Source organism: Frigoribacterium sp. CG_9.8 (assembly GCF_015751965.1).
Classification (GTDB): Bacteria; Actinomycetota; Actinomycetes; order Actinomycetales; family Microbacteriaceae; genus Lacisediminihabitans.
In genome coordinates this window covers 57,672-112,892 of the sequence record NZ_JADOVH010000005.1, presented here as the reverse complement: position 1 = coordinate 112,892, position 55,221 = coordinate 57,672, and the positions used below count along the sequence as shown (strand labels likewise).

Genomic DNA, 55,221 nt, shown 5'->3' with positions numbered 1-55,221 from the left:
TCGTGGCCGCCCGCCCGGCACTCGGGAAGTCAACCCTTGCGCTCGACTTCGCGCGTGCCGCATCCATCAAATACGACATGCCGTCCATCTTCTTCTCGCTTGAAATGGGTCGCTCGGAGATTGCCATGCGACTGCTGTCGGCTGAGGCGGCCGTGCCGCTGCAGAGCATGCGCAAGGGCACGCTCCACACCGAAGACTGGACGAAGATCGCCTCGACGCGCGGGCAGATCAATGACGCCCCGCTCTACATAGATGACAGCCCGAACATGACCCTGGTCGAGATCCGTGCCAAGTGCCGCCGTCTCAAGCAGAAGGTCGGCCTCAAGATGGTAATCATCGACTACCTGCAGCTCATGACCTCTGGCAAGAAGGTCGAGTCTCGCCAGCAGGAAGTGAGCGAGTTTTCCCGCGCACTCAAGTTGCTTGCGAAAGAGCTGCAGGTTCCCGTCATTGCACTGTCGCAACTCAACCGTGGTCCTGAGCAACGTTCCGACAAAATGCCAGCCCTCTCCGACCTGCGCGAATCGGGATCACTCGAGCAAGATGCCGACATGGTGATTCTCCTGCACCGGGATAGCGCGTACGAGAAAGAGAGCACTCGTCCGGGTGAGGCTGACCTCATCGTGGCGAAGCACCGTAATGGCCCGACCAAGACCATCACGGTGGCATTCCAGGGCCACTTTTCGCGCTTCCAGGACATGGCCCCGGCGTAGCGACTGGTGTGCCGGTGGTCTGCTGCGGATCAGCAGTGACGCAGCACCGCCCCCGCCCGGGAATGCTCACGGGTAGGGCGGCGTAAACTGGACAGGTCACCCGATGGGCGGCGTCGCCCCCGTGCGGCAGGACAGGCAGGAGATGGTGAGCCGTGGCACGCATCTCCGACGCACCCGCCGGTGATGCAGCCGCCGGTGATGCAGCCGCCGATGCCGCAGCCGCCGGTGATGCACGTGCCGAGGCGCCCGAGTCTGCGAACCGAGCCTCCGATGAGGCCGCTGCCCAGCGTGCTGCGTACTGGCCAATGCCGATCGCCCGTGCCGTGCCCGCCGCTGCACTTGCGCTGGCCATTACCTTCTCCGCTGATCACTCGGCCCAATTTGGCCTCACAGTCTTCGGGATATTCGGGATCGTCGCCGGCCTAGTGCTCGGCGCAATGGCGTGGTTGCGCCTAGCCGACTCCCGTGTGCGCCCGTACTTCCTCATCCAAGCCGCGGTGACTCTCGTCGCAGGTGTCGTAGCCCTCCTTGTGAGGACAGGACACGCGAGCAGCAGCGAGGTGCGTTTTCTCTTTCTCGTGCTGACGATCTTTGCGGCGGTGACCGGGTTCCTCGAGTTGTACAGCGGAGTGCGAAGTAGGCGTCGATTTGTGGCATCCGGCGATTGGATTGCCGGGGGGCTAATCACGGTAATCGCTGCTCTCGCCTTCGTGTTGATTCCTCCGGACTATCGGCAGAATTATGCCGGTCCCGACCAGGTGAAGCGGGTGCTGGACGCCTCCGTCGTCGCGGTCGGCTCCCTCGGCGCCTGGGCCGCCATCACCGCGGTCTTCCTGGTGATCGCAGGGCTATCGGCCAAGTGGGGAACCCAAGCCGGCACGGTGGCACCCGCAAGCGGCGCAGCCGAATCGTCCCACCCGAACGGATCGTCCCATCCAGCAGAGAGCGAGAACCGAGCGTGAGCGCTCCGAACAGCAGCCAGCCGAGTCGTCGAGATCGTCTCCGTCCCTTCGAGTACGTCGCAATCTCCGCGGTGGTCGCGCTGTTCATGGGATTCGTTGTCGTGCTCAGCACACGTCAGGTAACCCTGGCACTCGTGTTCACAGGGATCACTTTTATCGTGTCGCTCATCTCTATTGCGATGCTTGCGCTCGCAGCAAAGCCGGGCGACGCCGAGAAGATCGATCTGACCGAGCAGGATCACCAGTCCGACAGCGGCCACTAGGCCCGCTCTTCAACTGCGCAGTTCGTGCGGGTCAGCGTGGAGCGGCGTACTCCACGAGTTCGCTTGCGAGTCCGGCATACCCGGCCGGGGTGAGGGCCATCAGTCGGGCCTTCGCCTCGGGCCCGATATCCAGTGCATTCACGAATGCGATGAGCTCTTCTTGGCCAACCCGTTTTCCGCGCGTGAGTTCCTTGAGCATCGCGTACGGGTCGGCGATGGAGCTGCGGCCGGCGGTGACTTCTGCGCGGATCACCGTCTGGATTGCCTCACCCAGAATTTCCCAGTTGCTGTCGAGGTCTTCGGCAAGACGAGCGGTGTTGACGGCAATCTCGCCGAGCCCGCGCTGGATGTTGTCAAGCGCGAGCACAGAATGCCCGAGGGCGACCCCGACATTGCGCTGCGTGGTGGAGTCGGTGAGGTCGCGCTGCAGCCGGGAGGTGACAAGGGTTGCCGCGAGAGAGTCGAGGAGGGCGCTGGAGAGTTCGAGGTTCGCCTCGGCATTTTCGAACCGGATCGGGTTGATCTTGTGTGGCATTGTGGATGATCCGGTGGTGCCAGCCTGCGGAATCTGGGTGAAGTAGCCCATCGATATGTAGGTCCAGATGTCGGTGCAGAGGTTGTGCAGCACCCGGTTGGCGTGGCTGATCCGCTGGTACAACTCTGCCTGCCAGTCGTGCGGCTCGATCTGGGTGGTGAGAGGGTTCCAGTCGAGGCCGAGTGACGTGACGAACTCGCGGGAGATCGCCGGCCAATCCCGGTTTGGATCGGCGGCGACATGGGCGGCGAAGGTGCCCGTTGCTCCGCTGAACTTGCCGAGATACTGCACCGCTTCGATCTGGGAGACGATGCGACGCAGCCGACCGACGAACACCGCGAATTCTTTGCCGACGGTTGTGGGGGTCGCGGGCTGGCCGTGCGTGTGCGCGAGCATCGCATCCGCCCGGTGATCCACTGCCCGCGAGTACAGCGCATCGATCACTCCGGTGATCTTGGGGAGCCACACTTCGTGTACGGCCGTTTTGATCGTGAGTGCGTAGGAGAGATTATTGATGTCTTCACTGGTGCAGGCGAAGTGTGTCAGTTCCGCGACATCCGTCAGCCCAGCCTCGATCAGCCGCGCACGCACGTAGTACTCGACGGCTTTGACATCGTGGCGAGTGGTGGACTCAAGTGCGGAGAGTTCGTCGATATCGGCCTGACCGAAGTCAGCAACCAGGGCGCGGAGAGAACGCGCCTGCTCGGGATCGAGCCGGTGGGATCCGAACATCTCGTTATCGGTGAGATAGAGCAGCCACTCAACCTCCACGTGCACGCGTGCACGGTTGAGTCCTGCCTCGGAGAGGTGTTCACCGAGCCCGGTGACGGCGGAGCGGTAGCGACCGTCGAGCGGGCTGAGCGGTTGTTCGGGAAGGGGATTCATGAGGGTACCCGTCGGATTCCTGGTTCGATTTGGCGGAACAGCGCCGCGCTGGCTTTTTCGATCATGCCGAGCACGCTGTCGAACATTGCGGCATCGGAGTAATAGGGGTCGGGAACATCAACCTGTGCAGCCTGTTCGCTGTCAAAGCTCAACAGCATTTGAACTTTGCCGCGGTCCTGCTCGGAATTGGCCCAGGCGCGAAGGATGCGCTCCTGGCTGCGGTCGAAGACCACAACGAGATCGAGGTTGTCGAACCAGTCCGGATCGAACTGCTTCGCGCGATGACATGACCCGTCGTAACCGTGTGCGCTGAGGGCTGATGCCGTGCGACCATCCGAAGGTTCACCCACGTGCCAATCTCCGGTGCCGGCGGAGATTACGGTGATGGCACCGTCGTAGCCGGCCTTCTTTACGAGCTCGCGAAAAATTGTCTCGGCCATTGGCGAACGGCAGATGTTTCCGGTGCAGACGAAGCAGATACGAAAGAGCGACGCCTCGTCGAGGGTGCGGTCGAAACTCATGCGCCCATTCTCCCGCAGATCGTCTCCTCCGCACATCCGGGCCGCCCGCACATCGTGCCGCCCGCACATCGTGCCGCCCGCCCATGTGGCGCCGATCATGCGGATGCTCCTCCACAGCTGTCGCAGCCCGCGACAATTGCGCGGCTTCCCTGTCCTCGGCAGCGGCGCGCCCCCCGGCAGCGCAGCATTGGCGGGGGAAAGGGGTGCGGATGAATACCGGTCCAGTGCGGGACAGCGGAATGGATATCTCCCTTCAGCAACAGCTATTCGCGCTTGATCTGGTGGCCGATCGACTTGCGGGCGCTCGGGCATCGCTGCCGTCTGACGGGGGTGAGGGGGTGTGGAGTGGTGATGCTCGACGCATGTACGTGTATGCCCTGCAGCAGCTCTCTGCCCTGGTGAATACGGCGTCTACCTGCATCGATGAAGCGATCCGCGACACCCGGCATGCTCTCGCCCTGCTCGATGCGGGGTCACGCTCTGGTGGCTCACATTCTGGTGGGTCCTTCGGCGAGGGCACCAGGGCCGAGGACACCAGGGCCGAGGGGCATCGGACTGGTGGCAATTATGGCCGGTGACATCGTCATCGGCGGCGGGGGCTCCATCGCGGTCGCCACCTCGGAGCTCTTCGAGGATGCACGACGGCTCAGTGAGCTCCGGATGCTGCTGTCGGACTGTCATCGGCAACTGGTCTCGATCGACCGGCTGGTCGGACTCGCCCAGCTCAACACCTTGACATCCCCCTCGAGCGCTTTCGCCGCTGAGCGGTCAATGGATGACGCGGCTGCGGCCCTCGCCCGTGCGGCCCCCTCAGCGGAACACCTTCACTTCGCCCTCATCGCCTCAGCGCATGCCTACGGCATCGGCGAAAGCCTCGCCGAGCGGTGTGCGCAGGATGTGGCCGGCCGGTTCGGCGCCATGCTCGGCCTGTGGTTGCCCGTGATCGCACTCGAGGTGTTGCCGGCGGCGATCGGCATTGGAGCCGGAGTGGCCATGGGAATCGCGCTTCTTCCACCCGAGCAGCGGGCCGCGCTCTTCCGGGCACTTCCCGACTGGCTGCGGGAGAAAAGTGTGGTGCTCAGCGATCCGCGGGTGGTGCAACTCGCGCGTTTCACGGTGATGAGCGTGGACGACTTCGGCGGCGGACTGCTGCGGCTGCCCCCGGAGCTTGTGCATGCCATGGGAGACGAGGGCCTGGGACTTGTGGGGCTCGCGACTTCCGCGAGCGTGCTTGTTTCGATCGCGGGCACGCGAGGTGCACTCGTGGAGTCTGCGGTATCCGTGACCCGATCCGGGCCCACTGTGTCGACGACTCGGGCGGAAAGCTACAGCGACCGGGCGGCTCGAATCCCCCAGGGTGCAGCCCAAGTGCGCATCGAGCGCTATTCACAACCCAACGGGCCAGCCAGGTTCGAGGTGTTTGTCGGTGGCACCCGGGACTTCTCGCTCGAACCCGGCGACGAGCCCTGGGACATGACGAGCAATGTGAACGCGATCGCGGGTCGGGAGGCGGGGGCGTACCGCGCGGTGACGCAGGCGATGGCCGATTCGGGCATCAGTTCCTCCTCGCCGGTGGTATTCACCGGCTATTCGCAAGGCGGACTCATCGCGGCCGAACTCGCCGCATCCGGCGATTACGACACCCGAGGTCTCTACACTGTCGGAGCACCGGCCGCGCAGGTCGCCGTGCCACCGAGCATCCCGTGGGTTGCAATCGAGCACACCGACGACCTCGTTCCAGCGGTCGGTGGGAGTTGGGCCTCCGCTGACCCGGTGCTGGTACGCAGGGAGCTCTTCGATGGCGGTCCGGTGCCGACCGATGTGATCTTGCCCGCACATCAACTGTCCAGCTACCGCGAAACAGCCGCCCTGGTCGATGCGTCGACCGACCCGCGTCTGGTCTCCGCGCTCGCGGCATTCGATCATTTTGGCGATGGCACCGCACGCGTCGAGTCCACCCTGTACCGCGGAGTGCGGCAGAGGCGTTAGCGCCGATCCCGCCCGACGATCGGACGGATGAGGATGCCGATGAGCCAGCTGAGCAGCGCGAGAACGACGGCACCGATCACGCCCCACCCGAACCCGTCGACGACGAGGCCAAAGCCGAGGAGACCTGAGATCCAGCTCACCAGTAGCAGGAGCAGCCCGTTGACCACGAGGGCGAGCAGTCCGAGGGTCAGAATGTAGAGCGGAAATGCCACGATGCGAATGAAGTTACCGATCACGCCATTGACGATGCCGAAGATCAGGGCGACAAGGACATACGTGAGCACCACCGCGAGGGTGTCTTGCGGTGGAAACGCCACCACCCTCACGCCGTCGGCCACGATTAGGGTCGTCAACCAGAGGGCGACGGTGTTGACCAGGAGGCGCACCAGGAATCTCATCTGTTAACTATGCCGTTCTGGGAGGGGGGCACGCAATCGGCCAGTCACCCCCCGGCCCGCATCTCCGCCTGCATCTCCGCCCGTGTCTCCACCTGTATCTCCGCCTGTGCCCCAGCCACACCAGCCGCGCTGCACGTAGGCTGCACGAGTGACCAATATGACCCCCGCCGTCGTGCGACTGCGCCCGGAGATCGTTGCTATGGCTGCCTATGCCCAGGGCAAGCCTGCCGACGCGGATGCGTTCAAGCTGTCGTCGAATGAGAACCCGTTTGACCCGATCCCCGAGGTCGTCGCCGCAATCGCTGCGAGTTCAGGGGTCAACCGCTATCCGGATGCCGCTGGCACCGAACTCCGAGCCCGGCTGGCGGTGCAGTTCGGTGTGCGCACCGAAGAAGTGCACCTCGGGGCCGGATCGGTGTCGATCCTCGCCCAGCTGATCTCCGCAGCGGCGGGAGCTGGCGACGAGGTCGTTTACCCGTGGCGCTCTTTCGAGGCATACCCGGGACTCGTGGCCGTCGCCGGCGCGACCGGCGTACCCGTGCCGAACACTGCCGATCATCGCCACGATCTGCCGGCGATGCTCGCGGCGATCACTGATCGCACTCGCGTTGTGATGGTCTGCAGCCCCAACAACCCCACCGGTGCGGTCGTCACCGACGCGGAGTTCGCGGACTTCATGGCCGTCGTGCCCGCACACGTTCTCGTGGTGCTCGATGAGGCCTACGTCGAGTTCGTCACCGATGACTCGGTGGTCAACGGCCGCACGCTCAGTGGGCGTTACTCGAATCTGGTCGTGACGCGCACCTTTTCCAAGGCCTACGGTCTTGCCGGATTGCGAATCGGTTATGCGGTCGGACCCGAATACATACTGGATGCCGCGCGTACGACATCCATCCCCCTCTCGGTGACCGAGGCTGCACAGCGCGCGGCCCTGGTGTCGCTCGACCACGAAGAGACACTGCTTGAGCGAGTTCATCGGCTTGCCGTGCTGCGCGACGAAGTGTGGAGCGCACTTCTCGACCAGGGCTGGAGGGTGCCCCGCCCGCATGGCAACTTCGTCTGGCTACCCACCGGCGAACACACCGCGGCCGCGGCACAGGTCTTTTCGGCCGCGGGAATCGTGGTGCGAGCACTCGGCAGTGACGGTATCCGGGTCTCGATTGGAGAGGCGCAATCAGTGGATAAGCTCTTATTGGCAGCGGCGGAGGTTGTGGGCACCCTACCAATGCGCCACCCCGCGCTCGCGTTAGATTAGAACGCCGCCGAACGTAATCAGCGATATCTGCGTGACGTATCCCTCGCCCAACAGGCACCCCGATCGACAACAGGACTGTGAGGCCAGCGTGGGAGCATCCGCACCGATGGTGCAACTTCTTTCGACGACCGGTGTGGTGCAGACGGATGACACGGCGGCGGAGTACCAGCCGTACATCGACGCCCTGACGGATGAGGAACTGCGTCAGTTTTACCGCGACATGGTCATAACCCGCCGGTTCGATCTCGAGGCGACCAACCTCCAACGCCAGGGCCAGCTCGCCCTCTGGCCGCCGAGTCACGGTCAGGAGGCCGCGCAGGTCGGCTCCGCCCGTGCCGCGCGGGCACAGGATCACCTCTTTCCGTCCTACCGCGAACACGCGGCCGGCATGATTCGCGGGGTCGACGTCGTCGATATTGTGCGCCTGATGCGCGGGGTTACCAACGGCGGGTGGGATCCGGCCGAGTGCGGCAACTTCCATCTGTATACGCTCGTACTCGGATCACAGGCCCTGCACGCCACCGGGTATGCCATGGGCATCACCCTCGATGGCGAAACCGGCACCGGTGATCCCGAGACCGATCGTGCGGTGATGGCCTACTTCGGTGACGGTGCGACCAGCCAAGGGGATGTGAGTGAGGCATTCGTCTTCGCGGCGAGCTTCACTGCACCGCAGGTATTTTTCCTGCAGAACAATCAGTGGGCCATCTCGGTGCCGGTGCGCGTGCAGTCCCGCATACCTCTGTACCAGCGCGCTGCTGGATTCGGCATGCCTGGCATCCAGGTCGACGGCAACGATGTGCTCGCGAGCTACGCGGTCACCCGCAAGAATCTGGACGAGGCCCGCGCCGGCCAGGGTCCCCGCCTGATCGAAGCGCTCACCTACCGCATCGGCGCGCACACCACCAGTGATGATCCGACAAAGTACCGGATGGATGCGGAGACGGCATCCTGGGTGGCGAAGGATCCGATCGTGCGATACGCCAGCTACCTCCGCGGTCGCGGGGAGGGCGATGATTTCTTCACTGCCACGGCATCGGAGGCCGAGGACTTCTCCTCCGACCTGCGCCGCCGCACCCTCGAACTCGTCGTACCGTCGACCGACCTCATTTTCGACCACATCTATTCGGAGCAGCATCCGGTGATGGCCGCGCAAAAGCAGTGGCTCGCCGACTACGAGGCCAGCCTGGGGGGCACCGCCCGATGACCGACGCATTACCGCTCGCCAAGGCACTCAACGCTGGGCTGCGCAAGGCGCTCACCGACGATGCCAAGGTGCTGTTGATGGGGGAGGACATCGGTCCTCTCGGTGGTGTCTTCCGGGTCACCGAAGGCCTGCAGGCCGAGTTCGGGGAACGTCGCGTCTTCGACACTCCACTTGCCGAGTCCGGCATTATCGGAACGGCGATCGGTCTGGCGATGCGCGGCTACCGCCCCGTCTGCGAGATCCAGTTCGATGGTTTCATCTTCCCCGGTTTCGATCAGATCACCTCCCAGCTGGCCAAGATGACCGCACGGCACGAGGGTCGCATTTCCATGCCCGTGGTCATCCGCGTCCCCTACGGTGGACACATCGGGGCGGTGGAACATCACCAGGAATCTCCCGAGGCGTACTTCGCTCACACCCCCGGCCTGCGCGTGGTGAGTCCGAGCACCCCGAATGACGCCTACTGGATGATTCAGGAGGCCATTTCCTCCAATGACCCGGTGCTGTTCTTCGAGCCGAAGAGCCGGTATTGGAACAAGGGCCCGGTGGACTTCACCGCCAGCGCGTCCCCGCTGCACTCGAGTCGGGTAGTACGCACCGGAACCCAAGTCACGCTTGTCGGCCATGGTGCGATGGTCAATGTGCTCATGCAGGCGGCCGAACTCGCCCAGCAGGAGGGTACGAGTGTGGAGGTCATCGACCTGCGCTCGCTCTCACCGATCGACTACGCGCCGATCCTCACTTCGGTTCAGAAGACCGGGCGACTGGTCGTGGCATCGGAGGCGCCTGGCTCAGTGAACATCTCCGCCGAGATCGCTGCGACCATCACGGAGCGGGCGTTTTACACACTCGAAGCGCCGGTATTGCGAGTCTCGAGCTTCGATGCGCCCTTCCCGCCGGCAAAACTCGAAACCGTGTACCTCCCGGATGCCGACCGCATCCTCGAGGCCGTCGACCGCGCATTGGCGTACTAGTTAAGGAGCATCGTGACCAGCTCAGAATTCACCCTTCCGGATGTCGGAGAAGGTCTCACCGAGGCCGAAATCGTGTCGTGGAAGGTCAAGGCCGGTGACGAGGTCGTGGTGAACCAGGTGCTCGTGGAGATCGAGACAGCGAAGTCGCTCGTGGAGCTGCCCTCTCCCTTCGCTGGCACGGTCACCGCGATTCTGGTGGCCGAGGGCTCGATGGTGGATGTCGGAACCCCGATCATCTCGGTATCGTCGGGCGCAGAGGTGCCGTCGGAAACGGATGCCGCACCGCTCGCCGCCGAGTCAGGCGCCGCCGAGTCGGGCGCCGCCGAGTCGGGTGTCGCCGAGTCGGGTGTCGCCGAGTCGGGTGTCGCCGAGTCGGGCGCCGCCGGTGGCGCCGTGCTGGTCGGCTATGGAATAAAGGGACACGTGGGCTCGCGCCGCAATCGGCCCGCATCCTGGGGCACATCATCCGGCGCCGGGTCAACGAGCACGGCGTCTGGAATTGCAGCTTCCGCGCCGGCCATCGCGCCGCGTCCGATCGTGGTGCCCGCGGCATCCGCGTCCGCGATCGTCGCGAAGCCGCCCATCCGCAAGCTTGCGAAAGATCTGTCGGTGACCCTGTCGGACGTGACCCCCACTGGGGTTGCCGGCGAGATCACGCGCGAGGATGTGGTGCGCCAGGCATCGCAGGGCACGCTGTTTCGCAACATCGAGACACCGGCCTGGGGCAGTGACCGCGAAGAGCGCCTGCCGGTGAAGGGGGTGCGCAAGGTGATCGCGGCCGCGATGGTGTCGAGCGCGTTCACCGCACCGCACGTGAGCTTATTCGTCGATGTGGATGCCACCCGTACCATGGAATTTGTGAAGCGACTGAAGAACTCCACGGATTTCGCCGGAGTGAAAGTTTCGCCGCTGCTGATGGTAGCGAAGGCCATGATCTGGGCGGTGCGTCGCAATCCAACGGTGAATGCGCAGTGGACCGATAGCGAGATCATCGTCAAGCACTACGTGAACTTCGGGATTGCCGCCGCTACCCCGCGTGGGCTCATTGTTCCCAACATCAAAGAGGCGCAGGAGCTTTCCCTGCGCGAGCTCGCCTCGGCGATCGAGCAGCTCACCCTCACGGCCCGGGACGGCAAGACCAGCCCGGCAGACCAGGCCGGTGGCACGATCACGGTCACGAACATCGGCGTCTTCGGCATGGATACCGGCACGCCAATTCTCAACCCAGGCGAAGTCGCGATCCTGGCGCTTGGCACGATCAAGCAAAAGCCGTGGGTGGTGGACGGTGAGGTGCGGCCGCGCTTCGTCACGACGCTCGGCGCGAGTTTCGACCACCGCGTCGTGGACGGGGATGTCGCGAGTCGCTTCCTCGCCGACGTCGCGAGCGTCATCGAAGAGCCGGCCCTGCTGCTCGACTGAGTGTGCCCCGGTCGATCATGCGCCCGGTCGACCATGCCCTTGGTCGACCATGCGCCCCAAAGTCAGCCATGCGGTCGAATGTTTTGCCGCATGGCTGACAGATGGGCGCGTGGTCGCATCCGCACCGGTACTATTGATAACGAAACTCATTACCGTTATCCATCGACTGTAGAAAATTACGCCCATGCGCATGAAGTACACACTCCCCCTCGTCTCCGGTGGCATCGCACTGAGCCTTGCGCTCGCCGGATGCTCGGCCGCCGCCGCTCCGCAGAAAGACGACGGACTCATCCACGTCGTCGCGTCGACCAACGTCTATGGCGACATCGTGAAGCAGGTCGGCGGGGATCGGGTGTCGGTCACCTCGATAATCGCTGACCCCTCGCAAGACCCGCACTCCTACGAGGCCGATGCCCAGGTGCAGCTTGCGCTCTCCCAGGCCGACCTTGTGATTCAGAATGGCGGGGGCTATGACGATTTCGTTGGCACTCTGCTTAAGGGCGCAAACAATCCGAAGGTAGTCCTGCTCAATGCCGCCACCATTTCGGGGTATGACCAGAAGCCGGCGACCGGCGGGTTCAACGAGCACCTCTGGTACGACTTCGCAACCGTGAAAAAAGTGGTCGAGAAAGTCGAGTCGTCTCTCACGAAACTCTCTCCGGCGGATGCTTCCGCCTTCGCAGCGCGAGGCTCGACCTTCACCTCCGCGGTGGGCGAACTCGAGAACACCGAGGCGCGCCTCAAGGCCACAGTCACAGGCGAAGGAATCGCAATCACCGAGCCCGTGCCGCTGTATCTGCTCGACGCCCTTGGCTTGGTGAACAAGACACCGGAGAAATTCAGCGCTGCGATTGAGGAAGGTACGGATGTCTCGCCGGTCGTGCTCGCCGAGACGCTCGCCCTGTTCAGCGACAATGCCGTGAAGCTGCTCGCCTACAACGAGCAGACCAGCGGGCCCCAGACCGAGCGGGTGCTCGCTGCGGCAAAAAAAGCCGGCGTGGCGGTTGTCGCGGTACGCGAGACCCTCCCGGCAGGCAAGGACTATCTCCAATGGATGACCGGCACCCTCGCGGAGATCAGCGCCGCCCTAAAATGAGCACGATGTCGAATGATGGCACCGCGATGATGACGCCGTGATGGCGCCGCCCGATGATGTCGCCGAGCTGGCGATGCCCAATGAAGCGACCGAACCGGGGGAACTCGAATGACGCCATCCGTTCTTCGGCTCTCTGCTGCGACACTTCGCTTTGGCGAACGCACCCTGTGGAATAACCTCAACCTCGAGGTGATGCCTGGCGAGTTCCTTGCGGTGCTCGGCCCCAACGGCACCGGTAAGACGAGCCTGCTGAAGACAATTCTCGGTCAGCAGAAGCTCAGCTCTGGCACGATCGAATTCCGTGGTGAACCGGTGACGCAGGGGAGTCGGCGGATCGGCTACATCCCGCAGCAGAAGCTGCTCGAACGTGGCACACCGCTTCGCGCCCGTGATCTGGTGGCCTTTGGTGTGAATGGCCATCGCCTCGGACTGCCGTTCAATTCACGGGCGGTGCGGCGGCAGGTAGACGAAATTCTCGAATCCGTCGGCGCGACGGACTATGCAGACGTGCCGGTCGCGACGCTGTCCGGTGGTGAACAGCAGCGTGTGCGCGTTGGCCAGTCCATTGCCGGCAACCCCAGCCTCCTGCTCTGCGACGAGCCGCTCATCTCTCTCGACCTGCATCACCAGCGCCAAGTGAGCGAGCTGATCGACGAGCAGCGGAAGGCGATCAACACGGCGGTGATCTTCGTCACCCATGATGTGAACCCCATCCTCGGGATGGTGGATCGGGTGCTCTACTTAGCCGGCGGACGCTTTCGGGTAGGAACCCCGGACGAGGTGCTGCGCAGCGAAGTGCTCTCCTATATGTATGACACTCCGGTGGAGGTGATCCGCAGTCGTGGGCGCATCATCGTGCTCGGTGCCCCGGAGGGTTACGGCGTGCACGACCATTTGGAGCATCACATCGGATCCGCAACGTGAACTCCGACCTCTGGAACCAGATCTTCGGTTTCGACAATTACGGGCAACTGCTCGCCCTGGTGAAAAACTCCATCATCGCCGGTGCGCTGCTCGGTGTCGTCGGCGGCCTCATCGGCCCCTTTGTGATGACGCGTGACTTAGCCTTCGCGGTGCACGGCATCAGCGAACTGAGCTTCGCCGGGGCATCCGCGGCGCTGCTATTCGGGGTGAATGTGGTTGCCGGGTCGATCGGTGGCTCCCTGCTTGCCGCGCTGCTCATTGGAGTGCTCGGAACAAAGGCGCGCGACCGAAACTCGATCATCGCGGTGCTGATGCCATTCGGCCTCGGCCTCGGGATCCTCTTCCTCGCCCTGTACAAGGGGCGCAGTGCCAACAAGTTCGGCCTGCTCACCGGCCAGATCGTGTCGGTGGACAACCCGCAGCTGCTCATGCTCGTGATCATCTCCGCGGTCGTAATCGCCGCACTGTTCGTGATCTGGCGTCCATTGAGCTTCGCGAGCGTCGATGCGGACGTCGCACGAGCGAAGGGGCTACCGGTCACCGCAATCTCGATCGCATTCATGATCCTGCTCGGGCTCGCGACGGCGGTGTCGATCCAGATCGTGGGAGCGCTGCTCGTGCTTTCGCTGCTTGTGACACCGGCCGCCGCCGCCATGAGGGTGACGGCATCCCCGCTTCTTACCCCCCTGCTCAGCGTTGCTTTCGCGGTGACCTCTGTGGTGGGTGGAATCCTGCTCGCGCTCGGTGGCGGTCTGCCGATCAGTCCGTATGTCACGACCATCTCCTTTCTCATCTACATCATCTGCCGGGTGATCGGTTCGCGGCGCACCCGCCGCGGTGATACCGGCCGGCTAGTGCCCGCAACATCGGGAACAGCAGCCTGATGACCCCTCCAGCCCGCAAGCGCAACACCTGGCAGCGCGAAGCCGTGCGCGAGGCCCTCGGAGCCGATGATGGCTTTGTCAGCGCCCAGGGCTTGCACTCAACCCTGCGCGAATCGGGCTCACCGATCGGGCTCGCTACCGTGTACCGTGCGCTCGCAGATCTTGCGTTAGAAGGCGAGGCCGATTCGTTGCAGTCGCCAGAGGGCGAGAGCCTCTACCGCGCCTGCACGTCCGGTCAACATCACCATCACCTGATCTGTCGCAAGTGCGGGCTCACAGTGGAGATCGAAGCGGATGCCGTGGAGCGGTGGGCCCAGTCGGTCGCCACCGAGCACGGCTTCACTGCCCCGAACCATGTCGTGGACGTGTTCGGACTGTGTGCCGCCTGTTCCTGACTCTCGCCGCCGCCTTGCGAAGCATCCACCGCATCCGTAGTATTGGACGCTGCTGCGCGCAATCTGTGCTGCGGCCTGTACACAAGCCCACCTGTTCGCTCGGCGGGATGTGTGTGCCGACAAGAAATCTTGGGTAGGGACACCTCGTCCCTACGGTAATCGGAGGAAAACCATGGCCGCAGTGTGCCAGGTGACTGGAGCCGTTCCCGGCTTCGGACACGCAATTTCGCACTCGCACCGTCGGACGAAGCGTCGCTTCGACCCGAACGTGCAGAAGAAGACGTACTACGTTCCGTCGCTCAAGCGCAGCGTCACGCTGACGCTCAGCGCCAAGGGCATCAAGGTGATTGACGCTCGCGGCATCGAATCAGTGGTCAAGGACATCCTCGGCCGTGGGGTGAAGATCTAATGGCAAAGCAGCAGGACGTCCGACCGATCATCAAGCTCCGTTCCACCGCGGGTACCGGTTACACCTATGTCACCAAGAAGAACCGCCGCAATGACCCCGACCGTCTCGTGCTGAAGAAGTACGACCCGGTAGTCCGCAAGCACGTCGAATTCCGCGAGGAGCGCTAACAATGGCGAAGAAAAGCAAGATCGCTGCCAACGAGCAGCGCAAAATCGTGGTCGCGCGCTACGCGACCAAGCGACTCGAGCTGAAGAAGGCGCTCGTCGATCCCACCTCTTCAGACGCCGAGCGCGAAGCCGCACGGCTCGGTCTGCAGAAGCTGCCGCGCGACGCCTCTCCGGTGCGCGTTCGTGGTCGCGACGCCATTGATGGTCGCCCGCGTGGGTTCCTCAGCCAGTTCGGGGTTTCCCGCGTGCGGTTCCGCGATATGGCGCACCGGGGCGAATTGCCCGGTATTACGAAGTCAAGCTGGTAAATTACAGGCGGTTGTAGGGGTTTATGCCCCTGCGGCCACATCCTGATCCACCCACAGGCCTGTTCTCTCGAACAGGGCTGTTCGTTCTGACACGCACAATGTCCGAGGAGGACTTCAATGGCTGACAAGTCACTAAACCGTACCGAGCTCGTCGCGGCAGTTGCCGCTGAGTCTGGCCAGAGCCAGGCTGCAGTCAATGGCGTCCTTGACGCCCTGTTTGCAACCCTCGCCACTTCGGTCGGCGAAGGCACCAAGGTCACGATCCCGGGCTGGCTCGCGGTCGAGCGCACCCACCGTGCTGCCCGTGCCGGTCGCAACCCGTCCACGGGTGAGGCCATTCAGATCAAGGCGGGCTACGGCGTGAAGGTCAGCGCCGGCAGCAAGCTCAAGGCTGCCGCCAAGTAATTTTCGGCCTCTCACAAGGGGATGTCGGCCTCGCGGTCGGCATCCCCTTGAGTCGTTAAACGGCACTGTCGAACGGGGCTGTGGCTCAGTTTGCTCGCCTAAACTGGGGGCGTGCCTCGGATCGTGAAAATTACCGGTCCAGCGCTGCTTCTGGTCGTTGCCTTCGCATCCTTATTCGCCGCGCTGGCGTTCGGTCATGCCGCGGATGCCCCGAAGCTCATCGATCCCGGAGCCGTTGTGCGCTACGGGCTCCCGATCGCGACCATGATGTTCAACCTCGGTGTTGCCGTCACCCTCGGCTCCCTTGTGCTCCTCTGTTTTGCCATGAGCGACACGCAGCCAGAGTTTGCCCGCACACTGGATATCGCCTCCGCTGCTGCCGGCTTCTGGACTATCGCCTCCGCAACGACCGGCTTTCTCACCTTCATGGGCTTTTACACGAAGCCGATCACGCTCGACTCCACCTTCGGGGCGGTGCTGGGAGGCTTCATCAGCAACACGGAGATCGGGCAGGCCTGGCTGGCAAGCACGCTCATTGCTGCCGTGGTGACGGTGCTCTGCTTTGCCGTGCGCAACCGCACGATGCTGGTGTTTGTCACCGTTCTCACGGCGGTCGGCCTGGTGCCGCAGGCGCTGCAGGGCCACTCGGCGGATGCCGCCGGGCACGATGCCGCCGTCGCCTCGCTTGGCCTCCACGTGGTCTTTGCCGCGACCTGGCTCGGCGGGCTGCTCACCATCGTGTTCATTCGCAAGACTCTTGCGGGCGGGCGGATCGGGCCGATCATCTCCCGCTACTCCACGATCGCCATCATCTGCTTCGTCGTGGTTGCGGCATCCGGTTATGTCAATGCGGCCCTGCGGGTCGGCACGATCTCCCAGTTGCTCACGCCATACGGCATTCTGGTGCTGGTGAAGATCTTCGCCCTGCTCGCGCTCGGGCTGTTCGGCGTGGTGGAACGACGGTTCCTGGTGGCGAAAATGCAGTCATCGGCCAACAGCGGCAATCGCTTCTTCTGGGGGCTCATTGCGGCTGAGCTCGGTTTCATGGGACTCGCCTCCGGCGTGGCAGCCGCCCTGGCGAAGACCGCCACTCCGATATCACAGGACGCCACCCTCACCAGCCCGGCCTGGATCCTCACGCAGGCTCCTCTGCCTCCGGAGCTCACTTTCTCGCGTTACTTCACCACCTGGAGCTTCGACATCCTCTGGGTGCTGCTCATCGCGTTCCTCGCGTTCTTCTACATCGCCGGTGTGGTGCGGTTGCACCGTCGCGGTGACCGCTGGCCGGTGCATCGGCTCGTGCTCTGGCTTTCCGGGCTCGCCCTGCTGTTCTGGGTGACCAACGGCGGCATCAATGCGTACGAGAAGTATTTGTTCAGCGCACACATGCTCGGCCACATGCTGCTCGGCATGATGATCCCGGTGCTTCTCGTGCCCGCGGCGCCGATCACCCTCGCCCTGCGCACCATTGCGAAGCGATTTGATGGCAGTCGCGGTGCGCGCGAGTGGATCATGCTGTTCGTGCACTCGCGGCCGTCCGCTGTACTGTCCAACCCGATCGTCGCCGCCGCGATCTTCGTGGTGTCTCTCTGGGTGTTCTACTACACGCCGTTGTTCAGCTGGGCGACCACGGATCACATCGGCCACACTCTGATGATCGTGCACTTCCTGATCACCGGGTATCTCTTTGCACAGACACTGATCGGGGTCGATCCGCTGCCCTACCGGGCGTCGTACCCGATGCGGTTACTCGTGCTGCTCGGCACGATGGCGTTCCACGCATTCTTCGGGCTCTCCCTCATCACCGGCACCGGCCTTCTGCTTGCCAACTGGTACGGGGCGATGGGGCGGGCCTGGGGGGTGAGCGCCATTGCCGATCAACAGATCGGTGGCGGTATCGCCTGGAGTGTCGGTGAAATTCCCACGATCATCCTGGCCATCGCGGTCGCAGTCATGTGGTCGAGAAGCGATGCGAAAGATGCCAAGCGGCTCGACCGTAAGGCGGAACGCGACGGCGACGCCGAGCTGGTGGAATACAACCGGATGCTGGCGGATCGGGCCGGGCGACGATAGTCACCCTGACTGCAAGTATTGCGTCAGTACTGCGGCGTGATCACGGGACTGCCACCGGTGTCGAAGGTGATGAGGTAGCGCACCGTGAACGGTACGTCCTTATCGACGGTGGAGAGGCTGCCGTCGAAGATGGACTTCACCTTCACGGTGAGGTGGGCGGCGGCGGCGGTTTCGGGCACCTGCCACGCGCCGACCGTGCCGCCTGGCACGATGGCGACGATCGGGTAGCTCACGATCGACCAGGTCGGGGCATCCTGCACACGGTCGGTGATCTGCTCCCCCATCGGACATCCGGTCGGCAGTAACACCTTCTGGGTCGTGCACGCGGCCAGATACCGGTTCAGCTGCTTTTGCACCTCCCGCACGAAGGCTGGGTTGGCGTGGATGTCGACCGTCGCGTTGGCGACGCCGGTCGGTTCGGCGACGCGCGTCGCCACCCCCGCGGCGTCGAGGTAGGTGGAGGAGTGGCTGAGCACGACTCGGCTCGGGGTGAGCACCCGATAGGTGTGCGGTTGGCCCGCGGTGACCGGGGGAAGGGTGACACCGTTGGCTTCGATTCCACTGCCGTGTTGCACGGTGACATTCAGCAGGCCCTGCGGCGTCTCAGTGAACCGCCAAGCCGAGAAGACCCCGAGTCGTTGGCCGGTATGTTGCACGACGAAGGACGAGGTGCCCTCGCCGCCGCCGATCGAGTAACCGTAGGTGACGGTGTGACGGCCGCCCCCGTCATCCGTGTCGCTCACCAGGCGGATGTCCGTGAGAGGCGCGAGCGTCGCCGGCGCGAGAAGCTCGTTCGTTCCGGTCGCGATCGTCGTGACTCCCGGCATCCGCAGCGCACCGTCCACGTCGCGTCGGGCGACGGAATCAAGGTAGGAGGACACGAACCCAGAAGCGCTGTAGACGGTGAGGTTGAGGGTCGCTACCGTACCGAGGAATGCCAGCAACAATGCCCCAGCCAACACGAGCCAGCGGGCAAGGATTTGGGGTGGCATCTCCACATCCTAAGGTGGTGCCTCAATCGCAGGTTCTCTACAGGCGGCCGCCGCGCGGAGATCCATGCATTGCTGCGAGGCGTAGATTGGGGTGCTGGCTTTGTGCCGCACAGGGAGGAGCGCCGTGGCCGAGTTCGCACTCTCTGCTGAGCAGGCGGCCGTTTTCGAACTCATCGAGAATACCCGCGAGAACATCTTTGTCACTGGCCGTGCCGGCACCGGCAAGTCCACACTGTTGAACCACCTGTCCTGGAATACCTCGAAGCAGGTGGTAATCGCGGCGCCGACCGGAGTCGCTGCGCTCAATGTGGGTGGGCAGACCATCCACTCGCTTTTTCGGCTGCCGATCGGGGTGATCGCCGATCAGGCGATCGACCAGGTGCCCGAGCTGCGCAAGTTGCTCAACACCATCGACACCCTGGTGATCGACGAGGTTTCCATGGTCAACGCCGACCTGGTGGATGCCATCGACCGCAGCCTGCGCCAGGCGAGGCAGAAGCCCTTTACCGCTTTCGGTGGCGTGCAGGTGGTGTTGTTTGGTGATCCGTACCAGCTCGCCCCAGTGCCGGGTGATGCCGACGAACGGGCGTACTTCACCGACCAGTACCGATCGATGTGGTTCTTCGATGCCAAGGTCTGGCAGGAGACCGAGTTGCGCATCTTCGAGCTGACCACGATCCACCGCCAGCACGAGGCCGAGTTCAAGTTCATGCTGAACGCGGTGCGTCATGGAATGGTCACCGCCGAGATCGCGGCCCGCCTGAACGAGACCGGAGCCCGTACCGCTCCAACGGATGGCGCGATCACCCTCGCCACCCGAAACGACACGGTCAATCGCATCAACGCGGCGGCCCTCGCTCGCCTCCCGGGCGCCGTGAAGACGGCAAAAGCCGACGTCACGGGAGAGTTCGGTGGCCGATCATTTCCGGCCGACGAATCGCTGCAACTGAAGGTGGGTGCGCGGGTGATGTTCCTGCGCAACGACTCCGCAGGTGAGGGCGGCCAGCGCTGGGTGAATGGCACGGTCGGCACCGTCACGAAGATTTCATCGACGGTGTTCGTGGAGGTCGATGGCGTAGTTCACGAGGTGCAGCCGGCCATCTGGGAGAGGTTCAAATACACCTACTCCGCCTCGACCAAGACGTTGAAGAAAGATATCGTCGCAGAATTCACGCAGTTTCCTCTGCGATTGGCGTGGGCGGTCACCATCCACAAGTCCCAGGGTAAAACCTACGATCGCGCGATCGTGGACCTCGGATCGGGCACCTTCAGCGCGGGCCAGACCTATGTGGCACTGAGTCGGCTCACCGAGCTCGAGGGGCTGTACCTTTCGCGGCCGCTTCGACCGGGCGATATTCGTGTGGATCCCGACGTGCAGCGGTTCATGAGCGGCGTCTCGGCGCTTCCGGGCATCGACGCGTAGCTTTAGCTGCCAGGTACGGTGAGCGGATGTCCGAAAGAGTGGAAAATTCGGCTGGTGCGAGCATCCGCGGAGCTGAGGCTGTAGCGACCGGCAGTGAGCGGGTCGTCGGTCTCGCCCGCGGTGAGGGGTGGCGCGGAGACGCGCTGCTGTTGCCTCGAGGGCCTCGGTTAGGTGACCCTGGGTGTATCCGGGTGTATCCGGGTGAACCGGTGCTAGTGACCCATGCCGGGCATGTTCATGTTCATCATGCCGCCCATGGTGCCACCGTGCTCCAACGCCACCGATCCGGCCTGGGTTGCCGCGAGAGCCGGGGTGGTGAGCCCTCCGACGAGAATGCCGGCCAGGATGACGGCGGACAGGTATCTCACCGCGCTCGCGGGCTGTGCTACCGCAGTGGGCTGCTCGGCTCCGGACTGCCGGCGCAGGGTCATGCTGAGCATTCCGGCGATGAAGAGTCCGAACAGCGCAGCGATGACCATCGGCACGAATCGCAGCGATGAAGCGATCTGTGGTGCTGAGAGCAGAGTTGCGGTCACCGTAAGCAGGCTCCAAAGCAGCACAGGTGCAAGTGCTCCGGCCTGTGCGAGCCGCGGCACGAGAAGCCGGTCTTTCGCGAGGATCAGCACTCCCCACACGAGTTCGGCTAGGCCAAACATCGACAGCAGAACGCCGATCGCAAGGGGGGAGCTGATCACGAGTGCCAGGTGGATTACTCCCGCACCGATGGCTGCAAATGACAACCATGAGCGTGTGATGACAGACATGACAACTCTCCCCTGCAATCGATCGAGCGGATGCGGCTACGCTGCGGCGTGGGCGCGAACAGCTTTGTCGGCACCGATCCCGACACCGAGCAGGACCACCGCGCTGGCGAAGTGCAGAACATTGTCCGCGGAGTTGATGGCCAAGATATTGGCGGATGAATTCAGGATGAAAAGGCCAACGATCCCGAGCAACAGGTAGGCCGCGCCGACGACGGTGTTAACCGTCTTGGACGCACGCACGCTGGATAGTCCAGCAATGAGCAGGGCCGCACCGATCAGGAGGTGAGCCACGTTGTGGAACACGTTGACCTCGAAGATGCCGAGCAGTAGGCCGCCCTTGACATCGAAGAATCCGATGCCGGAGGTCGCGGTGAAGCCCAGCAGGCCAACAAGAAGGTAAACCGCGCCGAAAACGGTGGCGAGCAGGCGATTGGGTGATTTAGACATGATATTTCTCCTCTACAGCTCGACGGGTGTCTCGCTTGACTAGGTGTTCGTGGCCCTGCGCCGGCGGGTTTGGTCGATGTCATTGCGTGATGCGTGACCAGCCGCAAGGTGGCGTTCCAGCAACGACCAAACCGGCGCGCTGAAGAATTCCGTCGATCATCGACAACGCTCCAACGGTGTCCAGCAGGGCCATGAGCCTCTCGGTGACCCCAGTGGTTGCAATTCCTGCGCGCAGAATTCCTGCGCGCAGGTCAGGCATGTTGACCCGTTGCCCTTGGCCGGCCGCTGCGTCAGCGTAACTTTCGAGCCAGGGCAGGCGATGGACCATTGGATATCGCCCAGATCAGCGAGTTCGGTATGGCGCAGCCTAGAGGTGGGTATTTGAGGCTCCCCCTTCGGTGGAGAGCGATACGCCGCCCACCGGTGGGGTCGGGCGTGGTGAAGAGCGCACCATCGAGCGAGCTACTGTCTCGAGTGTCACCGAGAAATGGTCCAGGTCGGCTGCGCCGAGATCACGCGTCGCGGTCTCCAGAAAGGCAAGGAAATCGCGGTGCACCTCGAGCATCGTTGCGTGCGCGCGAGGGGTGAGCTCAAGGTAAAGGCTGCGTCGGTCGTTTGGGTGATCCACCCGGTGGAGAAGCCCGACATTCACTAGTCGGCGGGAGATGAACGTGATCGCCGCTGTAGTCATGTCAAGGTAGCCAGCGAGTTGCTTCGGCGTGACGCTGACTTCGGCAGCGACCCGGAACAATGCGCGCAACTCGCTGGCTGAAAGTCCGGCATCCTGCCCGATCCGCTCGCGGTTATACTGCATAGCGTTGACGAATTCCACCGCGGCTGCCGGGAACCCGGCAAGGGTATGCGACTGGCTGGTCTCGGTGCTCATTAGACCTCCTGATCCGGGTGTTCGCGTCGAGTCGTGAAACCGGTGAGGAGGGTTGCGCGACACGCGCTTGCCACCATTTGACTTTGGTACTAACTTATCGTTTTAATCAAGTTACTCACTCACATTCACACCAGTCCAAGGAGGACCCAGTGATTCCCGACATTCTGTCGCACGGGCAATATTCCACCGTTTACAACTTCCTGTCGCTTGTCATCGCGTCACAGTTGTTCACCGCTCTATTTTTGCTCATCTCACTTCCGAGAATCCTGCCTCGCTACCGCCAGGGGATCACGGTCGCAATTATGGTCTGTGGTATCGCCGCGTATCACTACTTCCGCATCTTTGACAACTTCAAGGAATCGTTCGTGACGAAGTCGGTCGGCGGAACCGGAGACTACTCGCAAGCGGCAGGCACTTCTTTCAACGAGGGCTACCGTTATGTTGACTGGCTCCTGACAGTACCGCTGCTGCTGGTCGAGCTCATTGCTGTGCTCGCGCTCGCGCAGAAGGTGCAGTCCGGCCTCCTGATGCGCCTCGTTCCGGCGTCGGCCCTGATGATCATCCTGGGTTACCCGGGCGAGATCAGTAACGACAACGGCCTTCGCGGCCTGTTCGGCCTGCTCTCGAGCATCCCCTTCGCCTACATTCTTTACGTGCTGTTCGTTCAGCTCAGCAAGTCGCTGAGCGTGCAGCCGGTCTCGGTTCGCAGGACCCTCGGAAATCTCCGTTGGCTCCTGCTGCTCAGCTGGGGCGTCTATCCGATCGCATACCTGCTTCCGCTGCTCAATGTTGGCGGAGCGGATGCCTGGGTCAGCAAGCAGGTGGGATACTCCATCGCAGACATCGTCTCCAAGTGTGTTTACGCCCTGATCATCTTCGGAGTCGCCAAGGCGAAGTCCTACGAGGAGAACTCGGCATTTGCGCTCGCCGAGTCCATCGAAGTGGCCACCGCAAGCAAGTAATTCCCGTCGCCGATCCGCTGGTCGGCACCGTCAACGGCGCGCTCCCCCAGGGGGTGCGCCGTTCGGCGTTAACGCGCAACTGTACGCACGATGTTGGGGTGCGCACTGGGCGCTTGCAGGGCAGCGGGGATGTTGACATCACGGGTCCACCGTGCTTTGGCTCTACACCCGGCTAGGCCTTCGCGGCTGGACTGCCGGGGCAAGACACGCCAGCGCATCCCTAGTCCGCCGTACTCTCCCGGTCACGTGGCTTCTTGATGACCTGCACTGGCGCAGTGAACCCCTCCCGCTCAAGTGCAATGGCAAGAATCTTCTTGCGGGAGAGAAACCAACCGAGCACGAGCAGCGGAATGATCAGCACGAGCGACCCGATAGTGAAGGTGCCGATCGGGTAGTCGACGGCCATCAGTATGAGCACGATGGCCAGGAATGCCAGAGTCGCCCACGACGTGTATGGGGCACCCATGAGTCGAAACGCAGGTCGCTCGAGCTTGCCCTTCTTCGCCCAGGCCATCAGTCGCATCTGGCACAGCACGATCGTGCCCCACCCGGCTACGATCCCCAGGGCAGAGACATTCAACACGATCTCGAACGCCTTGCCTGGCGCGACAGCATTGAGCCCGACGCCGAGCAAAGTGACGCATGCGGTCAGCAGGATGCCTCCGAATGGCACACCACCCTTGGTCATTTTGGTTGTGAATTTCGGGGCGGAGCCGTTGAGACCCATGGAGTGCAGAACACGACCGGTCGAGTAAAGACCCGCGTTGAGGCTGGAGAGCGCGGCCGTGAGAACGACGAAGTTCATCACTGAGCCGGCGATTGCGCCCGTCTGGGAGTTGCCAAGAGATGAGAAGAAGGTAACGAAGGGGCTCACACTCGCCGAGAACGCGGTGTAGGGGAGCAGGAGCGACAGCAGCACGATCGAGCCGACATAAAAGATAGCGATGCGCAGGATCACGGTGTTGATCGCACGCGGGAGCACTTTGCCCACGTTTTGGGTCTCGCCTGACGCGGTGCCGACGAGCTCGATGCCCGCGTATGCGAAGACCACACCCTGCACGACGAGCACGACAGGGATGAGTCCGGTCGGGAACACACCGCCGTTGTCGACCAGGATCGACCATCCCGGGCGCACAGTCTCGCCGCCGACGGTCATCGGAAACTGGATGGCGAGGAACACGATGCCGATCACGAGAAATGCGACGAGAGCGACGACCTTGATGAGAGCGAACCAGAATTCCATCTCGCCAAAGACCTTCACGGCGACGAGGTTCAGGCTGAGCACAACGGCAAGGGCGATGAGGGCGAGCAACCACTGCGGGGCCGAGGTGAAGAACGACCAGTAGTGCAGGTATAGGGCGACCGCGGTCACATCGACAATCGAGGTCATTGCCCAGTTGAGAAAATACATCCAGCCCGCGGCATAGGCAAATTTTTCACCGTAGAACTCACGGGCGTACGATACGAATGATCCGGATGATGGGCGGTGGAGCACGAGTTCGCCGAGGGCACGCAGGATAAAAAAAGCGAAAACGCCGCAAATCGCGAAGACGAGGGCGAGTGCCGGTCCCGCCCCGGCGAGGCGGCCACCGGCGCCGAGGAATAGACCGGTGCCGATAGCGCCGCCGATGGCGATCATCTGCACCTGACGTGGCTTCAGTCCGTGTTTGAAACCCTCTTGCTCATGCGAGAAATCCTGCAGTTGAAAGTCGTCGCGAGTGCCGTCGCTCGTTTCACCGCCCGGGCCCGGTGTCTGCTTGTCGATCGAGGTCATCGTCATCCATCCAGTCAGGGGGACGCCTGTTCAGCCGCCTGTTCCGGCCTGTCAGCGCCAGAGCAATGCCCCAACATGCCTGGGGATCACCGCTCACGCTCCGCCATAACCCTAGATGAGGGAGTCCGACGACCGCTGAGCCGGGGCGCATTCCCCCGGGAAGGCTGCCGCCGGCGGTCGTTCAGGACACGGCGCGCGGGCGAAGGTCTGGAGCACGGAACCTGACACCGTTGATTACGCCGGAGCCTCGACCGGTGAACAAATCGTCGACACAGCTGGTGACTACTCAGGAGATGTGCCGTTTGGACTCCACGGAGTCGGCACCGTCGCCACCTCGCTGATCATCTCATCGAGCGGACCCTGGTCAATTTCTCTTGCACCGCTCGCATCCGTCCCGGCCACAGCATTTCCCGCTGCCGGCAGCGGTGACCAGGTATTCCGGTACGACGGGCGGGCAAACGACTGGATGGTGACAAAATCCAACGCCATCGGTGGCACGTTCGATGTGCGCCAGTACTTCGGCGGCATCGCAACCGACGCTGCGTACTCAGGAGAGGGCAATTACTCGGGCCACGCGCCAATAAACGCAGGGTCCTCACTCATAGCCATCCCTTCGCGCGACCACTGGACGATCAGTGCCTCGCGTTGACGCCGACATTCTTGAAAGCATCGAGACCTGGCGAATTTGATCGCGTTGGATGGACCGTATAAGTGACAGGAGTCCCGACCATGCTCATGAGATAGGTGCGCGTTTCGAAAGCCGACGGTTCACAATCGGTTGATCTTCAGCGGGACGCACTTTATGAAGCCAGCGTCGACGAGCAGCAGTTGTACCAGGATCGCGCGTCGGGGAAAAAAGATGACCGGCCGGGGCTCGCGGCGTGCCTGAAGTCGCTGCGGGACGGGGACACGCTTGTTGTCTGGAAACCGGACCGGCTGGGCCCGGACTTGCACCGTTTAGTTAATACTGTCCACGACCTCACCGCTCGAGGTGTTGGGATGAAGGTTCTCGAGGGGCCGGGTGCGGCGATCGACATCACGACCGCGGCCGGCAAGCTGGTGTTCGGAATTTTTGCTGCGCTGGCTGAACTTGAATGATGGTTAATCTCAGAACGGAGCGTCGCTGGGCTCGCCTCAGCTCGAGCACGGGGCCATATCGGCGGCCGACCCTTCACGATGCTTCCCGCGAAGGTACGCACCGCGCTGGCCGCTATGGGGAGTTCGGAGACAAAAAGTGGGGAGCTGTGTGACGAGCTTGGGATTTCCCGACAGACTCTTTACCGCCACGTCTCGCCTGCCGGCGAGATTCGCGTAGACGGCACTCGATTTCTCAATCGAAAACCTTGATAAGTACGTCGAGAAGGTTAGGCCCTCAGGCAGTGCCGCTTGACGGTACTTGCTTGGGTGGGCCGCAAGTGGAAGAAGAGATCGTTGATTTTGTCATGCCGATCGTCGCTCTATTGGGCATCGCAGATCGGGTGGTCGTTTGATGTTGGCTACTTCAATCTGTCACAGAAAGCAGCCCAGTCAGAAGACATCATGCTGAAGCTGGTGCTTTAGCGGTCTGAGTAAAATTGGAACCGGCGGCGATGGGCTCCGCTGTGTTTGCGCCACCGTGCGGGGTAGCGGGTTACCGCGCGCTTTTGGCGGGGTAGGGGAGGGAGATTGTGATGACCGCTCCGGGTTGTGTGTCGGTGCGGGCGCTGGCGACAATGGTACCGGCGTGGCGGTTGGCAATTTGTTGCGCGATGGCGAGGCCCAGACCGGTGCTGGTGTGCGCGGTCGCTCGTGAACGAGAATCATCTAGTCGGGTGAAGCGATCAAATATTCGTTCCCGATCGGTCTTAGCAATGCCGGGACCGTCGTCGGTCACGGTGATGTAAATGTTTTCCGTCTCGACGACGTGAAGCTCAACCGTTACCTCGGTTTTTGCGAAATCGGCGGCGTTATTGAGGAGATTAGCGATCATTCGTGCGAGATCTCGGGCGGAACCGGGCATTCGCACAGCGTCGAGGTGTGAGATCCGAACGGTCACTGCGGTGTTCTGTTTCACGCGGTGAGCGTGATGTAGACGACGCACTTCTTGAACCAGGACCTCATCTAGATCCACATCTGGAGCCGCGTAGTTGGTTTGGTCCTCGCTGACACGGGCCAGAAAGAGCAAATCTTCTAGAAGTTGGGTCATGTCTTCGGTTTGCGTCTGGATTGTTTGGAACACGCGTTGCGGGTCTTCGCTCTCGGGGTGTTCCAATGCCACATCGATCTGTGCACGGATGGCCGCTAAGGGACTTCGTAATTCGTGGGAGGCATCGCCGACGAAACGACGTTCCTGGTCTGCTGCTGCAGCCAAGCGGTCAAGCATGTCGTTGACTGTTCGGGCGAGCCGGCCAATCTCATCGTCTGAGGGCGGCACGGGAACTCGTTGGGTGAAGTCGCCCCGAATTTGGATAGTGCGCCTGCGAATCTGCTCTACCGGTCGTAGCGCTCGTCCTACTGCGAACCAAACCGTGCCGACCACGATGATCAACAGGATGGGCAAACCAATACCAAGCAGCAATACCAGACTCTTTGTGGCCGAATGGAGCTGCGCCAATGAGTTGGCTACATACACCCAACCTGGCCCCGAAGGAAGTTGGATAGGTTCCGCGGCGACACGAACAGTATCCGATCCATCTCCAATAGGGGCGTTATCAATTGTCAGAAGCGTTGTCTGTCGCTGCCGCGGCGGGATGTTCAAAAGCGCGCGCTCTCCGGCAAAGTTTTCGGTTGACGAAACAACTATCCCGGCACTGTTGATGATCTGGACAAGGGATCCATCGTCGCCGCTGCTGGGGATGGTGGATTTCATGCCGTTGGCTGTAATTGCGGCCGAAACATCTTCCGCGCGAGTAACCGCTGCGGTGTCGAGGTTATTTTGCAGTGAGCTATCTACTAACGCCACCAGTACGATCGCTCCAATCAACAGGGTGACGGCCAATACAATGCTTGCAGCTGCGGCCACTCGTTCGCGCACGCCGCGGCGGCGATACCGTTTCAGAAGGTTTGCTTTCATCGGCGGGCCAGGCGTTCACTCGCAAATCGGTAGCCGACCCCGCGAATAGTTTCGATGTCCTCGCGTTGGAATGGCTTATCTATTTTGCGACGCAGATACCCGATGTACACTTCCACCACGTTCGAATCGATATCGAGTTCGGCGTCCCACACATATTCGGCAATCATCCCTTTACTGACGATGCGACCCTGATTTCGCATAAGAAATTCTAATAATGCGAATTCGCGTGCCGTGAGCACAATCTGTTTCCCGCCGCGGGAACACCGAAATGTTTCCGAGTCGAGAACAAGGTTTCCCACGGCAACCGTGGTGGAGTGCTCCGCAGGAACCCGCCGAAGCAACGCCCGTAAGCGTGCCCGTAACACCACGAAAGAAAACGGTTTCGTCAGGTAATCGTCCGCTCCGAGGTCCAACGCGTTGGCCTCATCATGCTCAGTATCTTTTGCTGTGAGCATCAAAATTGGGGTCGGAGACCCCGCAGCCCGCAACCGGCGACACACTTCGTACCCCGACATCATGGGAAGCATGATGTCTAAAACGATCACATCAAACACCCCTTCAGTCGCCTCTACGAGCCCCTGTTCGCCGTCACCGGTAACCGTGACCACAAATCCGTCCGCACGCAGACCTCGGGCCACCGCATCCGAGATGACCGGATCATCCTCGACTATCAAAATTCGTTTTGCCACGGACCCACCTGCTTTTCCCTAACACGATGTGTGCACCCACGCTGGCGGCGCTGATTCGCCGATCTCGTTCGCTCAGCTTTCCACACCACCTCTGTGTTTCGACGATCTCTTTACCTATCTGGCACCTCTTATCTGGCTCTTATTTCACGGTGGCACTCTGAGAAATGTCCACCCCAACTATCGAAGGAGAACAACTCACATGTCTAAATTCGCCATCAAAACCAAAGTCGCACTCGCAATCGTGGCAACGCTCGGACTCGGCGCCCTCGGAACCACTGCCGCCATCGCAGCTGCCCCGACACCGACTCCCACAACAAGCACCACCGATACCGGTACCGGAATCCCGGCGACCGGTCCCTCCACGACAAGCGACGTGCCCGAGGCAGGCGACGTCGCCGACGCTAACAACAGCAGCGACACGAACGACGTGAACGAAAAGGCCGAGGTGAACGAAAAGGCCGAGGTGAACGAAAAGGCCGACGTCAACGACGCGACAGAGACGACAGACACCGCTGATGTTGCAGGCACACCGGATGCCGTGGACAGCACTGATACCGGCACTGGCACCACGGTACCGACCCCCCTGGCGACCGGTACCGTCACACCGTAGAAGTCCCAGCAGGTCGCCTGAAGGCGATGGGGCTCGAACCGCTGAGTGAAGAGTATGACACTGGTCCGACCGGGATGCACATTGCTCCGGTCGGACAAGTCGCCCAGGGCGATAGACATCGGAAAGAATGAATGAACACCATCACCACATCGACAATGTTGGTCCTGCCATTGCGGCGACTCTCCATGGTCAGTGCTGGGATCACACTGATGCTTATCACTCTTATCACCGGTGTGGGGGTGCGCTCATTGGGGCCGCTCACTCCAGAGATAGGGGCTCTGACATTCTTTGGACCTCGGGTACCCGCACTTGAAACTATCGCCCTGGCAATCCACTACGGGTTCGAACCTCTTAGCGCCTGCATCCTGACGGCAGGTGTTTGCCTGGTATTGCTGTTGGTATACCGAGACGTTCTCCGGGCGCTGGCGTTCGGATCAATTACCGCGGTCGGATGGGTCGCCGCCGAGGTCGGAAAATACACCATTTTCCGCCCACGTCCGCCACACGGAATCGTACACTCGGTCATTATCGAGACCGCGAACGACAGCTTTCCCAGCGGCCACACCTCTTTCGTCTTCTCCCTCGTCTGCGCCGTGGTTCTAGTTCTCACCCGACCCGGCGCAAAACGACCACTGATGATCGCAGCAGGCACAGTCCTCGTTGCCACTGTCGCTTTTTCCCGGATCTATCTTGGCCTGCACTACCCGAGCGACGTTATCGGATCCATTCTGATCAGCACCGCTGCTCTATTCATCTGGCTCCCGATCTGGAACCGATACATCCACCCAACTTTTTTACGGATCACATTTCCACCGTCGCTTTTCACGCCCACTCCACGAGGTTAATTCCTCAACCACCTTTCGTCTTTGGTGGCGGCCAGAGACCAAAGGTGCTGTACCCCTCCCACAACCGGCCGAGGGAAACGCATCTATCGGGGTGCCTTGCCAGGTTCGATTTCCTGGGTTCTCCACCAAAACAAACAGCTAAACAAGCAACGCAGACCAACCACGACCGCCCGCACCGAACATCCGAGCCCACTCGGCCAGTAAATGTTTCCCCAACCCACAAACAGGGCGATCTTTTCTGTCCGCGAGCTGAAGAGCACCGATCCAACAATCGCTTCCCCTGCAAAACTCACCTATCGTCGCTTCACACCCAAGGAGATCGTCATGACGACACCCCAGCGCATCGCACCGTTCACTGCCCGACAGATGATGAATAAAGTCCCCGAAGTCACCGCAATATTTTGGATTATCAAAGTTCTCGCGACAACAGTCGGGGAAACCGCCGCGGACTACCTCAACGTGACCCTCAACTTCGGGATGACCGGGGTAAGCCTGGTGGTGGCCGCGTTGCTATTAGCAGCACTCGCGCTCCAATTTCGGTTAAGACGGTTCGTCCCGGCAGTGTATTGGCTCGCGATTGTTCTGATCAGCGTTGTGGGAACTCTGATCACCGACAACCTAATTGGCATCGGACTACCGCTGGTGGCGACCACAATCATCTTCGCTCTTGCCTTGACCGCGACTTTCATTTTGTGGTTTCGATCCGAACGCACCCTCTCGATCCACTCGATAACAACTACCCGACGGGAAACGTATTACTGGTTGACGGTGCTTTTTACATTTGCTCTCGGGACAGCCACGGGTGACCTCCTCGCCGAGGGGCTCAAGCTTGGCTATTTCGCATCCCTGATGCTTTTCGCTGGCGCCATCGTCGCTGTCTCCATCGCGTACTTCGTCTTCTCGCTCAATGCGGTCCTTGCGTTCTGGATCGCGTACGTTCTCACCCGCCCGCTCGGAGCATCAACCGGGGACCTGCTCGCGCAATCCCCAGTCGACGGAGGCTTAGGCCTTGGAACTACCCTAACGAGCATCATTTTCCTTGCCGTGATCCTCACCCTAGTGACAGTCCTCACCGTGCGCCAACGCCTAACCAAGTCAATCCCTTCCGCTTCTCAACAGGACAAATAAAAGATTCTGACCCTTTGGGAAAATGATGAAAGGTGCCGCAAGAACAGCATGCAGGCGGGTAATGAAATCCGTGCAGACGACATCTGAAAACGACACCAGGCGACGATAACGGAGTCGGAACGGTCGGAGCTGCAACGGTTACGTAAAGAGAACGCTGATTTGAAACTTGATCGGGCGTTTCTAAAAAAACGTCCATCTTCTTCGCGTAAGCAAGCGTCGGATACGAACGGGGAGCGTTCGTCTTGATGCTGGTGGAGAAGACCAGTTTCAGCATCTCCCGGATGGCTCGATTGCTTTAGGTATCCCGTTTACGGCTACTACGCCTGGCTGTTGCGGAAGCCCTCGAAGCGCACGCTGCGTCGGGAGACGATTGAGCAAAAGGTGATGTGGTTCCGCGGCGACTCGGACGAGGTCTACTGGTCCCCGCGAATCCTTGCTGACCTCCGCGGGGATGGGGAGATCATCTCCCGCAAAACCGTCGCCTCAGCGATGAAACGCCTCGGATAGGTGGGAATCTGCCCGAGAAAGTGGAAGACGACGACGGTCATCGGTCACGAAGACGCGTACCCGGTCGATATGGTGGAACGGCAGTGGGACGCAGGCGCGCTCAACCAAGTGTGGGTCGGTGACATCACGTATCTGCGGACGTGAGAAAGCTGGGTCTTCCTGCCCACGGTCATCGACGCCCACGGTCATCGACGCCCACAGTCGTCGGGTCATCGGGTGGGCGATCGCCGACCACGTGCGCACCGATCTAATTCAGGACGCTTTGCAGATGGCGCTTGTGTTGCGCGGCGAAAAGTTGGCACCTGTCATCTTCCACTCGGACCGCGTGACCCAACACGCATCCGCCCAAATCACCGCGTTCGCTGAGGCGAATGGCATCATCATATCGATGGGATACACCGGCATTTGCTGGGATTGTGACACGATCAGCTCACCAGGCCAGGTCGCGGCTTGACCCGTGTTGGGATTGACCGCCGCTTTATTGCCAGCGTGTCCTTGCGTTGATCTGTCAGGCGTGATCGGGCCTGGTGTTTAAGGTTTCACTTGGCCAAGCTATGTTCCAAGAGGGGCCTTTCCGTGGGTGTTTGCCACTCGCGTGTGTCGTCACCGTGCTGACTGACTTCTTCTCGTGGAATTGCTTGTTAACACCTCACGAAAGGTCAGCCATGAGTTCACCCGTTCTGAAACACCCTCGAAAGACGCGATCGACGCTCCACGGCCAAGGAGTGATCCTCGGCGTAGACACTCACAAAGATGTTCACGTTGCGGCGATCCTGACGATTGCGGGGGTCCTCCTCGCCACCCGCAGCTTCGCGACGACGAGCGATGGCCATGCTGCGACACTGGTGTGGGCTCACCGCTTGAAGCGACGTGAACGCAGCAGGAATCGAATGCACCGGTTCATACGGCTCAGCGCTGATGAAGTACCTCCAGACGCAAAACGTGAAAGTGTTCGAGGTGAACTAACCAGACCGGGTGCTGCGACGCAAAGCGGGCAAGACTGACGCGGTGGACGCGGAGGCTGCAGCCCGCGCAGTTATCGCCGGACGATCACTAGCGACTCCGAAGACGGGTATCGGTGCCGCTGAAGAGCTTCGCCAAATGCGGCTGGTGAAATCATCGGCAGTGAAGGCGCGAACGACGGCCATCAACCAGCTGAAAGGGCTTGTTGTCGGTGCCGAGCCCTCCCTCCGGGACCACTCCACTGCTGCGGCAGTTCTTCCCGAAGGGCACCAACCTTTCACGATGGAACGCTGACGAGCTCGATGCCGTCGCCCAGACGCTCAACAACCGACCACGCAAAACCCTTGGCTGGAGAACACCCACAGAGGTCTGGACCGAACACCTACTATTGATCGAATGAGCCGGTGTTGCGACGACCGGTTGAATCCGCCGACGCTGCCACGGTCCGAGTGGAAGATCGCGCCGGCCTCGATCACGGTGGTTGCCGCGGCACTCTTCAACGCATTCTCGACTAGTTCGGTGCGCATGTGATCAGCGATCGACCAGCCAACAACTTTTTTCGAGTAGCAGTCGATCACGGTGGCCAGATAGATGAAGCCCTGCCAGGTGTGGATGTAGGTAATGTCGCCGACGAACTTCACCCCGGGCGGTCGGCGGTGAAGTTCCGCTTCACCAGGTCGGGCATGGATGCTGCGGCTGCGGCGTCCGTCTCGGTCGTGACCCGGAACGGGCGCGGCTGACAGGCGACAAGGTCCTCGCGGCGCATGATCTGGCGCACCAGCTCCGGGGAACACTCGGTGCCTTCCTCGGCCAGGTCGACGTGGATGCGCCGATACCCGTAGGTCCCCTCTGACGCGTCGAAGAAGTGCTGGACTCGTGCAGTCAACGCTTGCCTGCGGGCCGCGGTGGCCGATTGGGGGCGGCCCAACCAGTGGTAGAAACCAGAGGTCGATACCCCCAACCAACGGCGAGAAGGTCGTTGCCCCGGCCCGTGATGTGGATCGCCAGCAGGCGCACAATCATCTGGTTGACCTCGCTCACGACGTAGGACTCATCGTGGTCAGGAAAGTCGCCGCGGTCGTAGTGCTTCACGTTGTTGTAGTTATTCGCAATGGCACGCGCGAGTCCGATCCGGTCTCGTATGCGTTCGGGCCACAGTACGTCGAGACCATCTAGGCAGCGGTAGACGTAGGTCGCGGTTGTCTTGTGCCCGCGCTGGCTGTAGGTCGCGCGCTCGCCCGGGCGCTCGCCCAGGATGCGGCCCGCCGCTTCCATGCTCATCGACGTCGATATCACGACGTCCTCGATGAAACGCTCCTTGCGGCCAAGAACGCTCGCGCTCGGCAGGATAAATCGCTCCCACACACCGTAGTTGTCAGACCACGCCGAGAGTCCTTCGACTCCAATCTGTGTCATATGCGCGAGTGGGCGTCCCAGCTCCTTCTTTGACGGAAGCTCGGTGCGCCGCTCCCGATAGGTGCTTCTACTGATCACCTCGGTGAGTGGGTGCTCGTAGACGCGTCCGCCGTTCATTCGGGCAGCGAATCTGTCGTCGCGCAGCTTGTGCTCACGGAACGAGAGCGGTCTGCCGAACAGGAAGACTAGGAGGTTCGCAACCTTGCGCTGCTCCACGAAGTGCTCCCAGAAGGGCATGGGCCCCGAGCTGAACTTGCTCTCAATGTGGACGTTGTCGTCCACGGTCGTCTTTCGGTTGTACCCATCTTGCGCAGGCGAGTGAAACCAGCCCGCGCGGATGGCCATCGTTGCACCGCCCTGCTGCCACGTGATGCCATCATCTCGATGCAGCAGCATCGTCACCGACTGGACGCGTCCTTCTTCGTCGGTGCCACTATCGCTGCTCACCGCAGACAGACGTGACCATTCGTTCAGGCCATCGATGCGGCTCCGCATTTCTCCGATTAGAAGCGGATCGGCCAGAGCGCCATCGCGGTCACCAAGAACAGCAAGCGCAGGGCGCACCGAGCCAATCGAGGCGCGCCGACCGCCCCAGTTCTCGGAATGTCCACTCCACGCGATGTCGAAGAGCGAGATTGTGCCCTCGGGTGTTAGCAGAAGCATGTTTGTCGGCGGGGCCTGATCGTTGAACCAAGACTGGACATGACTGAACTGGGTGACGCCCGGACTCGAGAGATACGGAACTTCTACGATCGCGCCGCTGTCCCGCGTCAGCTGGAAGTTCGCGCCAACATATGGCGTGTCTTCGACGCCGTCGATCAGCAGGCCGCTCAGGCTGTCGCCGAACTCAAGACGTCTCATTCCCATAAGCAGATTCTGGCGTAAGGGGACGACACCGTGACTTGGGGTACTCCTTCTAATACGCGCTTTGGATGACCGATAACAGCCGATATGTAACGTGCGCGCGCCTGTTGGACGCAGCCCTCCGGTCCCTGACCGAAAGAGTCGCCTTCCGAGCCACAGTTGTGTTGAACCAAGTCTCATCAGTCGCGCGAATTGGACCGAAAGTCTTGAACCACATGAGAATGGTCCCAATTTATGCGAAAGCTAATACCGGCTGACGACAGGGGCAGATTTATCAACTTTCATTGGGATTTATCATCTGGACTGATAAAACACAGTTGACTGGGAACTGGCAAAAAGTGTCAGCTTCGTCGCGAAAGGTGTCACCTGCACCAAGAATTGACAAACGGAGCGAGCGACGGGAATCGAACCCGCACTACCTGCTTGGGAAGCAGGAGTTCTGCCATTGAACTACGCTCGCGCGGCCGCATCTAACACATGGTGCAGCGGCACTCATGAATACTAGCAACGACGGGTTCGGTAGGCTCTGTGCATGCTGCTCTCGGACCGCGACATCAAGCTCGAACTCGACTCCGGACGCATTCGCCTCGAACCCTACGAACCCGCGATGATCCAGCCGTCGAGCATCGACGTGCGACTCGACCGCTTCTTCAGATTGTTCGACAACCACAAGTACCCCTTTATCGACCCTGCTGAAGATCAGCCCGACCTCACCCGGCTCGTGGAGGCGGCGCCCGACCAGCCGTTCATCCTGCACCCGGGCGAGTTCGTGCTCGGCTCCACGTACGAGCTGGTGACGCTTCCGGATGACGTGGCCGCGCGTCTCGAGGGCAAGAGCTCCCTTGGACGGCTCGGCCTGCTCACCCATTCCACTGCTGGCTTCGTTGACCCGGGATTCAGCGGGCACGTGACGCTGGAGCTGTCGAACGTGGCGACGTTGCCGATCAAGCTCTGGCCTGGGATGAAGATCGGCCAGCTCTGCTTCATTCGATTGACGTCGCCGGCCGAGAAGCCCTATGGATCCGCCGAGTACTCTTCTCGTTACCAGGGGCAGCGCGGGCCGACCGCATCACGGTCTTTCCAGAACTTTCACCGCACTGACATCTTGCGCGACGAGAGCCTGTTGGACTGAGTGGGGTCTCGATACGCGCGGATGACCGCACTACTCGACCAGCGGGGGCGGTGACCGCGCTACTCGACCAGCGGGGGCGGCGACCGGCGGGGGTTACGCGCTGAGCTGTTCCAACTGCCAGCCGAGCCACGGGCTGAACGCAAACGGGGCTGCAGTGACGGCCCCGTGCAGCAGGTGTGGCTCGAGCCAGACGAACTCTGACACTTCGGCGGGGTTGGGCTGCACGACATCCGTCGTCACCGCACGGTAGACGGGACAGATCTCGTTCTCCACAATGCCGGACGCGTCGACCGCTCGGTAGCGAAAGTCGGGTAGCACGATCTGGAAGTCGGTCACGGTGATGCCGAGTTCGTGCGAGGCGCGCCGAACCATGGCATCTTCGAGCGACTCTACGGGGGACGGATGCCCGCAGAAGGAATTGGTCCAGACCCCGGGCCACGTGAGTTTGGACAGGGCACGGCGGGTCACGAGCACGCGCCCACTTGTGTCGTACACATGGCAGGAGAATGCCAGGTGCAGCGGAGTGGAAACACTGTGCACGGTCGACTTGTCGGCTTCGCCGATGGGCTCTCCCGATTCACCCAGGAGCACCACAAGTTCTGTGCCACCCTGCACGAGCACTGTGCTGCTATTCATGTGCGTCCGATATCCTAACGATGTGTTCGTCCATGATCTGAGGTGTCCTTCACAAAAGCTCAGATCGCGGGTGCCGATCATATTGAAACGTGTTTCCAGCCTAGCCGCCGTTGCGCCGGCCCCCGGTGCACCGAGCAGGATGGTGTGATGATCAGCGACAGTAAATCTCCGGATGCCGGGTCGGGTGCCGTGGCGCCGGTCGGCTCGAACCTGTACGACCGCGTCGCCGAGGAGACCGCGAGCGTCGTCATCCGTCGTTACTCCACCTCGTTCGGGTTGGCCGCGCGACTGCTGGCACCGCCCGTGCGGCGACATGTCGAGAACATCTACGCCCTGGTGCGGGTGGCGGACGAGGTGGTAGATGGAGGAGCGGCGGACGCCGGACTCGATCCGCTTGCCGTCGCGCGAGTGCTTAATGACTTCGAGCGTGACACCGAGGCCGCGCTGGACTCGGGTTACAGCACCAACTTGGTGATCCACGCCTTCGCTCGCAGCGCGCGCGCCAATGGCTTCGGTCGCGAACTCACACAGCCATTTTTCGAATCGATGCGCATGGACCTGGTTCAGACCGAGCACGATGTGGAAAGTTTTGAGACCTACGTCTACGGATCTGCAGAGGTGGTCGGCCTCATGTGTCTCGCGACCTTCGTGCAGGGGATGTCCCTCACGCCCGCGGAGGCCGCCCGCCTAGAACATGGAGCACGCAAACTCGGTGCAGCCTTTCAGAAGGTCAACTTTCTCCGCGACCTGTCGGCCGACTTCGAGACGCTCGGGCGAAGCTACTTCCCCGGTGTGAACGTCGAATCGTTCAGTGAGGCGCACAAGATCAGGCTGCTCGACGACATCGACTCAGACCTGCGCGATTCCGCCGCCGTCGTTCCCCTGCTTCCTGCCAATTCGCGTCCCGCTGTCGCGCTCGCCCAAGGGCTCTTCACCGAGCTTGCCCTGCGGCTGCGGGCGACGCCGGCCGACCGACTCGTCACCTCCCGTGTGCGCGTCCCCAACCCGGTGAAGCTGCGCATTGCTGCCGGCGCACTGGCTGGCCGCACTCCACGATCTTCACCCTCCTCAACCCGCACGACACCATCGAAAGCAGCATCATGAGTAGCATCATCGTCATCGGCGGGGGTATTGCCGGCCTGGCCTCCGCAGCCCTCCTTGCAAAAGACGGTCACGAGGTGACCCTGCTCGAGGGTCGACCCGATGTCGGCGGCCGCGCCGGTTCCTGGGAGCGCGATGGCTTCCGCTTCGACCTCGGGCCGAGCTGGTATCTGATGCCGGAGGTGTTCGATCATTTCTTCCGACTGCTCGGCACGACCGCTGATGAGCAGCTGAAATTAGTAACCCTCGATCCCGGTTACCAGGTGCTGTTCGAGGGTGTAGCCGAGCCGCTCAACATCACGGCAAGCCGAGCAGAGAACCTCGACCTGTTCGAGAGGATTGAGCCCGGATCCCGTCTGAAGATGGAGAAGTATCTCGACTCCGCGCGTGATGTGTACGAGATCGCCAAGAGACGCTTCCTCTATTCGAGCTTCGCCGACATCCGCCCGCTATTGCGCCGCGATGTGCTTTCGCGCACCGCCACCCTCTTCTCGTTGCTGCTCACGCCGCTCGCCACCTTCGTGCGGCGCCGAGTGAAGGATGCTCGCCTCCAGCAGATTCTCGGATATCCGGCCGTCTTCCTCGGCTCCTCGCCGTATATCGCTCCGAGCATGTACCACCTGATGAGCCACCTCGATCTCGAGGGCGGCGTCATGTATCCGATGGGGGGACTCACCCAGGTCATCCTGCGCATCGAGGCTGTAGCCAGGGACCAGGGAGTGACCATCATCACCGGCTCCCCGGTCACCGCGATCAACACGCGCGATGCCGTTGTCACCGGAGTCAATTTCACGGATGCCGCGGGCGCGACCCACACGCTGGCCGCCGACATCGTGATTGCCGCGGCCGATCTCCACCACACGGAGACGAAGCTGCTGCCGGTGGCGCTGCAGACCTTCCCGCAGGAGTACTGGGACAAGAAGGTCGCCGGACCGAGTGCTCTTTTGATCTACCTGGGCGTGAAGGGCGAGCTGCCGCAGCTCGAACATCACACCCTGTTCTTCGCCCGCGACTGGAAGGCGGGGTTCGACCAGATCTTTGGCGAAAACCCGTCCATTCCCGATCCGGCATCTATTTATGTCTGCAAGCCGAGTGGAATCGACCGGTCCACCGCACCCGACGGATACGAGAACCTCTTCGTACTGGTGCCCATCCCGGCAGACCCCACCATCGGCAAGGGCGATGTAGACGGCGACGGAGATACCCGCATTGAGGTCCTTGCCGACCGGGTGATTTCGCAGATCTCAGAGTGGGCTGGCATCCCGGACCTTGCCTCCCGCGTCACGCTACGCCGCACGATGGGCCCCGGTGACTTCGAGAGTGATCTCAACGCGTGGCGAGGCACCGCCCTCGGGCCGGCGCACACGCTGGCACAGAGTGCAATGTTCCGTTCCGGAAACAAAAGCAAAAAGGTCGAGGGATTGTTTTACGCCGGCGGGTCCACGATCCCCGGCATCGGTCTTCCGATGTGCCTCATCAGTGCGGAAGTCGTGCTCAAACGCATCCGCGGCGACCGCTCGACCGAACCTCTCACTGAGCCGCTGCAAAGCACCTTCTCCTGATGGGCCTGCTGTATCTGGCGGCGCTGGCGGTCGCACTCACCGGCATGGTGATTCTCGACCGCCGATTCGCACTGTTCTTCTGGCGCGATGCGAGGCGGGCGGCGATCGTGCTGGTGGTGGGCCTCGTCTTCTTCGGAGCGTGGGATCTCTCCGGAATCGGCCTAGGAATTTTCTTTCGCGGTGAAACGTCCTTCATGACCGGACTGGTCATCGCGCCGGAGTTGCCCCTGGAAGAGATCTTCTTCCTGGTGTTGCTCTGCTACCTCGCAATGAATCTGTTCGGCGCACTTTCTCGATGGCGGCGGAGGCCAGCCGTGCCGGTGACACAATCCAAATCCACGATTCCGCCCCAATGAACTATTGGCAGCTCAACGCCTTCTTCCTCGCTGCGGTGGCGGTGGTCGGATTCCTCGCGGTCGCCAAGAGCCGACGCGCGATGCCCTGGCTGGCGATCGCCGGCACCCTCGGCATCCTTCTATTGGTCACCGCGGTGTTCGATAACGTGATGATCGGCATCGGGCTGGTCGGATACGACACCACCAAGATCAGTGGTGTGTTCATCGGAATCGCGCCACTTGAAGACTTCGGATACGCTGTGGCCGCCGCTGTGCTGCTGCCGTCGGTCTGGCTGCTGCTGCCCGGGAGGCCGCGTGAGGAACCTTAAGAGCCTGTTTGTGGCGTCTCGGCCGCTGAGTTGGGTGAACACGGCCTTCCCCTTCGCCGCGGCCTACTTCATGTCGACGCGCCAGATCGACCTGGTGCTGATCGTCGGCACCATCTACTTCCTCATTCCCTACAATCTGGCGATGTACGGCATCAATGACGTGTTCGACTACGAGTCGGATCTGCACAATCCACGCAAGGGTGGACTCGAGGGCGCGCTGCTCGACCCGAGTGTGCATCGCCTCACGCTGCTGGCGGTCGTCATCTTCAATGTGCCGTTCTTGGTTTTCTTCATCGTGGTGGGCAGCCCGCTGTCGTGGGTGGTTCTCGCTCTCAGCATCTTTGCGGTGATCGCCTATTCGGTGCCCGGTCTGCGCTTCAAAGAGCGCCCACTTCTCGATTCGCTCACCTCGAGTACTCACTTCGTCTCGCCGGCCGTATTCGGCTTCGTGCTTGCGGGAGCCGGTTTCACGCCTGCGCTGTGGGCACTGTTGGCCGCGTTCTTCCTCTGGGGTGTCGCCTCCCACGCATTCGGTGCGGTGCAGGACATCGGGGCCGATCGTGAGGGAGGTATTGCATCCATCGCCACGGTGATCGGAGGGCGGACGACTGTGCGACTGGCCTTCTCGGCCTATCTGCTCGCGGGCATCCTGCTGCTCTTCACCCGCTTTCCCGGTGCGTTCGCGGCAATTCTGGTGCTGCCGTATGCGCTCACCGTGCTGCCCTACTGGAACATCACGGATGTCAACGCCGCCAACGCGAACCGGGGCTGGAAGCTGTTCCTGTTTATCAATTTCACCGTCGGGTTTCTCGTGACGATGCTGCTCATCTGGTACGGCACGCTCACGGCGGGCTGCGGATCCGCCTCATTCGGCTGGTTCGCCTACGCGCCGCTCAGCAACACTGGGCCCATGCCGTTCCAGTACTGCGGCTGAGCTTGCCGCGCCGCAGCATCCGTATTGCGAGTCGGGCCGGCGCGACGCCGCGTATCCCCCGCCGACAGGTTGAGGGCTAGGCACAGGGAAACCACTCCGCGATGCTGTCAGCCGCGCGGCGGTGTGCAACGAATCGGCGGGTGATTTCTGCGATTGCGTCCGCGAGGGGGAAGATGTCGCGAGTGACGAACTGGTCGTCGTGATCGGCGGCCACCGGGTGCCAGTACACACCGTCGGCGGTAATCGTCACCTCGGGGATGAGTGAGTCGACAGTGAGTTCGATGCCGGAGTCGGCGACACCGCGGTGCGCCAGCGCGCGAATCACCTGGTCCTCACGCGCAATTCCAATGGTGTCAAGGAAATCGTGGAACGGTTCGAGCTCGTGCATCTGGTCGGCGGGCAGGGTGGCCGCGACCTTCACTCGGAACCCCTCTTCGTGTGCGATACGGATGCCGGCAATTGCTTTCGCCCACGACCCGGACCCGCGGTGACTGTCATGAACGGCTGGAGTGGCCGAGTCGACGCTGATCTGGAGGATGACTCGGGAGCGATCCATCCGGCGCAGGCGCTCGAGTCGCGCGCCGCGAAATAGCATTCCGTTCGTGAGCAGCGTCGTGGGGAGTTTCTCAGTGCAAGAGTTCACGAGAACATCGATGTCATTGAGCAGAAACGGCTCGCCTCCCGTGAGGATGAGCTCGCCGACACCGGCGGCGGCGGCCTCACCAGCGATTTGCTTGAGCCGGTCCACTCCGATTGCTCGGCGTTCAGCCTTCGGCGACGAGCGAACGCAGCAGTAGTCGCACGCCAGGTTGCAATCGAAGTTGGTGTAAACCCACACTCGTGATCCGGGCAGCTGGCCCGGGTCGAGCCCTGCGAGCGAGTCGGGGGAGCGCCCGTGCAGAACGGTCACGGTCAATCCTTCGATTGACACGATCTCGTTTCCGCTTGAGGCACACCACGCGGAGACGATGTCGAGCGCTGCATCCCGGTCGCCTTCGCCGAGCCTCACTTCTACCGTGCGGCCGGTCGGCACTCGCCCGATACCTTCGATGAGGTCGAGCACTACGCTGAACGCCATCGACTCAGCCGACCGGGGTTGTGCCGGCACACTGATGCTCACCATCGGTCGGTGATCCCCTGTTCTTTCACGGCGGCGACGAGGGAGGCGTAGCCGTCGAGCTTTGGTGGAACCCAGGCTTGCAGGCCCTCCATTTCGAGGATCGGTCGATGCTGCGGATTCTCCCAGTCCATGGCGAGCAGATTCGCGACCCAGGGGTCCGTGCGCTCGACCGCGACTGACGGCATCGCGGTGAACGTGCAGTGGCTGTATTCGGGGGAGGTCCAAAATGATTCGAACGCACCGGGAAGCAATTCGCCGCGCCCGATGGCCTGCCAGGTGTTGATGCCGATTGCTGCGGCATCCGCTCGATCCTCGAGCACTGCGCGAAGAGCATCGAGTTCACTGCGACCGGTGTCGCCGTGTTTTCCCACATCACTATCGATGCGGGTGAGAGTTACGTCACTCTCACCCAGGCCCGCCTCCTGCAGGAAGTGAACGGGAAGGATCGCCGCCTGTGCCGAATCACGCGACCCAAGAACGAGGCGACGTCCCCGGAGGCTTTCGAGGGAGGTAAACCCGCTCCCAGATCGAGCGACGAATACGGTGGTGAAAACGAGATCCGTGTCGCGCGACGCGAGTGCGCGGCACGCACCATCGGTCTGGCCGGCAGTGCGTACCCAGGCGAGATTGGTGTTCCAGGCGAGATCGATCGAGCCCGAGATGAGTGCATCCACCTGCCTGCCGTAATGGGAGAACAGCACAAAGTCGATCGGTGTCGAGGTCTCGGCAAAGTAGTCCCGCATTCCCTCCCAGATCGGCACGACGTTCGGGGAGTAGGCAACCGAGCCGATAACGAGCGGAGCGGTCATGCGGCGGACCGTGCCGTCTCGGGCACCCGGGTGTCGGCAGCGGGCTTCGGTGCATCAAAGAGTGGCCTGCCGGTGATCGCGCGACCGTAGAACTCGTAGAGCACGTCCGATGTCGGGGCCATCACGTGGCCCGCTCGCGCGTCGCGGAAGTACCGGTCGATCTGCAGGTGCTCGGAAAACGCTGCTCCGCCGCACACCCGCATGGCGACATCCGTGATGCGCAGTGCGGCATCATTCGACGATGCCTTACTGCCGAGCACGAAGAGGGGAGTGTCGTCTTCGGGGGTCGCGACCTTCGATGCGGCCAGATCGAGGTAGGCGCTCGCGTTGGCGAGATCGATCGACATCTTTGCGAGCTGTGCCCGGATGGTCGGTAATGACGACAGGCTTTCATCAAGGTGCTCGAGCCGCGCTCCCATCGTGTGACGCACCGCGGCATCGACTGCCGCCCGGCTGAGGCCGATCGACACGGCGGAGTTGCCGAGGTTGAACCACGGCAGCACGTGGCCCATCATCAGATCGAATCCCCCACCTGCTGCACCGAGGCGGAACTCTTCGGCAGTGTCGACCTCGACAGTCATCGGGCTCGAGGAGTTTCCGCGGAATCCCATGCCGCTCCAGGGGCGATCGATCGAGAGGCCGGTCGATCCGGCGGGGATCGCGAAGAGGTCAACGCCGTCTCCGTCCGGCGTTCCGGTGGATACGACGTAGACGTCAGCGTGGCCGGCTGACGTGACCCAGCTCTTCTCCGCGGACACCCGGATGCCGCTTGGTGTCGTCGCCTGACGCGAAACGGGTGCCCAGAAGTGCGAGCGCGACCCCGCTTCGGAGAACGCGAGCGAGGCAAGCGAGCGGCCGCTTGCGAGTTCGCCGAGCAGTCCGGGCATCCCTTCGGGTGGCGCGGCGGCAACGGGCATGGCGGCGCTCACGTGCATGAGGTAGATCATCGCGGTCGATCCGCAGGCGCCAGCGAGGGCGCTGGCCACCCGCACGAGCTCCCGCGGTCCCTGCCCCAGTCCGCCGACTTCGGTCGGAAGAGTCAGTCCGAGCAATCCGGATGACCGTAATGCGGCCACCGTTTCGTCGGGGAATCGACCGGCGGTATCCACGTCATGGGCATTCTCCCTGGCGATCTCGAGTACGGGATCCAGTCGTTCAGCAATATCGATCACGGTCTGCCTTTCATCGGGTCCTGCGGGTGGGCTGAGGAAGATGGTGAGAGTGAGAGCGAGAGGAGTCCGATGCCGAGCCCACCGACGACCGCCATCGTCGAGGCATCACCGCCGAGAGGTCGGATCGAAAGGGCGAGCCCCACGACCTGTGCCAGGGCGCCAAGGATGAGGAGAGTTCCGGCGATCAATCGCAGCAACCGTTGCCCGATAATTGCGCTTGCGATGGAGAGTACGCCGCTGACCACCAGGAGTCCCGCTCCGACCGGTCCGATGTTCACGAAACGGAACTCAATGGGGAGTGGACCGCCGAACACGAAACCGGCAAGCGCGATCGCGGCGACACCGGTGAGGATCGCACCGCGATCGGCCGCACTGGATGGGCTGGATTCGCGGCTCACGACAGTCTCAACAGGAGTCGTGAGAGGCGACCGGATGACGCCGACCAGGTTTCACGCATCGCGCCGTCGACTCCGTAGCTTCGCCCGGCTGCGGTCGCGAAGATCGCAAGGTGAGCGAGCCCCATGAGGTAATAAGACCACTGCCACTCATGGGGTGCGAACAGAACCGAGAGGGTGATTGCCACCGTCTGGCCGATGCCGACAACGGCCCAGAACCGAGTGGCGAGACCGATGAGCAGGAAAGCACCCAGCCCGCCCTCAATCAGGAGCGTGAACCATCCGAAGATCTCGATGTTCGGCAAAACGATCGATTTGATGAAGGCCGAATACGGGGCGGAAACCGGATGCTCGACCGCCTGGCTCGCCCAAAAGTACAGGCCGTTGTTATTCGCCCGGCCGAAACCCGGGGGCACCTTCCACGCCACATTCTGTATCCACATGAGGGCGACACCGCAGCGGAGCACGGCGATCATGATCGAAGACACGCGCGTCACACCCGGTGTATTGACCTGTGGACTGACGACATTAGCCATGGGATCCTTTCGAGGATCCCAGTAAATCCGTGTTGGGCCGCCCGCACAATGGCCAGTTCATTAAGAGACCCTGACAGCTCGGGGGCTGCACGCTGTCCGCTTCGGTACCGCGCCGAAGCATTCGTTGCGGGTTTGTTCTTGCTCGAAGGGTGTTGTCCTGCGCGAACGGTCCCATTCCTGACGGGAGGGAACAATCGCGCTAGTTGAGCCGTGCCTTCACCGGGATCAGCAGCAGGAGGCCCGCCAACAGCACGATCACGATGCCGAGGATGCCCCAGTACTGGGCACCGGAGACGGCAACGAAGAGCGTGAACAGCCCCGGAGCGAGGAAGCTGACGGCGCGGCCGGTGGTGGCGTAGAGGCCGAACACCTCGCCCTCTCGTCCCGCCGGGGTGATCCGGGCCAGGAAGGTGCGGCTGGCGGACTGTGCCGGACCGACGAATAGGCAGAGGGTGAGCCCACCGATCCAGAAGGCGTTGGGTCCGAGATCGTGAGCGAGGAAGACTCCGAGCCCGGCAATGATGAGCCCGACGAGCGAGACGACGATCACCGGTTTCGCGCCGAACCGGTCGTCGAAGACGCCGGAGATGAAGGTACTCACGCCGGCGACCACGTTGGCCGCGATCGCGAAAATGATCACCTGGCTGCTGGAGAATCCGAAGGTGCCCTGCGCCAGGATCCCCCCAAAGGTGAACACGCCGACCAGTCCGTCGCGAAATAGCGCGCTCGAAATCAGGAACAGCACAGTGTTACGAGACTCCCGCCAGAGTGCCGCGATATCCCGGGCCAATACGCGGTAGGAGGCGAAGAAGCCCACCCGCACGCGCCGATTCTCCCGGCTGATCTCCGGCACGGCAAACAGGATCGGCAGTGAGAAGACGAGAGTCCACAGTGCAGCGATCACGGCGATGAGGCGGATGTTGAGGCCGTTGTCGTGCGTCACGCCGAAGAACCCGCCCGAGTCGGCAGTGAGCCCCACCAGACCGAGCAGCACGAACAGCAGCAGGACGATGCCGCCGAGATAGCCGGCCCCCCAGCCGAGCCCGGATACCCTGCCAACGGTTCTCGGCGTGGAAACCTGCACAAGCATCGCGTTGTAGTTCACGGTCGCGATCTCATAGAAGATCGTGCCGACCGAGACGAGACCGACGCCAAGCAGGAAAAATGTGGGCTTCCCCTCGACGAAAAACATCAGGGCGGTCATTACGACGACGACCCCGGTATTGATGGCGAGCCAGAGTTTGCGGCGTCCCGAACCATCCGTCCGCTGCCCGAGAACGGGTGCAATGAGTGCCACAACCAGTCCGGCGATCGCGAGCCCGCCACCCAGGCCCGCGGAGAGGGATGCTTCGGCTGCGGCGTATGCGCGATGCGCGGTGCCGGTGGGCGAGGCTTCGGCGTCGCGGGCGGCGATGAGTGCAGGATCAACGAAGTAACTCGAGGTGAGGTAGACCGTGAAGACGAATGTGGTGATGACGGCGTTGAATGCTGCCCCGCCCCAATCCCAGAATGCCCAGGCCACAACCCAGCTGCGCGGGATTATCTTGCCCTCCTGCAGGTCCAGCCCAGCAACGGTGATCGCGGTGGCGTTCACCCCGCTGCGGGTGGGTTGCGCACTCGAGGGGCTTAGAGGATCGCTGTCCGACATGACCACACAATAGTGGTCTCAAGCGAATTACCAGCCACGTTCCACGGAGTCCACTGCGCGGATTTTCACCGGTTGTGTGGGCACAACACCAGAATCGTGTTTCGCACCCTCCGCGCCTGAGCAGATCGCGTCAGTCGACCACCGACGCCGTGTCGGAAACGATCTCGGCAGCGGGGTCAGTGGCGGGGTCGGTGGCGAGGTCGGCCGGCTTACGTCCGCGTGCCGAAAGGCGGGCACGCCCCGCCCGGTAGAGCTCGAACAGGATCGGGATGCCGGAAATCAGCACGATTGCGATGATGAAGTACTCCGCGTACTCGGCGACGAAGTCGATCTGTCCCAGGAAGAAGCCGACCAGCGTGAGCCCAACGCCCCACAGGAAGGCGCCGACCAAGTTGAAGGTCACGAAGGTGCGGTAACGCATGCGGCCCACCCCTGCCGCCACCGGCACGAAGGCACGGAACACCGGCAGGAACCGGGCCATGACGATGGCCTTGCCACCATGCTTGTCGAAAAAAGCGTTCGTCCGCTCGACGTTCGCGGGGTTGAAAAACCGACTCTGCTCGCGTGCAAAGACGGCTGGCCCGGCCTTGAGCCCGATGTAAAAGGCCAATTGGTCCCCGGCGAAGGCGGCAACGAAAATCACCGCAGCAGTGACCCAGATCGGCACTCCCACGACGCCGGTCGCGGTCAGCAGGCCGACGGTGAACAGCAACGAGTCTCCGGGCAAGAAGGAGAGCACGATGAATCCAGTCTCGACGAATACGACACTGGCGACACCGATGAGGATGAATGGTCCGAACCACCGAACCAGCCAATCGGCGTCAAGAAAATCAAACCCAAAGAGCAGTGGAACCATAAAATCGTCCTTTCATGCCCCGCGAAATAGCCCCCCAGCGTGGATGGCATCCAGAAACTCCCCCAATAGTTTAGGCGGCGTTTCTGGACACCCGGGTGCGTTTATCTCGTGGAGACCTCGATGACCCCACCATCGCAGAAGCCCTGATGCATCATTGATCCGTGAACGAAATCGATCAGGGCTACCCCGCCGGGTTCTTCGAGCGTGGTGACCCCACGTCCGATGCTGTCTTTTACCGGCCGCCGAGGCTCGTCACCCACATTGATGCCGCCGCGATCAGTGCTGTCTCCGAGCTGTACGCGCAGCTCGGAATCGATGGATCGTCAGACGCTCGCTGGCGGGTACTCGATCTGATGTCGTCGTGGGTGTCGCATCTGCGCACCGCCCCGCACGAACTGGTCGTGTTGGGGATGAACGCGGCGGAGCTCGACGCCAACCCGATGGCCACCGAGCGTGTCGTACAAAACCTGAATGTCGATCCGCTTCTTCCGTTCGCCGACGAGTCTTTCGATGCGGTGCTGTGCTGCGTATCGATCGACTATCTCGTGCGACCCGTCGAGGTGCTCCGAGAGGCCGCACGAGTGTTGCGGCCGGGCGGCCAGGTCGTCATCACCTTCTCGAACCGATGCTTTCCGACCAAAGCGATTCGCGGTTGGCTCGACACGGATGATGAAGGTCGTTGCGCCATCGTGGTCGATTATCTTTCTCGAGCCGGAGCATTCACTGACGCGCGAGTGGGTCTTCGTACGCCCGCGGCACGGGGGTATCGGGGGGATCCGCTCTACGCGGTGACGGCGCGACGCGCGGTGTCGTAGGCGGTGTCGCAGGCGCTGTCGTAGGCGGACATGGCACCATCCGCGTGTGGTGGAACGATTCCTCAGGTTGAGCTCCTAAGGTCGGCACACCGTTCGTCAATCGCAAAGGACAGGAAGCACCATGCCAGATTCCGAAGGTTGTGTCATCGTAGGAGCCGGTCTCGCCGGCGCTTCGGCAGTTCGTGAGCTTCGCGAGCGCGGCTTTCTCGGCCGCATCAGGCTCATCGGTTCCGAAGCGCATCGACCGTATATCCGCCCGCCGCTGTCGAAGGATTACCTCAGCGGTTCGGCCGACCGGCAGTCGGTCTTCGTTGATCCCGAAGCCTGGTACGCCGAAAACGACATCGAACTGCTTACGGGCACGGCGGTCACTGCCGTGCATCCGGCACAGCATCTCCTCGCCATCGAGAACTCCGCACCGATCGGATACGAGAAGCTGTTGCTCGCCACGGGCTCGGCCCCGCGGCGGCTGACGATTGCGAATGCCGACCTGGCTGGCGTGCACCACCTGCGCACGCTCGACGATGCTGAAGCACTGCGCCCCCTGCTGGCAGAGGGCGGCCGACGTCTTGTTCTGATTGGGTCCGGTTGGATCGGCATGGAGGTAGCGGCGACCGCCAGAACCCTCGGCAATGAGGTCACGATTCTCGAGCGAAACCCGATCCCTCTGGCTAACGCGCTCGGCGATGAGCTCGGCACTGTATTCGCTGAGCTGCACACCGAAAATGGCGTCGACCTCCGGCCCTCCGTCGTCGTCGAGAGCATCGCCGGTGCGGATGGTCGGGTAACGGGCGTTGTACTCGCGGGCGGAGAGGTGATTGCGGCTGACCTCGTGCTCGTCGCAATCGGGGTGATTGCGAACACCGGGCTTGCCGATGCCGCCGGCCTCGCAATCGACAACGGCGTGCTGGTGGATGCGTCCCTCGTCTCGAGCGAGTCAGACATCTACGCGGCTGGCGATGTCGCGAATGCGTATCACCCCGTGGCCGGGATGCATCTGCGCAGTGAGCACTGGGCGAACGCCCGCAACGGCGGCAAGGCTGCCGCCCGCTCGATGCTCGGCGAGGAGGTGTCCTACGACGACATCCCATACTTCTATACCGATCAGTTCGATCTCGGGATGGAGTATTCAGGGTTCGGCCCCCTGGCCCAGGGAGCAGATGTTGTCTATCGCGGAGATCGCGCCGGGCGTGAATTCATTGCGTTCTGGCTGGCCGGTGGTCGTGTCGTCGCCGGAATGAATGTGAATGTGTGGGACGTGAACGACGCAGTGCAGGGCATCATCCGCCGTGCCAATGTCGTCGATCCCGCCCGGCTTGCGGACGGGAATGTGCCGTTAGACCTGCTGTGACCTCGGGATCACCGGGCACGGCTCCGGGCGCCACGATACCGCCAGAGGCCGAACGAGACCAGGATGGCGGCGAGCAGCAGCGAGAGCACGAGCGACTGCCGCGTCTCCGGCAGCACCATCATGCCTACCAGCAGGCCGACGATGCCGATGATCGCTACCCAGGTGAGGTAGGGGAAAGCCCACATCTTCAGCTCGAGGGCTGCTGATTCCGTGCGACTCATCCGACGGCGAAGAATCAGCTGGGAGGTCGCGATGACAAGCCACACGAACAGGGCAATTGCGCCGGAGGTGTTGACCAGGAACAGGAACACGGTGTCGGGGGCGAGGTAGTTCATACCGACGGTCAAGAACCCCACGACGGTCGAGGCGAGCACGGCACTGCGCGGCACGCCCCGCTTCGAGATTGTCGACCAGCTCCGGGGCGCGTCGCCGCGAACCGACAGTGAGAACAGCATCCGGCTTGCCGTATAGAGGCCCGAGTTCAGGCAGGACAGAACGCTGACAAGCACGATCACGTCCATGATCGTCCCTGCCCCGGGAATGCCGTACAACTCGATCGCGGCAACATACGGACTCTTGGCGACGGACGCCGAATCCCAGGGCAACAGCGTCACGACAATGGCGATGGAACCGATATAGAAGATCAGAATTCGCCAGACAGTCGAACGCACCGCCTTTTTCACGGCGTCGACCGGATGTTCCGACTCACCAGCGGCGATGGTCGCGATCTCGGCGCCGAAGAACGAGAACACGACCACGAGCACACCGCCGAGAACCGCCCCGCCACCGTTCGGGAAGAACCCACCGCGACCGGTGAGATTGTCGAGGCCCGGCGCATCCACACCCGGCATCAAGCCGACAATAGCGATGACGCCGAGCACCAGGAAGATCGCAATCGCAGCAACCTTGATCGAAGCGAACCAGAATTCGAACTCGGCGAAGGACTTCACCGAGGCGACGTTGGTGAGGGTGAGCAGCACCATCAGGATCAGCGCCCAGATCCACTGGTCGACGCTGGGGATCCACCGGTGCACGATCGCGGCACCCGCAGTGGCTTCGATACCGAGAACAATGATCCAGAACCAGGCGTAGAGCCAGCCGATGCTGAACCCGGCCCAGCGGCCGAGCGCGCGGTCGGCATAGGCGGAGAACGAGCCGGTCTCCGGGTTGGCAGAGGCCATCTCTCCCAGCATCCGCATCACCAGGATCACCACGACACCTGCGGCTGCATAGGCCACGAGTATCCCCGGTCCGGCCTGTTGGATAGCGGCGCCCGATCCGACGAACAGTCCGGCACCGATGACGCCGGCGATGGCGATCATCGACAGGTGACGCGGTTTGAGTGTCTTGGAGAGGGTGCGTTCGCCCGTGGTGGGGGGCGTGGTCTCACTCTTTCGCGGGGCAGTCATCTGACTCCAGCTTGTTGTAAAAAACCCCCGGTGCGACGGTGTCACTGGGGTGGCCGATTGTGGATGGCCGTCTGATCAACCTATGCCGCGACGCTCCCGAGCGACAAACCGAGCGACAAACCGAGCGACCGGCAGAGCGCAAACAGCGTGAAACTGATAGTTGAGCCGGATCGACTCAAGTTTTGCGGTTTCGGCTTGACAAAGTTATCCACAGGTTTCAAACTTGAGTATGTGGGACTCAAGTTCCACTCTGAATCTCAATAAACAGTCCCAACGCAGCACCGCACAAGCAAGGAGAAAGCGCACATGGCTCGAGCAGTAGGTATTGACCTCGGAACCACGAACTCCGTCGTCTCGGTCCTCGAGGGTGGAGAACCCACCGTCATCACGAACGCCGAAGGATTTCGCACGACGCCGTCTGTCGTCGCCTTCACCAAGGACGGAGAGGTGCTGGTCGGTGAGACCGCGAAGCGCCAGAACGTCACCAACGTCGATCGAACGATCTCGTCGGTCAAGCGCCACATGGGCACCGACTGGACCGTCGACATCGACGGGAAGAAGTACACCCCGCAGGAGATCTCCGCGCGCATCCTGGCCAAGCTCAAGCGTGATGCAGAGCAGTACCTCGGAGAAGCAGTGACCGACGCCGTCGTCACTGTTCCCGCCTACTTCAACGACGCCGAGCGCCAAGCCACCAAGGAGGCCGGTGAGATCGCCGGACTCAACGTGCTTCGCATCATCAACGAGCCGACCGCGGCCGCTCTGGCCTACGGCCTCGACAAAGGTAAGGAAGACGAGCTCATCCTGGTCTTCGACCTCGGTGGCGGAACCTTCGACGTGTCATTGCTCGAAGTGGGCAAGGACGACGACTTCTCCACTATCCAGGTGCGTTCCACCTCCGGCGACAACCGCCTCGGTGGAGACGACTGGGACCAGCGCGTCGTCGACTACCTGATCAAGCGCTTCAAAGATTCGACCGGCGTGGATGTTTCGGGCGACAAGATTGCGAAGCAGCGTCTCAAGGAGGCGTCGGAGCAGGCGAAGAAGGAGCTCTCGAGCTCCATGAGCACGAGCATCCAGCTGCCCTATCTCTCCCTGACGGAGAACGGCCCGGCCAACCTCGATGAGACGCTCAGCCGCGCCAAGTTCGAAGAGCTCACCGCAGACCTGCTCGAGCGCACCCGCAAGCCATTCACCGACGTCATCAAAGAGGCCGGGATCAAGGTCGAGGATGTCGCCCACGTGGTTCTCGTTGGTGGATCTACCCGCATGCCTGCTGTTGTTGAGCTTGTCAAGAAGTTGACAAATGGCCGCGAGCCGAATAAGGGCGTCAACCCGGATGAGGTCGTCGCCGTTGGCGCGGCCCTCCAGGCCGGCGTGCTGAAGGGCGAGCGCAAGGATGTGCTGCTGATCGATGTGACCCCCCTCAGTCTCGGTATCGAGACCAAGGGCGGCATCATGACCAAACTCATCGAGCGCAACACGGCCATCCCCACCAAGCGCAGCGAGACCTTCACCACCGCGGATGACAACCAGCCGTCCGTGGCGATCCAGGTATTCCAGGGTGAGCGCGAGTTCACCCGCGATAACAAGAACCTCGGAACCTTCGAGTTGCAGGGCATCGCCCCCGCGCCCCGCGGCATACCGCAGGTCGAGGTTACCTTCGATATCGACGCCAACGGCATCGTGCACGTGTCCGCTAAGGACAAGGGCACCGGCAAGGAGCAGTCGATGATGATCACCGGAGGTTCATCGCTGTCGAAGGATGACATCGAGCGCATGGTGCGCGAGGCGGAGGAGCACGCCGCGGAGGACAAGGAAAGGCGCGCAACCGCCGAGACCCGCAACACCGCAGAGCAGCTCGCCTATTCCACCGACAAGCTCATCAAGGACAATGCCGACAAGCTTCCGGATGATGTGAAAGCAGATGTGCAGGCCGATGTCGACGCCCTGAAGAGCGCGCTCGCCGGTGAGGACGACACGGCCCTGAAGGCCGCTTTCGAGAAACTCACCGTCAGCCAGCAGAAGCTTGGCGAAGCGATCTACTCCCAGGAGCAAGCCGCAGCGTCGTCCGAGGGTGCAGCCGAAGGCGAGCAGGCACCCGGCGCAGGCGATGAGGACATCGTGGATGCCGAGGTCGTCGAAGACGAGCCGGAGGCCGGTAAGCCCGGTGCTGACAAGTCGGACTCGGGCAAGTCCGGTTCTGACAAGTCGGATTCTGACAAGGCACAGGGCAAGAAGTAACGCTGATGGCAGCCAACAAGAATCCGAAAGCCGGTAAGGGATCCGGTGATGACGAGAACGCGAGGGCTGAGGCAGTGGCGGCGGCGGAGGCTGCAGCTCTGGCCGAGGGCCTGATCGAAGCACAGGGTCCGGATGTCGAGACCTCGTTCACCGACGACGATCTCGCCTTCCTCGCCGGAGACCCCGATGCGGGTACAGTTCCAGCGGCGAATGACCCAGCTGCCGAGATCCTCGGAGATCTCAAGCGCGTGCAGGCCGAGTTCGCCAATTACCGCAAGCGCGTCGAGCGTGACCGGGAGGCGAACCGGGAGGTGAACATAGCCGAGGTGGTGAAGTCACTGCTCCCTGTGCTCGACGACCTGTCACTCGCTGAGGCTCACGGTGATCTCGCGGAGGGGCCCATGGTGGTCATCGTGGCCAAACTGCGCGCGAGCCTCGAGAAGTTCGGGCTCACCGTAGTCGGGGAGAAGGGCGACGTGTTCGACCCTCACCAGCACGAAGCACTCGTTCAGTTGCCGACACCGGGGGTGACGGTCAACACCGTCGCCGACGTGATCGCTCCGGGCTACAAGCTCGGTGAACGCCTGCTGCGACCTGCCAAAGTAGCAGTCGCGGTACCCGCAGAATAGAAGAACTAATGCTGATCAAGTAGATCGTGCAGCGAGAGGTGTCGGGATCCGATCTCGACACTTCTCGCGCAGCGAACCGGTCGATCACCGACCAGGTACGAAAGGAGGCGCCTGTGGCCAGCCAGGATTGGTTCGATAAGGACTTCTACGCCGTTCTCGGTGTCTCCAAAGATGTCACCGCGGCAGAACTGAAGAAGTCCTATCGTAAGCTCGCCCGCAAATATCACCCGGACTCCAACCCGGGCAATGCGGCAGCCGAGACGAAGTTCAAGGAGATCAGCGAGGCGAACTCCGTTCTCGCCGACGTTGAACAGCGCAAGGAGTATGACCAGATGCGGGCCATGGGCCCGGGCCGCGCTCGATTCACTTCCGGTGCGCCCGGCCAGAGTGCCGGATTCGAGGATGTCTTCGGCGGCATGTTCGGCCAGGGCGGCCAGCGCGGTGGACAGCGTCCCGGCGGTTCGGGCGGTTTCGATGACATCTTCAGCGGCATGTTCGGCCAGGGCGGCTACGGCCAGTCCTCCGGCGGATTCCGGGGAGCTGGCGGCCCGACACGCGGCCGCGACCAGACGGCCGCCACCACTCTCGACTTTCTCACGGCCATCAAAGGTGACACGGTGAAGCTGCAGCCCGCGGAGGGTAAGCCGATCAGCGTGAAGATTCCGGCCGGAGTGAGCGACGGTCAGAAGATCCGCCTCCGGGGCAAAGGGGAGCCGAGTTACGACGGTGGACTGCCAGGCGACCTGACCCTTACGGTAACCGTGCGTCGGCATCCGGTGTTCGAACGCGACGGACTCAACCTGCGGGTGGATGTGCCGGTCACCTTTACTGAGGCGGCGCTCGGCGCGACCATCGAGGTGCCAACTCTCGGTGGTGACCCGGTGAAGCTGCGGGTGGCCGCGGGAACGCCATCCGGTCGAATCCTGCGGGTCAAGGGACGCGGTGTCACCACCGATAAAGGTGTTGGTGATCTGCTGGCGACCGTGCAGGTCGCTGTCCCCGCGCACCTGACCGCGGATGCCCGCGAGGTGCTGGAGAAATTCGCCGCACTGCAACCCGACGAAAACCCCCGCGCCGACCTGATCGCCAAGTCGCGGTCCTGAG

General features: G+C 62.2%; 61 protein-coding genes, 1 tRNA gene and 3 pseudogenes (1 of these 65 cut by a window edge). 40 read left to right on the top strand and 25 right to left on the bottom strand.

All coding sequences use genetic code 11. The features are described 5' to 3' along the window. The 3 genes from dnaB to IWX88_RS11300 all read left to right on the top strand — a co-directional run. Positions 1 to 713, top strand: the 3' portion of a protein-coding gene (dnaB, locus tag IWX88_RS11310) for a replicative DNA helicase (protein WP_231369204.1). The gene continues 643 nt to the left of window position 1, outside the view; only the last 713 of its 1,356 coding nucleotides appear in the window; its start codon lies off the left edge, out of view; its stop codon occupies positions 711 to 713. A gap of 152 nt (positions 714 to 865) precedes the next feature. After that, positions 866 to 1,675 (top strand): hypothetical protein, encoded by an 810-nt coding sequence (locus IWX88_RS11305; RefSeq protein ID WP_196830386.1) that lies wholly within the window; start codon positions 866 to 868, stop codon positions 1,673 to 1,675. Beyond that, on the top strand, positions 1,672 to 1,938 hold the full coding sequence (locus IWX88_RS11300) for a hypothetical protein (protein WP_196830384.1): 267 nt from the start codon (positions 1,672 to 1,674) through the stop codon (positions 1,936 to 1,938). Before IWX88_RS11305 ends, IWX88_RS11300 begins: the two co-directional genes overlap by 4 nt. 31 nt (positions 1,939 to 1,969) lie before the next feature. Here IWX88_RS11300 and purB read toward each other — a convergent pair whose 3' ends face one another. Both purB and IWX88_RS11290 read right to left on the bottom strand, forming a co-directional pair. Then, entirely contained in the window at positions 1,970 to 3,358 is a 1,389-nt protein-coding gene (purB, locus tag IWX88_RS11295) for an adenylosuccinate lyase (RefSeq protein WP_196830382.1), read from the bottom strand. After that, positions 3,355 to 3,879: a low molecular weight protein-tyrosine-phosphatase gene (locus IWX88_RS11290; protein WP_196830380.1), complete on the bottom strand. Its 525-nt coding sequence runs from the start codon at positions 3,877 to 3,879 to the stop codon at positions 3,355 to 3,357. Before IWX88_RS11290 ends, purB begins: the two co-directional genes overlap by 4 nt. Before the next feature lie 209 nt (positions 3,880 to 4,088). Between IWX88_RS11290 and IWX88_RS11285 the strand changes: the two genes are divergently transcribed. After that, complete coding sequence (locus tag IWX88_RS11285) at positions 4,089 to 4,457, top strand: hypothetical protein (RefSeq protein ID WP_196830378.1); 369 nt, start codon at positions 4,089 to 4,091, stop codon at positions 4,455 to 4,457. Further along, positions 4,447 to 5,868 (top strand): hypothetical protein, encoded by a 1,422-nt coding sequence (locus IWX88_RS11280; RefSeq protein WP_196830376.1) that lies wholly within the window; start codon positions 4,447 to 4,449, stop codon positions 5,866 to 5,868. Before IWX88_RS11285 ends, IWX88_RS11280 begins: the two co-directional genes overlap by 11 nt. Here the strand turns inward: IWX88_RS11280 and IWX88_RS11275 are convergent. Next, entirely contained in the window at positions 5,865 to 6,266 is a 402-nt protein-coding gene (locus tag IWX88_RS11275) for a phage holin family protein (RefSeq protein ID WP_196830374.1), read from the bottom strand. The genes IWX88_RS11280 and IWX88_RS11275 overlap by 4 nt on opposite strands. Positions 6,267 to 6,423: 157 nt before the next feature. Between IWX88_RS11275 and IWX88_RS11270 the strand changes: the two genes are divergently transcribed. From IWX88_RS11270 to IWX88_RS11250, 5 genes are all read left to right on the top strand, one after another. Next, positions 6,424 to 7,521: a histidinol-phosphate transaminase gene (locus IWX88_RS11270; RefSeq protein WP_196830613.1), complete on the top strand. Its 1,098-nt coding sequence runs from the start codon at positions 6,424 to 6,426 to the stop codon at positions 7,519 to 7,521. Between the two features lie 88 nt (positions 7,522 to 7,609). Beyond that, positions 7,610 to 8,728: a thiamine pyrophosphate-dependent dehydrogenase E1 component subunit alpha gene (locus tag IWX88_RS11265; protein WP_370568331.1), complete on the top strand. Its 1,119-nt coding sequence runs from the start codon at positions 7,610 to 7,612 to the stop codon at positions 8,726 to 8,728. Then, positions 8,725 to 9,702, top strand: a complete 978-nt coding sequence (locus IWX88_RS11260; RefSeq protein WP_196830372.1) for an alpha-ketoacid dehydrogenase subunit beta — start codon at positions 8,725 to 8,727, stop codon at positions 9,700 to 9,702. Before IWX88_RS11265 ends, IWX88_RS11260 begins: the two co-directional genes overlap by 4 nt. A 12-nt stretch (positions 9,703 to 9,714) precedes the next feature. After that, positions 9,715 to 11,121: a dihydrolipoamide acetyltransferase family protein gene (locus IWX88_RS11255; protein ID WP_196830370.1), complete on the top strand. Its 1,407-nt coding sequence runs from the start codon at positions 9,715 to 9,717 to the stop codon at positions 11,119 to 11,121. 184 nt (positions 11,122 to 11,305) lie between these two features. Beyond that, on the top strand, positions 11,306 to 12,217 hold the full coding sequence (locus IWX88_RS11250) for a metal ABC transporter solute-binding protein, Zn/Mn family (protein ID WP_370568330.1): 912 nt from the start codon (positions 11,306 to 11,308) through the stop codon (positions 12,215 to 12,217). Here IWX88_RS11250 and IWX88_RS11245 read toward each other — a convergent pair. Beyond that, on the bottom strand, positions 12,198 to 12,335 hold the full coding sequence (locus tag IWX88_RS11245; RefSeq protein WP_196830367.1) for a hypothetical protein: 138 nt from the start codon (positions 12,333 to 12,335) through the stop codon (positions 12,198 to 12,200). The two genes, IWX88_RS11250 and IWX88_RS11245, sit on opposite strands and share 20 nt — an antisense overlap. Here IWX88_RS11245 and IWX88_RS11240 point away from each other — a divergent pair. The 8 genes from IWX88_RS11240 (at position 12,326) to IWX88_RS11205 (ending at position 17,782) form a co-directional block, all read left to right on the top strand. Continuing rightward, entirely contained in the window at positions 12,326 to 13,141 is an 816-nt protein-coding gene (locus IWX88_RS11240) for a metal ABC transporter ATP-binding protein (RefSeq protein WP_196830365.1), read from the top strand. The two genes, IWX88_RS11245 and IWX88_RS11240, sit on opposite strands and share 10 nt — an antisense overlap. Continuing rightward, positions 13,138 to 14,025, top strand: coding sequence for a metal ABC transporter permease (locus tag IWX88_RS11235; RefSeq protein WP_370568328.1), 888 nt, complete (start codon positions 13,138 to 13,140; stop codon positions 14,023 to 14,025). The genes IWX88_RS11240 and IWX88_RS11235 overlap by 4 nt, the downstream gene beginning before the upstream one ends. Next, positions 14,025 to 14,420, top strand: a complete 396-nt coding sequence (locus IWX88_RS11230; RefSeq protein ID WP_196830363.1) for a Fur family transcriptional regulator — start codon at positions 14,025 to 14,027, stop codon at positions 14,418 to 14,420. Before IWX88_RS11235 ends, IWX88_RS11230 begins: the two co-directional genes overlap by 1 nt. Positions 14,421 to 14,592: 172 nt before the next feature. Next, a complete protein-coding gene (gene rpmB / locus IWX88_RS11225) occupies positions 14,593 to 14,829 on the top strand; it encodes a 50S ribosomal protein L28 (protein WP_196830361.1) in 237 nt (78 codons plus the stop codon). Then, complete coding sequence (gene rpmG / locus IWX88_RS11220; protein ID WP_185201999.1) at positions 14,829 to 14,996, top strand: 50S ribosomal protein L33; 168 nt, start codon at positions 14,829 to 14,831, stop codon at positions 14,994 to 14,996. The genes rpmB and rpmG overlap by 1 nt, the downstream gene beginning before the upstream one ends. Positions 14,997 to 14,998: 2 nt before the next feature. Then, the gene (gene rpsN, locus IWX88_RS11215) at positions 14,999 to 15,304 is read left to right on the top strand and encodes a 30S ribosomal protein S14 (protein WP_196830359.1); all 306 of its coding nucleotides are present in this window, start codon (positions 14,999 to 15,001) and stop codon (positions 15,302 to 15,304) included. Positions 15,305 to 15,421: 117 nt separating this feature from the next. Continuing rightward, entirely contained in the window at positions 15,422 to 15,709 is a 288-nt protein-coding gene (locus tag IWX88_RS11210; RefSeq protein ID WP_196830358.1) for an HU family DNA-binding protein, read from the top strand. Positions 15,710 to 15,820: 111 nt separating this feature from the next. Next, on the top strand, positions 15,821 to 17,782 hold the full coding sequence (locus tag IWX88_RS11205) for a cytochrome c oxidase assembly protein (protein WP_370568325.1): 1,962 nt from the start codon (positions 15,821 to 15,823) through the stop codon (positions 17,780 to 17,782). A 23-nt stretch (positions 17,783 to 17,805) separates the two neighbouring features. Here the strand turns inward: IWX88_RS11205 and IWX88_RS11200 are convergent, their stop codons facing one another. Beyond that, the gene (locus IWX88_RS11200; RefSeq protein ID WP_196830356.1) at positions 17,806 to 18,774 is read right to left on the bottom strand and encodes a hypothetical protein; all 969 of its coding nucleotides are present in this window, start codon (positions 18,772 to 18,774) and stop codon (positions 17,806 to 17,808) included. Between the two features lie 124 nt (positions 18,775 to 18,898). On the opposite strand from IWX88_RS11200, the gene IWX88_RS14125 reads away from it, so the two are divergent. After that, positions 18,899 to 20,197, top strand: a complete 1,299-nt coding sequence (locus IWX88_RS14125; RefSeq protein WP_196830354.1) for an AAA family ATPase — start codon at positions 18,899 to 18,901, stop codon at positions 20,195 to 20,197. Between the two features lie 212 nt (positions 20,198 to 20,409). On the opposite strand, the gene IWX88_RS11190 is transcribed toward IWX88_RS14125, so the two are convergent. From IWX88_RS11190 to IWX88_RS11175, 4 genes are all read right to left on the bottom strand, one after another. Then, entirely contained in the window at positions 20,410 to 20,961 is a 552-nt protein-coding gene (locus IWX88_RS11190) for a hypothetical protein (protein WP_196830352.1), read from the bottom strand. A gap of 36 nt (positions 20,962 to 20,997) precedes the next feature. Continuing rightward, a complete protein-coding gene (locus tag IWX88_RS11185; protein WP_196830350.1) occupies positions 20,998 to 21,408 on the bottom strand; it encodes a DUF4383 domain-containing protein in 411 nt (136 codons plus the stop codon). 79 nt (positions 21,409 to 21,487) lie between these two features. Continuing rightward, complete coding sequence (locus IWX88_RS11180; RefSeq protein WP_196830348.1) at positions 21,488 to 21,667, bottom strand: hypothetical protein; 180 nt, start codon at positions 21,665 to 21,667, stop codon at positions 21,488 to 21,490. A 108-nt stretch (positions 21,668 to 21,775) separates the two neighbouring features. Then, complete coding sequence (locus IWX88_RS11175; protein WP_196830346.1) at positions 21,776 to 22,294, bottom strand: MarR family winged helix-turn-helix transcriptional regulator; 519 nt, start codon at positions 22,292 to 22,294, stop codon at positions 21,776 to 21,778. 149 nt (positions 22,295 to 22,443) lie between these two features. Here IWX88_RS11175 and IWX88_RS11170 point away from each other — a divergent pair, with 149 nt between their 5' ends. Continuing rightward, a complete protein-coding gene (locus IWX88_RS11170) occupies positions 22,444 to 23,256 on the top strand; it encodes a bacteriorhodopsin-like (protein WP_196830344.1) in 813 nt (270 codons plus the stop codon). 220 nt (positions 23,257 to 23,476) lie between these two features. On the opposite strand, the gene IWX88_RS11165 is transcribed toward IWX88_RS11170, so the two are convergent. After that, complete coding sequence (locus IWX88_RS11165) at positions 23,477 to 25,036, bottom strand: amino acid permease (RefSeq protein WP_370568324.1); 1,560 nt, start codon at positions 25,034 to 25,036, stop codon at positions 23,477 to 23,479. A gap of 289 nt (positions 25,037 to 25,325) precedes the next feature. On the opposite strand from IWX88_RS11165, the gene IWX88_RS11160 reads away from it, so the two are divergent. Further along, a complete protein-coding gene (locus IWX88_RS11160) occupies positions 25,326 to 25,679 on the top strand; it encodes a hypothetical protein (RefSeq protein ID WP_196830340.1) in 354 nt (117 codons plus the stop codon). 95 nt (positions 25,680 to 25,774) lie between these two features. Beyond that, positions 25,775 to 26,377 (top strand): annotated as a pseudogene (locus tag IWX88_RS11155) (recombinase family protein). Between the two features lie 283 nt (positions 26,378 to 26,660). Here the strand turns inward: IWX88_RS11155 and IWX88_RS11150 are convergent. Both IWX88_RS11150 and IWX88_RS11145 read right to left on the bottom strand, forming a co-directional pair. Further along, positions 26,661 to 28,082 carry a HAMP domain-containing sensor histidine kinase gene (locus IWX88_RS11150; protein ID WP_196830338.1) on the bottom strand — a complete coding sequence of 474 codons (1,422 nt, stop codon included), beginning with the start codon at positions 28,080 to 28,082 and terminating at the stop codon, positions 26,661 to 26,663. After that, positions 28,079 to 28,771, bottom strand: coding sequence for a response regulator transcription factor (locus IWX88_RS11145; RefSeq protein ID WP_196830335.1), 693 nt, complete (start codon positions 28,769 to 28,771; stop codon positions 28,079 to 28,081). The genes IWX88_RS11150 and IWX88_RS11145 overlap by 4 nt, the downstream gene beginning before the upstream one ends. Positions 28,772 to 28,970: 199 nt before the next feature. On the opposite strand from IWX88_RS11145, the gene IWX88_RS11140 reads away from it, so the two are divergent. From IWX88_RS11140 to IWX88_RS14290, 5 genes are all read left to right on the top strand, one after another. Further along, on the top strand, positions 28,971 to 29,381 hold the full coding sequence (locus IWX88_RS11140; RefSeq protein WP_196830333.1) for a hypothetical protein: 411 nt from the start codon (positions 28,971 to 28,973) through the stop codon (positions 29,379 to 29,381). A 209-nt stretch (positions 29,382 to 29,590) separates the two neighbouring features. Further along, the gene (locus IWX88_RS11135) at positions 29,591 to 30,226 is read left to right on the top strand and encodes a phosphatase PAP2 family protein (protein WP_196830330.1); all 636 of its coding nucleotides are present in this window, start codon (positions 29,591 to 29,593) and stop codon (positions 30,224 to 30,226) included. 324 nt (positions 30,227 to 30,550) lie between these two features. Continuing rightward, entirely contained in the window at positions 30,551 to 31,354 is an 804-nt protein-coding gene (locus tag IWX88_RS11130; RefSeq protein ID WP_231369203.1) for a hypothetical protein, read from the top strand. 330 nt (positions 31,355 to 31,684) lie between these two features. Next, entirely contained in the window at positions 31,685 to 31,861 is a 177-nt protein-coding gene (locus IWX88_RS11125; RefSeq protein WP_196830328.1) for a hypothetical protein, read from the top strand. A gap of 118 nt (positions 31,862 to 31,979) precedes the next feature. Beyond that, entirely contained in the window at positions 31,980 to 32,315 is a 336-nt protein-coding gene (locus tag IWX88_RS14290; RefSeq protein ID WP_196830326.1) for a DDE-type integrase/transposase/recombinase, read from the top strand. A 217-nt stretch (positions 32,316 to 32,532) separates the two neighbouring features. Here the strand turns inward: IWX88_RS14290 and IWX88_RS11115 are convergent, their stop codons facing one another. Further along, positions 32,533 to 32,694: a hypothetical protein gene (locus tag IWX88_RS11115; RefSeq protein WP_196830324.1), complete on the bottom strand. Its 162-nt coding sequence runs from the start codon at positions 32,692 to 32,694 to the stop codon at positions 32,533 to 32,535. Between the two features lie 142 nt (positions 32,695 to 32,836). On the opposite strand from IWX88_RS11115, the gene IWX88_RS11110 reads away from it, so the two are divergent. Both IWX88_RS11110 and IWX88_RS11105 read left to right on the top strand, forming a co-directional pair. Continuing rightward, complete coding sequence (locus IWX88_RS11110; protein WP_196830643.1) at positions 32,837 to 33,118, top strand: transposase; 282 nt, start codon at positions 32,837 to 32,839, stop codon at positions 33,116 to 33,118. Then, positions 33,057 to 33,224: pseudogene (locus IWX88_RS11105) on the top strand (IS30 family transposase); the annotation flags it as partial. The gene IWX88_RS11110 and the pseudogene IWX88_RS11105, both read left to right, overlap by 62 nt. Here IWX88_RS11105 and IWX88_RS11100 read toward each other — a convergent pair. The 3 genes and pseudogenes from IWX88_RS11100 to IWX88_RS11090 all read right to left on the bottom strand — a co-directional run. Further along, positions 33,196 to 33,791, bottom strand: a pseudogene (locus IWX88_RS11100) (IS3 family transposase); the annotation flags it as partial. The pseudogenes IWX88_RS11105 and IWX88_RS11100 sit on opposite strands and share 29 nt — an antisense overlap. Continuing rightward, positions 33,707 to 35,101, bottom strand: coding sequence for a hypothetical protein (locus tag IWX88_RS11095; protein WP_370568345.1), 1,395 nt, complete (start codon positions 35,099 to 35,101; stop codon positions 33,707 to 33,709). The gene IWX88_RS11095 and the pseudogene IWX88_RS11100, both read right to left, overlap by 85 nt. A gap of 392 nt (positions 35,102 to 35,493) precedes the next feature. Beyond that, a tRNA-Gly gene (locus IWX88_RS11090) sits at positions 35,494 to 35,564 on the bottom strand. A gap of 72 nt (positions 35,565 to 35,636) precedes the next feature. Between IWX88_RS11090 and dcd the strand changes: the two genes are divergently transcribed. After that, positions 35,637 to 36,236, top strand: a complete 600-nt coding sequence (dcd, locus tag IWX88_RS11085; RefSeq protein WP_196830319.1) for a dCTP deaminase — start codon at positions 35,637 to 35,639, stop codon at positions 36,234 to 36,236. 93 nt (positions 36,237 to 36,329) lie between these two features. Here dcd and idi read toward each other — a convergent pair whose 3' ends face one another. Next, positions 36,330 to 36,872 carry an isopentenyl-diphosphate Delta-isomerase gene (gene idi / locus IWX88_RS11080; RefSeq protein ID WP_196830317.1) on the bottom strand — a complete coding sequence of 181 codons (543 nt, stop codon included), beginning with the start codon at positions 36,870 to 36,872 and terminating at the stop codon, positions 36,330 to 36,332. Positions 36,873 to 37,019: 147 nt separating this feature from the next. On the opposite strand from idi, the gene IWX88_RS11075 reads away from it, so the two are divergent. Genes IWX88_RS11075 through IWX88_RS11055 form a run of 5 tightly spaced genes read left to right on the top strand, consistent with a single transcriptional unit; the run spans position 37,020 to position 41,133 of the window. Further along, the gene (locus tag IWX88_RS11075) at positions 37,020 to 37,976 is read left to right on the top strand and encodes a phytoene/squalene synthase family protein (protein ID WP_196830315.1); all 957 of its coding nucleotides are present in this window, start codon (positions 37,020 to 37,022) and stop codon (positions 37,974 to 37,976) included. Further along, entirely contained in the window at positions 37,973 to 39,535 is a 1,563-nt protein-coding gene (gene crtI, locus IWX88_RS11070) for a phytoene desaturase family protein (RefSeq protein WP_196830313.1), read from the top strand. The genes IWX88_RS11075 and crtI overlap by 4 nt, the downstream gene beginning before the upstream one ends. After that, positions 39,535 to 39,891: a lycopene cyclase domain-containing protein gene (locus IWX88_RS11065; RefSeq protein WP_196830310.1), complete on the top strand. Its 357-nt coding sequence runs from the start codon at positions 39,535 to 39,537 to the stop codon at positions 39,889 to 39,891. Before crtI ends, IWX88_RS11065 begins: the two co-directional genes overlap by 1 nt. Further along, entirely contained in the window at positions 39,888 to 40,199 is a 312-nt protein-coding gene (locus tag IWX88_RS11060) for a lycopene cyclase domain-containing protein (RefSeq protein WP_196830308.1), read from the top strand. Before IWX88_RS11065 ends, IWX88_RS11060 begins: the two co-directional genes overlap by 4 nt. Next, positions 40,186 to 41,133 (top strand): prenyltransferase, encoded by a 948-nt coding sequence (locus IWX88_RS11055; protein WP_196830306.1) that lies wholly within the window; start codon positions 40,186 to 40,188, stop codon positions 41,131 to 41,133. Before IWX88_RS11060 ends, IWX88_RS11055 begins: the two co-directional genes overlap by 14 nt. A gap of 76 nt (positions 41,134 to 41,209) precedes the next feature. On the opposite strand, the gene IWX88_RS11050 is transcribed toward IWX88_RS11055, so the two are convergent. From IWX88_RS11050 to IWX88_RS11020, 7 genes are all read right to left on the bottom strand, one after another. Next, positions 41,210 to 42,211, bottom strand: a complete 1,002-nt coding sequence (locus tag IWX88_RS11050; RefSeq protein WP_196830304.1) for a radical SAM protein — start codon at positions 42,209 to 42,211, stop codon at positions 41,210 to 41,212. 38 nt (positions 42,212 to 42,249) lie between these two features. Continuing rightward, positions 42,250 to 43,062 carry a phosphate/phosphite/phosphonate ABC transporter substrate-binding protein gene (locus IWX88_RS11045; protein ID WP_196830302.1) on the bottom strand — a complete coding sequence of 271 codons (813 nt, stop codon included), beginning with the start codon at positions 43,060 to 43,062 and terminating at the stop codon, positions 42,250 to 42,252. Next, positions 43,059 to 44,234, bottom strand: coding sequence for an acyl-CoA dehydrogenase family protein (locus IWX88_RS11040; RefSeq protein ID WP_196830300.1), 1,176 nt, complete (start codon positions 44,232 to 44,234; stop codon positions 43,059 to 43,061). Before IWX88_RS11040 ends, IWX88_RS11045 begins: the two co-directional genes overlap by 4 nt. Further along, positions 44,231 to 44,632 (bottom strand): hypothetical protein, encoded by a 402-nt coding sequence (locus IWX88_RS11035; protein ID WP_196830298.1) that lies wholly within the window; start codon positions 44,630 to 44,632, stop codon positions 44,231 to 44,233. Before IWX88_RS11035 ends, IWX88_RS11040 begins: the two co-directional genes overlap by 4 nt. Continuing rightward, complete coding sequence (locus IWX88_RS11030; protein WP_196830296.1) at positions 44,629 to 45,165, bottom strand: DoxX family protein; 537 nt, start codon at positions 45,163 to 45,165, stop codon at positions 44,629 to 44,631. Before IWX88_RS11030 ends, IWX88_RS11035 begins: the two co-directional genes overlap by 4 nt. A 199-nt stretch (positions 45,166 to 45,364) precedes the next feature. Beyond that, positions 45,365 to 46,813 (bottom strand): MFS transporter, encoded by a 1,449-nt coding sequence (locus tag IWX88_RS11025; protein WP_196830294.1) that lies wholly within the window; start codon positions 46,811 to 46,813, stop codon positions 45,365 to 45,367. Positions 46,814 to 46,943: 130 nt separating this feature from the next. Continuing rightward, the gene (locus tag IWX88_RS11020; protein ID WP_196830292.1) at positions 46,944 to 47,669 is read right to left on the bottom strand and encodes a DedA family protein; all 726 of its coding nucleotides are present in this window, start codon (positions 47,667 to 47,669) and stop codon (positions 46,944 to 46,946) included. Between the two features lie 161 nt (positions 47,670 to 47,830). Here IWX88_RS11020 and IWX88_RS14285 point away from each other — a divergent pair, with 161 nt between their 5' ends. Together IWX88_RS14285 and IWX88_RS11010 are read left to right on the top strand one after the other, a co-directional pair. Then, a complete protein-coding gene (locus IWX88_RS14285; RefSeq protein WP_196830289.1) occupies positions 47,831 to 48,484 on the top strand; it encodes a class I SAM-dependent methyltransferase in 654 nt (217 codons plus the stop codon). Positions 48,485 to 48,605: 121 nt separating this feature from the next. After that, positions 48,606 to 49,835, top strand: a complete 1,230-nt coding sequence (locus IWX88_RS11010; protein WP_196830287.1) for an NAD(P)/FAD-dependent oxidoreductase — start codon at positions 48,606 to 48,608, stop codon at positions 49,833 to 49,835. Positions 49,836 to 49,843: 8 nt separating this feature from the next. Here the strand turns inward: IWX88_RS11010 and IWX88_RS11005 are convergent, their stop codons facing one another. Next, positions 49,844 to 51,244, bottom strand: a complete 1,401-nt coding sequence (locus IWX88_RS11005; protein ID WP_196830285.1) for an amino acid permease — start codon at positions 51,242 to 51,244, stop codon at positions 49,844 to 49,846. Positions 51,245 to 51,550: 306 nt separating this feature from the next. On the opposite strand from IWX88_RS11005, the gene dnaK reads away from it, so the two are divergent. From dnaK to IWX88_RS10990, 3 genes are all read left to right on the top strand, one after another. Further along, complete coding sequence (dnaK, locus tag IWX88_RS11000) at positions 51,551 to 53,488, top strand: molecular chaperone DnaK (protein WP_196830283.1); 1,938 nt, start codon at positions 51,551 to 51,553, stop codon at positions 53,486 to 53,488. A 5-nt stretch (positions 53,489 to 53,493) separates the two neighbouring features. After that, positions 53,494 to 54,117, top strand: a complete 624-nt coding sequence (locus IWX88_RS10995) for a nucleotide exchange factor GrpE (protein WP_196830281.1) — start codon at positions 53,494 to 53,496, stop codon at positions 54,115 to 54,117. A gap of 113 nt (positions 54,118 to 54,230) precedes the next feature. Next, the gene (locus tag IWX88_RS10990; RefSeq protein ID WP_196830279.1) at positions 54,231 to 55,220 is read left to right on the top strand and encodes a DnaJ C-terminal domain-containing protein; all 990 of its coding nucleotides are present in this window, start codon (positions 54,231 to 54,233) and stop codon (positions 55,218 to 55,220) included. Position 55,221: the final 1 nt, after the last annotated feature.

Coding starts and splice junctions, on each gene's coding strand:
- IWX88_RS11025 (WP_196830294.1), bottom strand. CDS start 46,813: ATGTCGGACAGCGATCCTCTAAGCCCCTCGAGTGCGCAACCCACCCGC.
- rpmG (WP_185201999.1), top strand. CDS start 14,829: ATGGCAAAGCAGCAGGACGTCCGACCGATCATCAAGCTCCGTTCCACC.
- IWX88_RS11020 (WP_196830292.1), bottom strand. CDS start 47,669: ATGGTTCCACTGCTCTTTGGGTTTGATTTTCTTGACGCCGATTGGCTG.
- IWX88_RS11260 (WP_196830372.1), top strand. CDS start 8,725: ATGACCGACGCATTACCGCTCGCCAAGGCACTCAACGCTGGGCTGCGC.
- IWX88_RS11180 (WP_196830348.1), bottom strand. CDS start 21,667: ATGCCTGACCTGCGCGCAGGAATTCTGCGCGCAGGAATTGCAACCACT.
- IWX88_RS11210 (WP_196830358.1), top strand. CDS start 15,422: ATGGCTGACAAGTCACTAAACCGTACCGAGCTCGTCGCGGCAGTTGCC.
- IWX88_RS11060 (WP_196830308.1), top strand. CDS start 39,888: ATGAACTATTGGCAGCTCAACGCCTTCTTCCTCGCTGCGGTGGCGGTG.
- IWX88_RS11115 (WP_196830324.1), bottom strand. CDS start 32,694: ATGGCCATCGCTCGTCGTCGCGAAGCTGCGGGTGGCGAGGAGGACCCC.
- rpmB (WP_196830361.1), top strand. CDS start 14,593: ATGGCCGCAGTGTGCCAGGTGACTGGAGCCGTTCCCGGCTTCGGACAC.
- IWX88_RS11230 (WP_196830363.1), top strand. CDS start 14,025: ATGACCCCTCCAGCCCGCAAGCGCAACACCTGGCAGCGCGAAGCCGTG.
- IWX88_RS11175 (WP_196830346.1), bottom strand. CDS start 22,294: ATGAGCACCGAGACCAGCCAGTCGCATACCCTTGCCGGGTTCCCGGCA.
- IWX88_RS11010 (WP_196830287.1), top strand. CDS start 48,606: ATGCCAGATTCCGAAGGTTGTGTCATCGTAGGAGCCGGTCTCGCCGGC.
- IWX88_RS11095 (WP_370568345.1), bottom strand. CDS start 35,101: ATGAGACGTCTTGAGTTCGGCGACAGCCTGAGCGGCCTGCTGATCGAC.
- IWX88_RS11250 (WP_370568330.1), top strand. CDS start 11,306: ATGCGCATGAAGTACACACTCCCCCTCGTCTCCGGTGGCATCGCACTG.
- rpsN (WP_196830359.1), top strand. CDS start 14,999: ATGGCGAAGAAAAGCAAGATCGCTGCCAACGAGCAGCGCAAAATCGTG.
- IWX88_RS10995 (WP_196830281.1), top strand. CDS start 53,494: ATGGCAGCCAACAAGAATCCGAAAGCCGGTAAGGGATCCGGTGATGAC.
- dnaK (WP_196830283.1), top strand. CDS start 51,551: ATGGCTCGAGCAGTAGGTATTGACCTCGGAACCACGAACTCCGTCGTC.
- IWX88_RS11270 (WP_196830613.1), top strand. CDS start 6,424: ATGACCCCCGCCGTCGTGCGACTGCGCCCGGAGATCGTTGCTATGGCT.
- IWX88_RS11045 (WP_196830302.1), bottom strand. CDS start 43,062: ATGACCGCTCCGCTCGTTATCGGCTCGGTTGCCTACTCCCCGAACGTC.
- IWX88_RS11285 (WP_196830378.1), top strand. CDS start 4,089: ATGAATACCGGTCCAGTGCGGGACAGCGGAATGGATATCTCCCTTCAG.
- IWX88_RS11240 (WP_196830365.1), top strand. CDS start 12,326: ATGACGCCATCCGTTCTTCGGCTCTCTGCTGCGACACTTCGCTTTGGC.
- IWX88_RS11200 (WP_196830356.1), bottom strand. CDS start 18,774: ATGCCACCCCAAATCCTTGCCCGCTGGCTCGTGTTGGCTGGGGCATTG.
- IWX88_RS11280 (WP_196830376.1), top strand. CDS start 4,447: ATGGCCGGTGACATCGTCATCGGCGGCGGGGGCTCCATCGCGGTCGCC.
- IWX88_RS11140 (WP_196830333.1), top strand. CDS start 28,971: ATGTCTAAATTCGCCATCAAAACCAAAGTCGCACTCGCAATCGTGGCA.
- IWX88_RS11185 (WP_196830350.1), bottom strand. CDS start 21,408: ATGTCTAAATCACCCAATCGCCTGCTCGCCACCGTTTTCGGCGCGGTT.
- IWX88_RS11050 (WP_196830304.1), bottom strand. CDS start 42,211: ATGGCGTTCAGCGTAGTGCTCGACCTCATCGAAGGTATCGGGCGAGTG.
- IWX88_RS11150 (WP_196830338.1), bottom strand. CDS start 28,082: ATGAAAGCAAACCTTCTGAAACGGTATCGCCGCCGCGGCGTGCGCGAA.
- IWX88_RS11135 (WP_196830330.1), top strand. CDS start 29,591: ATGCTTATCACTCTTATCACCGGTGTGGGGGTGCGCTCATTGGGGCCG.
- idi (WP_196830317.1), bottom strand. CDS start 36,872: ATGAATAGCAGCACAGTGCTCGTGCAGGGTGGCACAGAACTTGTGGTG.
- IWX88_RS11290 (WP_196830380.1), bottom strand. CDS start 3,879: ATGAGTTTCGACCGCACCCTCGACGAGGCGTCGCTCTTTCGTATCTGC.
- IWX88_RS11190 (WP_196830352.1), bottom strand. CDS start 20,961: ATGTCTGTCATCACACGCTCATGGTTGTCATTTGCAGCCATCGGTGCG.
- IWX88_RS11075 (WP_196830315.1), top strand. CDS start 37,020: ATGATCAGCGACAGTAAATCTCCGGATGCCGGGTCGGGTGCCGTGGCG.
- IWX88_RS11165 (WP_370568324.1), bottom strand. CDS start 25,036: ATGACGATGACCTCGATCGACAAGCAGACACCGGGCCCGGGCGGTGAA.
- IWX88_RS11065 (WP_196830310.1), top strand. CDS start 39,535: ATGGGCCTGCTGTATCTGGCGGCGCTGGCGGTCGCACTCACCGGCATG.
- dcd (WP_196830319.1), top strand. CDS start 35,637: ATGCTGCTCTCGGACCGCGACATCAAGCTCGAACTCGACTCCGGACGC.
- IWX88_RS11275 (WP_196830374.1), bottom strand. CDS start 6,266: ATGAGATTCCTGGTGCGCCTCCTGGTCAACACCGTCGCCCTCTGGTTG.
- crtI (WP_196830313.1), top strand. CDS start 37,973: ATGAGTAGCATCATCGTCATCGGCGGGGGTATTGCCGGCCTGGCCTCC.
- purB (WP_196830382.1), bottom strand. CDS start 3,358: ATGAATCCCCTTCCCGAACAACCGCTCAGCCCGCTCGACGGTCGCTAC.
- IWX88_RS11130 (WP_231369203.1), top strand. CDS start 30,551: ATGACGACACCCCAGCGCATCGCACCGTTCACTGCCCGACAGATGATG.
- IWX88_RS11030 (WP_196830296.1), bottom strand. CDS start 45,165: ATGGCTAATGTCGTCAGTCCACAGGTCAATACACCGGGTGTGACGCGC.
- IWX88_RS11245 (WP_196830367.1), bottom strand. CDS start 12,335: ATGGCGTCATTCGAGTTCCCCCGGTTCGGTCGCTTCATTGGGCATCGC.
- IWX88_RS11005 (WP_196830285.1), bottom strand. CDS start 51,244: ATGACTGCCCCGCGAAAGAGTGAGACCACGCCCCCCACCACGGGCGAA.